Genomic DNA, 56,435 nt, shown 5'->3' with positions numbered 1-56,435 from the left:
ATGCTTTGTGTGATCTATAGAAGCTCGAAACGCGATCAAACTTATCTTTATGTCGAAAAAAAAGACGATTTCTCTCGGGTGCCGGAAGATCTGATGAAAAGTTTCGGTACGCCGCAATTGGCGATGGTGCTTTCGCTGGACGAGCGCAAAAAGCTCGCCTCGGCGGATATTGAGAAAGTCAAACAGGCGCTGAAAGATGAGGGCTACTACCTGCAGTTCCCGCCGCCGGTGGAAAACCTGCTGAATCAGCATCTGTCGGGAGAGAAAGAGTAGCCCCCGACGCGCTGAATCGATGACCGAAACGGATGAAGGAGGCGCGATGAGAACCTCGGCGAGGATAACGTTGACGCTGTTGCTGACGCTGGGCGGCGGGTCGCTTCCCCCGGCGATGGCGCAAACCCTCGGCGGCCAGGGAGCCACGCTGCGCGAAACCGGGCGCGACCCGGCGCAGTTCCCGGCCTACGTCGAGCAGCTGAAGCGGCAGGCGCGGGCGCAGGGCATCCGCCAGGCGACCCTCGATCGCGCCTTCGCCGACGTGCATTTTATCGACCGGGTGGTCAAGGCCGATCGCAATCAGCCGGAAAAGAAGCTGACGCTGGATGATTATCTGCAGCGCGTGATCTCGCCGGCCAAGGTGCGGCAAGGTCGCGAGCTGGCGCGGCAATATCATCCCCAGCTGACGCGGGTCAGCGCACAATATCGGGTGCCGGAGCGTTATATCGTCGCGCTCTGGGGCATGGAAAGCGCCTTTGGCAAGATCCAGGGGCGCGAAGACCTGATATCGGCGCTGGCGACGCTGGCGTTCGAGGGCCGCCGCGAGGCGTTCTTCAGCCGACAGCTGATGGCGGCGCTCAAGATTGTCGAACAGGGCCATGCCGGTGACGGCCCGCTGAAAGGATCCTGGGCCGGGGCGATGGGGCAATGCCAATTCATGCCGACCTCGTTTCTGCGTTACGCGGTGGACGGCGACGCTGACGGCCGCATCGACATCTGGCATACCCCGGCCGACGTTTTCGCCTCCACCGCCAATTATCTGTCTACCGAAGGCTGGCAACCCGGTGTCGGCTGGGGCAGGGAGGTCAAGCTGCCACCCGGCTTCGATACCGGCCGGCTGGGGTTGAAAGACGCCCAGGCGCAGAGCGTCGATCGGTGGCAAGAATACGGCGTGCGTCGGGTGGATGGCCGCGCATTGCCGCGCGCCAGTCTGCGCGGCTGGATCATCGCACCGGATGGCGTGCCGGGGCGCGCGTTCCTGGTCTATGATAATTTCCGAACTATCATGCACTGGAATAGCTCTTACTATTTTGCGATCGGTGTGGGTATGATGGCCGACGGCATCGGGCACTGACCCGCCGCGCTGCCGCCGGCGAAGAGACGCAGCAGACAGCGTCCGCGCGCCAATAACGGGCTTAGCGTGCTAAGCCCCTACATGTTTTGTAGGGAGAAGCGGTATGTATCAACATAGAGACTGGCAGGGGTCATTGCTCGATTTCCCGGTGAACAAGGTGGTCTGCGTCGGCAGCAACTACGCCGATCATATCAAGGAAATGGGCAGCGCGACCTCCGCCGAGCCGGTGGTGTTTATCAAACCGGAAACGGCGCTGTGCGATATTCGCCAGCCGGTGGCCATTCCCAAGGAATTCGGTTCGGTCCACCATGAGGTGGAGCTGGCGGTGCTGATCGGCACGCCGCTGAAGCAGGCCAACGAAGACCGCGTCGCGCGGGCGATCGCCGGTTACGGCGTGGCGCTCGATCTGACGTTGCGCGAGCTGCAGGCCGGTTTCAAAAAGGCCGGCCAGCCATGGGAAAAAGCCAAGGCCTTCGACGGTTCTTGCCCGATGTCCGGTTTTATTCCGGTCGCCGAATTCGGCGATCCGCAGAACGCCGAACTGTCGCTGACGGTCAACGATCGGCTGCGCCAGCAGGGCAACACCCGCGACATGATCACGCCGATCCTGCCGCTGATCGCCTACATGAGCCGTTTCTTCACGCTGCGCGCCGGCGACATCATCCTCACCGGCACTCCGCAGGGCGTGGGGCCGATGGTCTCCGGCGACATGCTGAAAATTACCCTCAACGGCAAATCGCTCAGCACCCGGGTGATTTGAATTCTCGCTTTGCCGTCGGAGCAAACGGCGGCAAAGCTTGCATCTGTCGGCTAAAATGTCTATATAGTGCACCCTCAAAACCTGTGCGCAGGTTATCTATTCCTTTACCTAAACCGGACGCCAACATGTCACAACTCCCTTTTTGGCAACAGAAAACCCTGGCGGAAATGTCAGAACAAGAGTGGGAATCGCTGTGCGACGGTTGTGGGCAATGCTGTCTGAATAAGCTGATCGACGAAGATACCGACGAGATTTATTTCACCAACGTAGCCTGCAACCAGCTCAACATCAAATCTTGCCAGTGCCGCAACTACGAGCGCCGCTTTGAGCTGGAAGAAGACTGCATCAAGCTGACGCGTGAAAATCTCACCACCTTCGACTGGTTGCCGCCGACCTGCGCCTATCGCCTGATTGGCGAAGGCAAACCGCTGTTCCCCTGGCATCCGCTGATCAGCGGCTCCAAGGCGGCGATGCACGGCGAGCGCATTACCGTGCGGCATATTGCGGTGCGCGAGAGCGAAGTGGTGGATTGGCAGGACCACATTCTGAATAAACCGGACTGGGCGCGTTAGGCCTAAAACGAAAAAAGCCCCTGCAAAGTGAGGGGCAAGACATACAACAACACCAGGGAAATTGGTGGTACAAACTTGCCGATACTATAAGGATATTTTGGGCAAAGTTCATCAATATATTGATTTAATAATACGTAGATAGGGTGAATTTTTTTGTACGATGCTGTAAATGACCAGGATACGTTGCCCCGCAGGCTCCCCTCGAGGTTGGCGCGCTGGCCCCGGTTTTGTCTTCGGCGGCGGGCTAAAGTTAATGTTATGTAAATTACGCGCTAAATGCCGTTCGAATGCTTCTTTTTATACAATAAGTTAGGTAGTTTGGCCGTTCTCACGTTGGTTCGAGAACACAACAATGAAAATGGTCCGACTGTTTGCCGTGGCTGGAGCACTGATCGTGCTCGTTTACTACCTTACCCATACCTGAGGTCAGGTAACCGGTAAGATTAACAGCAATCCGATAAAAAAACGGCGCCTTCAGGCGCCGTTTTTTGTTTGCGGAGGCTCAGCGGCCAAACAGATCGCGGCGCCGCGGCCGAACGAACTGAGCGATCAGGACCACCACCGCCACCAGCAGATAAGCGGCGAAGATGCCCACCAGCCACTGCGGCATCTCCAGCGTCAGGAACTGCCACTGGCGCACCGAGCAATCGCCGGAAGCGTGGAACACCGCCGGCAGCCATTTATCCAGCGGCAGCCAGGAAGGGAAGCTGACGAAGAAATCGCAGGTATTAAACGGCGACGGGTGCAGTTGGATCATGGTGTGTTTCCACGCCAGCTGCACGCCTTCCCAGGCGCTGTAGATCCACAACAGGATAGCCACGTAGCGCAGCGGGGTTTTCGGCGCAATGGCACCCACCAGCGAAGCGCCGAGAATGCCGAACAGGGCGCAGCGTTCATAGATGCACATGACGCAGGGTTGCAGCAGCATCACGTGCTGGAAATAGAGCGCGACTAATTCCAGCACCAGCGCCGTCAGGGCCATCAGCAGCCAAGCACCGCGCCCCCGTGAGCAGCGGTTAAAGAATTGCAACATATATTTATTCTTCCATGCAGTAAGCAATTGAACGGGCAGTGTAAACCAATTCAACCCCGCTGCCAGCCACCTGAACCGGATTAGGCATAAAAATAGTCGCGGCGGCGCAACGGGGTGAACGTCAGTGCCCGGCGGCAGAGGTTACCCCCTCGAGCGCCGGCGGCGTCAGCCAGTGCCACTGGGTCAGCAGTTCGGTCATCGGCGCCAGGGTAAACTGCACGCACAGCAGCCCAACCAGGGTCAATACCACAGTATAGGGCAACGCCATCCACACCATGCGGCCGTAGGATAAACGCACCAGCGGGGCCAGCGCCGAGGTCAGCAGGAACAGGAACGCCGCCTGGCCGTTCGGCGTAGCCACCGACGGCAGGTTGGTGCCGGTATTGATGGCCACCGCCAGCATTTCGAACTGCTTCAGTGAAACGGCGCCGCTCTCGAACGCCGCGCGCGCTTCGTTGATGTAGACCGTGCCGACAAACACGTTGTCGGATACCGAAGACAACAGGCCGTTGAACAGATAGAACAGCGACAGTTGGGAAGAAGGTTCCGACTGCAGGACGAACTGGATCACCGGGCTGAACAGGTGCTGCTCGATAATCACCGCCACCACGGTGAAAAATACCGTCAGCAGGGCGGTGAAGGGCAAGGCTTCCTGGAAGGCTTTGCCGATGGCGTGTTCGTCGGTCACGCCGCACAGCGAGGTGGCCAGTATGATCACCGACAGACCAATCAGGCCGACCTCCGCCAGGTGGAACGCCAGCGCCAGTACCAGCCAGACGCCGATCAGCGCCTGAACCACCAGCTTGAGCCGTTCCTGCTTGCTGCGGCCGGCGGTGGCCTTGCGATCGAACTCTTTCAGCACCTCGCGCACCGGCTCGGGCAGCTGCGCGCCGTAGCCGAACAGGCGGAAGCGCTCGACCAGCAGGCAAACCAGCAGGCCGCATACCAGCACCGGCAGCGTCACCGGCGCCATGCGCAGGAAGAAATCGATAAACCCCCAGCCGGCGCTTTTGGCGATGATCAGGTTCTGCGGCTCGCCGACCATGGTCATGACGCCGCCCAGCGCGGTGCCGACGCCGGCGTGCATCAACAGGCTGCGCAAGAAGGCACGGAACTGCTCCAGCGTCCGCTTGCGTTCGTCGCAGCTGAAATCGCTGTCATCGCCGATATCGCCGTCCGCGCGGTTGGAGGTGACATTGTGATAGATGGAATAAAACCCGGTGGCGACGCTGATCACCACCGCTACTACCGTCAGCGCGTCGAGGAAGGCCGAGAGCAGCGCCGCCGCCAGGCAAAAGGCCAGCGACAGCAGCATCTTCGAACGGATGTTAAGCAGCAGCTTGGTGAAAACGAACAGCAGCAGCTGTTTCATAAAGTAGATGCCGGCCACCATAAAGATCAGCAACAGCAGCACTTCCAGGTTATGGGCGATTTCATCCGCCACCTGAGCCGGGCGGGTCATGCCGATCGCCACCGCTTCGATCGCCAGCAGGCCGCCGGGCAGCAGCGGGTAACACTTCAGCGCCATCGCCAGGGTAAAGATAAACTCGACCACCAACAGCCAGCCGGCCACGAACGGGCTGGCCAAAAAGAACACCAGCGGGTTGACGATCAGGAAAACGATAATGGCCAGTTTGTACCAGTCGGGGGATTGCCCGAGGAAGTTTTTCACCAGGGCGCTGCGCAGGGTTGTTTCCATGGTCCTTCATGCATCCTTAATAAATTAAATCATCAGCCCGTACCCTAACAACGCCGGATAGGCGGGCGCAACCGAAGCTTGTTTCACGGCGACAAATTTCTCCACCGCGGTGTTTTTTCCTATTTTTTGCCAGGTTATGCACACTTTCGTTTATTGTTTTCCGCTCACGCTATGTCATGCCATGGCGATCTGGTATGATCAGCCGACTACTATTACTGATTATCGTCGCAACGGAACGTCAAACACATGGTCATAAAGGCGCAGAGTCCTGCCGGTTTCGCGGAAGAGTACATTATCGAGAGTATTTGGAATAATCGCTTCCCTCCTGGCTCTATTTTGCCCGCGGAGCGTGAGCTTTCAGAGCTGATTGGTGTCACGCGCACCACGTTACGTGAAGTTTTACAACGCCTGGCGCGTGATGGCTGGCTGACCATTCAGCATGGCAAACCCACCAAAGTAAACAATTTCTGGGAAACCTCGGGCCTCAATATTCTCGAGACCGTGGCGCGCCTCGATCATAACAGCGTCCCGCAACTGATCGATAACCTGCTGTCGGTGCGCACCAACATCGCCTCAATCTTTATTCGCGCCGCGGTGCGCAACCACCCGGAGCAGGCGCAGGAAGTGCTGGCGAAAGCGACCGAAGTGGAAGATCAGGCCGATGCCTTCAACCTGCTGGACTACGAGATTTTCCGCGGTCTGGCGTTTGCCTCCGGCAACCCGATCTACGGGCTGATTTTCAACGGCCTGAAAGGGCTGTACACCCGCGTCGGCCGCTACTATTTCTCCAACCCGGAAGCGCGCAAGCTGGCGCTGACCTTCTACAGCAAGCTGTCTACCCTGTGCCATGAAAAATCGCACGATCAGGTGATGGACACGGTGCGTAGCTACGGGAAAGAGAGCGGGGCCATCTGGCAGAGCATGCAGGGCACTATGCCGAGCGATCTGACCGAAGCGCGCCGCTAGTCGCGTGGGGAAAGAAGGGCGCCTGTCGGCGCCCTTTTTCGTTGATGGCGGTTACAGCGGCGCCGGCCGCGGCGGGCAGCGGTCCAGCAATTCCACGCTGCCGTCTTCATTCTGCTGTTCGAGGATAATGTCGAAGCCCCACAGGCGATGCAGGTGCTTCAGCACTTCGCGGCGGCTTTTGTCCAACGGCGCGCGTTCCTGCGGGATGTAGCGCAGCGTCAGCGAACGATCGCCGCGCAGATCCACGTTCCAGATTTGAATGTTCGGCTCATGGTTGCTCAGGTTGTACTGCGCCGACAGCTCCTGACGGATCGCCCGGTAACCGGCTTCGTTGTGGATCGCCGCAATCTCCAGGTAGTTGTTGCGATCGTCATCCAGCACGGTGAACAGCCGGAAATCGCGCATCACCTTGGGTGACAGGAACTGGCTGATAAAGCTCTCATCCTTGAAGTCGCGCATGGCGAAATGCAGCGTCTCCAGCCAGTCTTTGCCGGCGATGTCCGGGAACCAGTAGCGATCTTCCTCGGTGGGTGATTGGCAGATGCGCTTGATGTCCTGGAACATGGCGAAGCCCAGCGCATACGGGTTGATGCCGTTATAGTAAGGGCTGTTGTACGGCGGCTGGTACACCACGTTGGTGTGGCTGTGCAGAAACTCCAGCATGAATCGCTCGGTGACCCGCCCCTCGTCATACAGATGATTGAGAATGCTATAGTGCCAGAAGGTCGCCCATCCCTCGTTCATCACCTGAGTCTGCTTCTGCGGATAAAAATACTGGCTTACCTTGCGCACGATGCGCAGCACTTCGCGCTGCCAGGGTTCCAGCAGCGGCGCGTTCTTTTCCATAAAGTAGAGGATATTTTCCTGCGGTTCGCTCGGATAACGGCGAGCCTGCTCCGGCGCCTCTTCGCGCTCGACCCGCGGCAGGGTTTTCCACAGCGTGTTCACCTGGCTTTGCAGGTATTCTTCGCGGCTCTTTTGGCGCGCCTTCTCTTCGACCAGCGATATTTTCTGCGGCCGTTTATATCTGTCCACGCCGTAGTTCATCAGCGCGTGGCAGGAGTCCAGCAGGCGCTCTACCTCCTCCACGCCATAGCGTTCTTCGCACTGGCTGATGTAGCGGCGGGCGAACAGCAGGTAGTCGACGATCGAACTGGCGTCGGTCCAGCTGCGGAACAGGTAATTGTTCTTGAAGAAGGAGTTATGGCCGTAGCAGGCGTGCGCCATGACCAGCGCCTGCATGGTGATGGTGTTTTCTTCCATCAGGTAGGCGATGCAGGGGTTGGAGTTGATAACGATCTCGTAAGCCAGGCCCTGTTGCCCATGCTTGTAGCGCTGCTCGGTTTCGATGAATTTTTTGCCGAATGACCAGTGGGTATAGTTAATCGGCATGCCGACGCTGGAATAAGCGTCCATCATCTGCTCGGAGGTAATGACCTCTATCTGATGCGGGTAAGTGTCGAGCCCGTAATGCTTGGCTACGCGGTCGATATGCTCCAGGTAAACCTGCAGCAGGTCGAACGTCCAGTCCGGTCCATCGCTCAGACGTTTATCTTCCTTAACCTTTTCATGTGTCGAAGTAGTCATCAGCGCACCCTCGTTATTCACGGGCCTTGCTCAAACGGCAGGCCCTGTATCAATCGTAGCTCAATCTGCAGAGAGGGAATAATGATATAAAGCTTAAAAATTCAACGGTCTGCTGTCTTTCTGCCGTAAAGGGGAGCTTCGGCGGGCATCGGCGCCGGGTTTTTTGTGCTGCCGAGGCTCTGGCCGTCACGAGCGTCTTGTGTTGGTTAAGTGGCTTTTTATTGGTGTTTTATTCTGTTGGCTTGGGTGGGTTTCATTTTTATGTTCTGTTAAATCCTTGTTGCGGGCGGTGGCTTCGCGAGGTGCTTTCAATGATTGCATTGACGTCATAATGGGGCGAGTTTAGCGCTGGAAAACGCCTTTTACCGCAGCTTATCGCCTTTTGGGCTGAGCTATTGCAAAAAAAGCCGCCATCAACGATAAATTAATTGTGAATGTTGTCACGTTTGATAACGAAGTTGTTGGACGGATTTTTCCACTGAGTTAATTTCCTGTGAGCAGAAGATTATGCTTTGTGAAGCCTTGGGCCGGAGTCAGCGATGCGTGTGGTAATTTTAGGTAGTGGAGTGGTGGGCGTAGCCAGCGCCTGGTATTTGGCGAAGGCGGGTCACGAGGTGACGGTGCTCGATCGTCAACCGGGGCCGGCGATGGAAACCAGCGCAGCGAACGCCGGGCAGATCTCGCCGGGCTACGCCGCGCCCTGGGCGGCGCCGGGCGTGCCGCTGAAGGCCATCAAATGGATGTTCCAGCGCCATGCGCCGCTGGCGGTCCGCCTGGACGGCAGCAGCTTCCAGCTAAGCTGGATGTGGCAGATGCTGAAAAACTGCAACACCGAACATTACATGACCAACAAGGGCCGCATGGTGCGCCTGGCGGAATACAGCCGCGACTGCATCAAGGCGCTGCGCCAGGAAACCGGCATCCAGTACGAAGGCCGCCAGGGCGGTACGCTGCAGCTGTTCCGCACCCAGCAACAGTTTGAAAACGCCGCCAAGGACATCGCCGTGTTGGAAGACGCCGGGGTGCCTTACCAGCTGCTGGAGTCCAGCCAGCTGGCCACTGCCGAACCGGCGTTGGCGCAGGTGGCCCACAAGCTGACCGGCGGCCTGCGGCTGCCCAACGACGAAACCGGCGACTGCCAGCTGTTTACCCAGCAGTTGGCGAAAATGGCGCAACAGGCTGGCGTGACCTTCCTGTACAACCGCAGCGTCGATCGCCTGCTGGTGGACGGCGACAAAATCGCCGGCGTGCAGTGCGGCGAAGAGGTGTTCAACGCCGACAGCTACGTGGTGGCTTTCGGCTCTTACTCCACCGCATTGCTGTGCGGCCTGGTCTCGATCCCCGTCTACCCGCTGAAGGGCTACTCGCTGACCATTCCCATTACCGATGAAGCGGCGGCGCCGTTTTCCACGGTGCTGGATGAAACGTATAAAATCGCCATCACCCGTTTCGACCAACGCATTCGCGTCGGCGGCATGGCGGAGATCGTCGGTTTTAATACCCAGCTTGAGCAAAAGCGCCGTGAAACGTTGGAAATGGTGGTGCGCGATCTGTATCCGAACGGCGGACGGGTGGAAGAAGCGACCTTCTGGACCGGCCTGCGCCCGATGACGCCGGACGGCACCCCGATCGTCGGCCGCACGTCGTTGAAGAACCTGTTCCTCAATACCGGCCACGGTACGCTGGGCTGGACCATGGCCTGCGGGTCCGGGCAGCTGCTGGCTGATTTGATCTCCGGCGTCACGCCGGCGATCCCTTCCGAAGACCTGGCGGTGGCGCGTTACAGCGCCGGGTTTCGCCATCCGCATGCCGCCCCGTTGAACGACGCGCATGCCGCGCGTTAATCGCTGAATCGACATTTATGATGTTTAGGTCACCGGCAACGACCGGTGACCGGCATCCGCAGGTCCGAAGGAGAACTCATGCCTCGCCCGATAAGCGCCACGCTGCACCTTGGCGCAATTGCAAATAACCTGCAGGTGGTTCGCCGCTTCGCCCCCGACGCCAAAGTCTGGTCGGTGGTCAAGGCCAACGCCTACGGCCATGGCATCGCACGCGTCTGGCGCAGCCTGGCGCAAACCGACGGTTTCGCCATGCTGGATCTCGCCGAAGCGGTGCTGCTGCGAGAGTCCGGTTGGCAAGGGCCGATCCTGCTGCTGGAAGGGTTCTTTCAGCCGCAGGATCTGGCGCTGCTCGACCGCTATCGGCTGACTACGGCGGTGCACAGCGATTGGCAGCTGGCGGCGATAGCCGAAGCCCGGCTGTCAGCGCCGCTGGAGGTGTATCTTAAAGTGAACAGCGGAATGAATCGTCTGGGGTTCGCCCCCGAGCGCCTGCACGGCGTCTGGCAGCAGGCGCAGGGCATCGCCAATATCGCCGGCATGACGGTGATGAGCCACTTCGCCACCGCCGACGGCCCGGAAGGGGTGCAGCAGCAGATGGCGACCATTGAAAACGCGGCGGCGGCGATCCCCTTGCCGCGCTGCCTGGCCAACTCGGCCGCCACGCTGTGGCATCCGGATACCCACGGCGGCTGGGTGCGGCCGGGGATCGTGCTCTACGGCGCGTCGCCGAGCGGCCGCTGGCGTGACATCGCCGCCAGCGGGCTGCAGCCGGCAATGACGCTGAGCAGCGAAATTATCGGCATTCAGCGGCTGAAAAGCGGCGATCGCGTTGGCTACGGCGGCCGCTACGGCGCCACCGGCGCGCAGCGCATCGGCGTAGTGGCCTGCGGCTATGCGGATGGTTATCCGCGCCATGCGCCAACCGGCACGCCGGTCTGGGTGGGGGGCGTGCTGACGCGCACTTTGGGCACGGTGTCGATGGATATGCTGGCGGTGGATCTGGCGCCTTGCCCGCAGGCTGAACTGGGCACCGAGGTGGAGCTGTGGGGACGGCGCCTGCCGGTGGACGATGTGGCCACCGCGGCAGGCACGCTGGGTTATGAACTGCTGACGGCGCTGGCGGCGCGGGTGCCGGTCGCCAGCGAAATCTGAGCCTTACGCCACCTTCCTGATGTGTCCTTTAATCTGTTTGCTGCGCTGCCGCGCGTGCAGCGCCAGCAAGCAGCCCGCCAACATCACCAGCGCCAGAGAAAGCTTGGGCTGCAGCGGCAACGCCATCGCCATCAGGCCCAGCGCGGCGCCGCCCGCCATTTGCACAAAGCCCACCAGCGCCGAGGCAACGCCCGCTTCATTGGAGTAGGGCTCCAACGCATAGCTGGTCGCCGGCCCCATCATGAACGCCAGCCCGGCACAGGCGCTGGCCACCGGCAGCATATAGGCCAGCCAATGCGCCTGAGCCGCGTCGGGCAGCAGGGCGACGCCCAACAGCAGGCCCAGGCAGCCTAATCCCATCAGAACGCCGCCGGTCGCCAGGCAAACGGGGCGACCGACCTTATGGATAATGCGGTTGGCGAAGAAGCTGACCAGCATGATCCAGAAGCCGTTGGCGCCGAACGCCAGCGAGAACTGCAGCGGCGTCAGGCCGGCGGTGCCCATCAGAACGTTGGGCGCCAGCGAGACATAGGTCAGCGCCATCCCCATGGCGCCGGCGTTTACCACGGCGAAGGACAGGAAGCGGCGGTCGCTGAGAATGCGGGCATATTGCCGCACCGGCAGTCCCTTGACCGGCACGGTGTCGGCCGGCCGCGTTTCCGGCAGGCGCAGGGCGATCAGCACCAGCACCAGCAGGGCATAGAGCACCAGGAACCAGAATGGCGCGCGCCAGCCGAAGGCTTCCGCCAGCAGGCCGCCGAGCAGCGGGGCCAGCGCCGGGATGATATTCAGCGTACCGTTGAGGAAACCGAAGGCGCGGGCGGCGTCATCGCCGTTCATGCGATCGCGCACGCCGCTGAAGGCGACGACGGCGGTGCAGCATACCGCCACCCCTTGCAGCAGGCGCGAGGCGATAAACACCGTCGGCGTCGTCGCCAGCGCGGCCATTGCCGCGCCGATCATATAGATGACGACGCCGGCCAGCGCCACAGGTTTGCGGCCATAGTTGTCCACCAGCGGCCCGGCGATGATCTGGCCGAGCCCCAGCACCAGGATGAACAGCGAGATGGTGGATTGGATCAGCGCTTCACTGCTGCCAAGGCCGACGGCGATGGCGGGGATGGTCGGCAGATAGAGATCAATGCCTAATGGGCCGAGCAACACCAGGCTGAGAAGCAGAAACAGAAACTTTTGCATAACGAAAAAGGCACGTCCGAGTGACAAAGAGGGCTAGAGTAGAGACTCCGGCGGAAAATGGAAAGGGGCAAGCGGGTCAGGCGTCCGGCGTCCGGCGGTAATACAGCGCGCAGACCGTATCCGCCACGTAGCGAGCCTGGTGTTTGGCGTCGTCCAGCGCGCGATGCGGCGTGCCTTCAAAGGGCCGCGCCTTTTTCGGGTTGAAGCCGTGCAGCTCCGCCAGGGTGATCACCGTGCGCACATCCTGAGTATCCCAGAATTTCCACGGACAGGGCATTGCCAACTGCTGAAAGGCGTGCTCGAGAATAGCGCAATCAAACTCTTTGCCGTTGCCCCACACTTTCACCGTATCGGTGCTGTGCATATGAATAAAACGGCTCAGGCCGGTCAGCACGCGCTTGAGGCTTTCACTGCCGCCGAACGCCAGCCTGCGCGCCTCATCGGACTGTTTCGCCCACCAGGCGACGGTATCCAGGCTGATGGTTCTGCCGGGCTGATCTTTCTGGCTGCTGACCGCCGCTTCGAATTCCGCGCCCAGCTCGCCGCTTTTGGGATCGAAAAACACCGCCGCGACCGCCAGGATCACCGCGCTGGGTTTTATATCCAGGGTTTCAATGTCTAACATCAGATGGTGCATCGGCGCTTCCTGCTGTGGGGATTATCGCCCTATGTTACTACAAAGAAAGCGCTTCAGCTCGCGGCGGGATCTGCCCCTGATGCGCGATAACGGCCGGTAGACTTATGAAATACTTCGAAACAGGTTAAAATGCGCGAATCAGGCTATGATGCTCTGGGTGCAATTTCAGGTTGGTCATTATCAGTGAGAACGCTTATTTTTGTTTTATGCATGCTGGGTTATCTGCTGGTACTGGGCTACCTTGGCGTGTTCGTCACTGACAAAATTTGTGAAAAATCGAACAACTACACCAAGGTCTGCCGGCTGGTGGACATTTCTGAACCCCATATTCCCGCCGTTCAGGCCAAATAATCGGTGGTGATCAACGGAGTCAGCACCGCCGCCAGCGCGAGCAGCGCGATCCATTGCTTCCACCCCAACTGCGCCAACCAATCCTGCCGCAGCGGCGGCGTCGCCAGTTGCCCCACCGCGACGGTGCCGGTAAACAGCAACGTCAGGAGTATCAGCACCAGCCCCCGACTCAGCGCATCAAATTCGACGTGCAACAGGTTGGCGTAATACAGACGCATCAGAATGAAGTAGGCCAACATCATCCAGGCGAAAATCACCTTTTTCTTCAGCACCTGTTGCAGCATGGCGCCGATGAACAGGCTGTGGGCCAGCGACAGGAGCGGCCGTTCAAAAGGGTGGCGCACGCACAGGTTATAAACCGCCATATAGATATTGAAGATCAACAGCGTATACACGGCATAGATATACCAGCCGTAGATGACCTTGAGTTTCTTGCGGGATGGCGGGGTAGATAAGTCGTCCGATTTCATTGATGCCTCCTGAACTGGCCGCGCGACGCCTGTCGTTTTCAAATGACGGCAGGGCGGTTTGATTGGAAATCCACAGGGTATATATCACCCGCTCGCTAAATGAAAATTAAACGCTGCGCCGGCTTTATTTTGGCCGATGCGGGGAACTTATTTCGGCTCTCCAGGTCTGCTTAAACGGAGAGACCGCAGCGCTTGCTGATGCAAGAATTTAAGAGTAATGCATTGATATGAAAGACTATAAAAACCATGCGACCACCAAGTTCCTGATGCTGTTCACCCTGGCCATCTATGGTTTTTTACCGCCGGTGCTGACCACCTATTTTTGCGAATACTTTAACCTTAATCCGTTCTCGATCATCAAATTCTGGCACTTCAATCCCTTTGCCGCCGATCGCGGCATTCCCACCTATCAAACCTTTCTCTATCTGCTGGCGCTGTGGTGGGTGCTCAACCTCGCGTTGTGGCTCGTCCTGTGGGCCGGCTTTCGCGGCTATGCCCGCTGGATCGGCCCACGGCGTTAACCGGCGGGGGCTGCAGTAAAGTTGCAGACAGAAAGCACTTTACATCTTTTGTTGAGAGCGATTATCATTATCGTCGTCGATGAGGGGAAGAGGGTTGTCTCCTTATGTGCCCCCCGCATCGGCACGACATTGCTCACATTGCTTCCAGTTTAATTGCCAGCCTCGCGCTGGCATTTTTTTATCCCTATTATTTCAGCGTATTAATGCGGGCAGCGCCGGGAGGGAACCGGGCGCTTAGCCGGCTTATAAAAAGTCTCTATATATTCTAACTTTGTATTGATAAAGATAATAATTATCATTAATGTTTTCTTTTTGTTGCATACAGCACACCGATAATACCTCGGCGGTTGCCGCCAGCCAGCGTTGCTGACACGGGACCTCATACGGTGTGGTTTCATGGTTTTTACTAGGGATTACAGCATGTCCGCATCTTTTACGGTGAAACGGCCTCACCTTCTCTGCTCGCTGGCGATTTTCCTGCCGCTTGCCTCTTTCGCTGAAGATACGCTGGTCGTCACGGCGCAGCCCGCCGATACGGCGGATGCCGCCACCCAGGGCTATCAGGCGACCACCAGCCAGGGAGCCACCAAGACCGACAAGCCGCTGATCCTGACGGCGCAGTCGGTATCGGTCGTCACCCGCCAGCAGATGACCGACCAACATAGCCAGACGGTCAACGACGCCTTGAAATATACCCCGGGGGTATTCACCAATTTCGCCGGCGGCGCCACGCGCTATGACACCATCGCGCTGCGCGGTTTTCACGGCGGCGACGTCAACAACACCTTCCTCGATGGGCTGCGCCTGCTGAGCGACGGCGGCACCTACAACGCGCTGCAGGTCGACCCCTGGTTCCTGGAGCGAATAGACGTGATTAAGGGGCCGTCCTCGGTGATGTACGGGCAGAGCATTCCCGGCGGCCTGGTCGCCCTGACCTCCAAGCGGCCGCAGTTCGCCAGCGAGGGGCACCTCAACGCCATGGCCGGTAATAACGCCACCCAGGGCGCCGCCTTCGATCTGACCGGCCCGCTGTCGGAACACTGGGCCTATCGGTTGACCGGCATGACCCGCAGCAGCGACACCATGTACGATCATCAACGTGAAGAGCGTTACGCCATTTCGCCTTCGCTGCTGTGGCAACCGGATGAAAACACCTCGTTGTTGCTGAAAGCTTATCTGCAGAAAGATCCGTCCGGCGGTTATCACAGCGCGGTGCCGGCCGACGGCAGCATTTATTCCAGCAAGGGCGACAAGCTGGGGCGCGGGTTCTTTGACGGCGAGAGCAGCCGCAACCTGTTTAAACGCTGGGAACAGATCTACAGCTATGCTTTTTCGCACGCGTTCAACGATGTCTGGACCTTCCGGCAGAACGCCAGCTATACCCATTCCAACGTCGAGCTGCAGCAGGTTTACCAGATTGGCTGGAACGAGCAGCACAGCGAACTGAACCGTTACTACAGCGGTTCGTCGACCTCTCTGGACGCCTTCGCCATCGATAACCAGCTGGAGGCCGATTTCGCCACCGGGCCGGTGGACCACAAGGTGATGCTGGGAGTGGATTACCAGCGTTTCCGCAACAATCTGTGGGATGAGTCGGCCGGGGCGACCCCGCTCAACCCTTACACCGGCGTCTCCGGCGGGCCGGCGCTGAGCAACCTGGTCCATACCGACTCCCGACGCCATTATGAACAGGCGGGCGTTTACCTGCAGGATGAAATCAGCTTGAATAGCTGGTATCTGAATCTGGCCGGGCGCTTCGATCGCATGGAATCGAAAAATACCGTGCTCAATACCGGCTCCAGCGACGCGCGCACCGACGACAACTTCAGCGGCCGCGCATCGCTGCTGTATCACTTTGACAACGGCTTCTCGCCTTACGCCAGCTACAGCACCGCAGTGACGCCGGAGGCCCTGGCCGATCAGAGCGGCCATATGCTGAAGCCGAGCAGCAGCGAGCAGTACGAAGTGGGGGTGAAATATCAGGCGCCGGGCAGTGCGTCAATTTACAGCGTGGCGCTGTACGATCTCACGCAGAAGGATGTCGCCAACCGCGTGGTGCAGCAAAGTTATTATGTCCCGGCGGGCAAAGTGCATTCCCAGGGCATAGAACTGGAGGCGCGCAGCAAAATCACCGATCGCCTGGACCTGATTGCCGGCTATACCTACAACAAAGTGAAATTCAAGGATGCGGTTGACGGCAACGATGGCAACACGCCGTATCTGGCGCCAAACCAAATGGCTTCCGTATGGGGCCAATACGACGCGGGCTACGGGCTGAATGTGGGCGCCGGCGTGCGTTATATCGGCAAGCAATGGGCGGATAACGAAAATACGCTGCGCATACCGTCGGTAACGCTGGTGGATGCGTCGGTAAGGATGAATCTGGACCGCGTCAACAGCGCGCTGAAAGGGGCCTACGTGCAGTTGAACGTCAATAACCTGACCGATCGTAAATATGTCGCCGCCTGTTATGGCACCGGCTATTGCTATTGGGGGGCCGAACGTTCGGTGGTGGCGAGCGTAGGGTACGACTTTTAAGCGCGGGCGATGGATGCCCCGTCGGTTGTCCGGCGGGGTAGTCAGGCTGCGTCAGAACAGGGAAAACAGCAACACCACCGGCAGGCTCAACGGCCAGGTTAAACCGATGGTCAGCGCGCTGATAAAGCGGATTTTGACGGTGTCCCGGCTAACCAGATAGGTGAAAACCATAGAAACTAAAAGGCCAATTAAATAAAAATATTGTGTTGCAACCCACAGCGACGACATGAAACCCGATCCCAGTTGTATTTTTCAGCCGCGAATTCTAGGAGCTTAATTTTTTATAATCAATGGCCGAAGGCCGTTAATTCAAACCTTTATTTATAACCATTTATTTGGCATGGATATGAATAAATCCCCGTTATTTAGCCGATTTCCGCGATTACAACAGTAAATCAATAACATAGTTACCGGTAACATCGATTGGCGCCCGACAGTCTGAACTTAACCCTGACTAATTCATGGGTATAAGCCGCGGGGACCTCGAACGGGCAGGGGCGCAAATTTGAAAACGGTAATCCGATGTAATATGTTGATCCGGCATCAACCCTTAAAGGAGAAGTGAGATGAGTTTCTGGAGGATCGTTTTCACCATCATTCTGCCCCCGCTGGGCGTATTGCTCGATAAGGGCATCGGCGGCGCTTTTATCCTCAACATCATCCTGACTCTGTTGGGTTATATACCCGGCCTGATCCACGCTTTCTGGATCCAGACCCGGCAGTCGTAACCCCGTACTGCACCAACAACCCTGGCCGACGCGCCGGGGTTTTTTATTCGCGAACATGATCAATGAATGTTAAGACCGTAGACGAATAGCCACGAAAACAGCAGCGCCAGCAGGCATGCCATAAAGAGTATGGAGATCATTTCCTTCACGTCTACATTCCTTTTCCCGATCTACTGAGTGATTTGTCTTTGTTTTTTCATGATATTTTAGATCGCGATAGGTAAAATTCCTAGTTCTAATGTTTTTTTTCGGCCGATGAGCCATAACGTGCCCGGCAGAATGAGGGAGGTGTATCCTGACAGTGCCAATGTTAACCACGCCCCGCCTGGTGTTGCGGCCGCTGACGATCGACGATGCCGGGGATATTCAGCGGCTGTTTCCCCATTGGGAAATCGTGCGGCATATGACCCGTCGAATCCCCTGGCCTTACCCGAAGGAGGGGGCGCTGAATTTTCTGCAGCACGCGGCATTGCCGGCCATGGCGAGCGGCAACGCCTGGTTTTGGTCCATCAGGCGCAGGGAGGCCGATGGCCAGCTGATTGGCGTCATCAATCTCAGCCTCGGCAGCGCCGACAACCGCGGCTTTTGGCTGGCGCGGGAATGGCAGCGCCAGGGGTTGATGAGCGAAGCCTGTTACGCCGTAACGGAATACTGGTTCAACGTTCTGGGGCAGGAACGCTTGCAGGTATCTAAAGCCGCAGCTAACGCCGCCTCCCGGCGGCTCTCGGAAAAAACGGGCATGCGGCTGGTGGCGACCGAACGGCGTGACTACGTCGGCGGGAGCATGGACACCGAGATTTGGTCGATTACCCGGGCAGAATGGAATGCCGGGCCCGGCCGGCGCTAACTATTCGCAGCTATTGCCGAATGGCTCAAGGGCAACTATATACAAAGGGTATGGCCTGGCATATCACTCGGATGTCGGGCTTCAGGGGGCCTATCCGCGTTTGCGCAAGGCCCTTCACGTGACACAAGGATTCGCAATGAGCACAAAACCTACCGTCGTTCTGGTTCACGGATTCTGGGGCGGAGCGGCGCACTGGAGCAAAGTCATTCTTGAACTGTCACGCCGGGGCTATGAGTCGATTCATGCCGTCGAGATGCCATTAACCTCCCTGGCTGATGATGCGGAGCGCACGCGCAAAATGGTCGCTCAGCAGCGCGGGCCGGTATTGCTGGTGGGGCATTCCTATGGCGGCGCGGTGATTACGGAAATGGGCAATCAGCCGAACGTGGTCGGGCTGGTTTATATCGCCGCCTTCGCGCCGGATGCCGGTGAAAGCGCCGGTGGCATCACGCAGCAGTATCCTCCGGCGGCGGCGGCGAACCTGGCGCCCGACAGCGACGGTTATCTATGGGTAAAAACCGACAAGTTCCACCAGAGCTTTTGCCAGGATCTGTCCGCCGATGAAGCGCTGGTGATGGCGGTGGCGCAAAAGGCGCCGCTGGCCAGCACCTTCGGCAATCCCGTCAGCGAACCGGCGTGGAAGCACAAACCCTCGTGGTATCAGATTTCCAGCGACGATCGGATGATTGCGCCTGAAAATCAGCAACGAATGGCGGGGCGGCTACGGGCGAAAAAGGTGATTACGCTGGGCGCCAGCCATGCGTCCCTGGCGTCGCATCCGCAGCAAATCGCGGCTTTGATTGATGAGGCCGCGGGCTCGCTATAAAACCGCCGGCGCGCAATTCAAGGATAAACGCTGGGGCCGGGATGACAGTTGATGATCAACATGAACCCGAAAACCACGGCGACGGCGATCAACGCATAAAGTTCGAATTTTCGCATCTCGCGCTACCGCCCGTTGACGCCGATAACCTCAATGGCGGCGCGGTACAGTTTCTGGAAGTAGTCATCGGACTGTCTTTCTACCTCGTGCAACAGGTAAGAGATCAGGTTTTGCTTGCTGATGGGCTTGTTGGATGAGAGCACCTGGATAACGCTTTTGCCAATCAGGCAACAGATTTGCGTACGGTATTCGTCAACGTCATTCTCGTTGAGACCGTAGAGGGAATAGTCGATCATTATCTAAACCTGGTGAAATTTAATTGCCCGCAGAAGCGGGCGGAGAAGCCATAAAAAATAAAATCGGGCAAATTTCACTTAGGTACATGCCTGAGTGACATGTTAACGATAACGTACTAAGAATATTCCTATCAAGCATCTCCGTCCTTCAGACGGCTGTTTCGGAAAAACCTCAAAAAAATCCCGAAACAGGTTCGGGAGAAACCACGGTATGAGTTCGAAGGCTTATAAGCGCCTTTGGTTATAAGTTTAGTTCGTTAGGTTATTAGCCGCTGAAAAAATAAAACTCCGCCCGATGTGAATGAGCGGTTTTCACGCCGCCGGCTCGCGAATAAAAAGCCGGCAAGATTTGCCGGCTGATTTTTAAAAGGGGAGTGACGCATTACGCGGTCTGTTTGTGGAACAGCTCGCGGAATACCGGATAGATATCGTCCGGCTCGCGGATGTGCTGCATGGCGAAATTGTCGAATTTTGCCTGCAAATCTTCATATTCGCGCCACAGCGTTTGGTGAGCGCGGCGGGTGATTTCGATATAGCTGTAGTAACGCACCATCGGCAAAATTTTCTTCGCCAGCAGCTCGTGACACAGCGGCGAGTCATCGGCCCAGTTGTCGCCGTCCGACGCCTGTGCGGCGTAGATGTTCCACTGCGCGGGGTCGTAACGCTCCTCGACCACGTCATTCATCAGCTTCAGCGCGCTGGAAACGATGGTGCCGCCGGTTTCCTGCGAGTAGAAGAACTCTTGCTCATCCACTTCCTTGGCCTGCGTATGGTGGCGGATATACACCACTTCAACGTTCTTGTAGGTGCGGCTCAGGAACAGATACAGCAGGATGTAGAAACGCTTCGCCATATCCTTGGTGGCCTGATCCATCGAGCCGGACACGTCCATCAGGCAGAACATCACCGCCTGGCTGGACGGTTCCGGCCGGCGCTCATAGTTTTTGTAACGCAGGTCGAAGGTGTCGATAAAAGGCACGCTTTCGATTTTCTTGCGCAGCTCGGCGATCTCTTTGCGCAGCCGTTCCTCCTCCAGCAGCTGCACCGGCTCGGTGTTTTCCAACTGGCTGAGCTCATCCTCCAGCTCGTGCAGGGCGCGCCTTTTCCCGGCGGTCATGGCGGTGCGCCGCGCCAGCGAGTTCTGCAACGAACGCACGACGCTGATGTTGGCCGGCACGCCGTTGGCGGTGTAGCCGGCGCGGTGAGTTTTAAACTCCGTCAGCTGCTTGTACTGATTTTTTTTCAGGTTGGGCAGCGCCAGGTCTTCAAACAGCAGGTCGAGATATTCATCCTTGGAGATCTGGAAGACAAATTCGTCTTCGCCTTCGCCGTCCTGGCTGGCGTTGCTCTGGCCGCCGCCGCCACCGCCGCCCTGCGGGCGTTCGACGCGGTCATTTTGCACGAAGTGATCGTTGCCCGGATGCACACGGTGGCGCGTGCCGCCGCGCCCCTGATGGAACATCGGTTCGTTGATATCGTCCGTGGGGATCGAAACCGACTCCCCGCTGTCTACGTCGGTGACCGAACGCTTGTTGATGGCTTCGGCAATCGACTGTTTGATTTGCGACTTGTAACGGCGCAAGAAGCGCTGGCGGTTCACCATGCTCTTGTTTTTGCCGTTAAGCCGTCGATCAATGAAATAGGCCATACTTCCCCCAAACGACGTTGCCAACTCTTCATGTCCTTTACGCGGCGGCGCAATGGTCCGGTCCGTCCCTGGACCCCGCCGCAGCGTAAAAACGTTGGACATGGCCCTGATAATGCCGACTCGCTATGGCGTTATGAGGATTTTCTGACCCGCAGATACCATTCGCACAGCAGGCGAACCTGTTTGCGGGTATAGCCTTTCTCCATCATGCGATCGACGAAATCGTCGTGCTTTTTCTGCTCATCCGTCGAGGTCTTGGCGTTAAAGGAAATCACCGGCAGCAGCTCTTCGGTGTTGGAGAACATTTTCTTCTCGATCACCGTGCGCAGCTTCTCGTAGCTGGTCCAGTTAGGGTTGCGGCCGCTGTTGTTGGCGCGGGCGCGCAGCACGAAGTTGACGATTTCGTTGCGGAAATCTTTCGGGTTGCTGATGCCGGCCGGTTTCTCTATTTTCTCCAGTTCCGCGTTGAGGGATTCGCGGTCGAACAGTTGACCGGTATCCGGATCACGGTACTCCTGATCCTGGATCCAGAAGTCCGCATAGGTCACGTAGCGGTCAAAAATGTTCTGACCGTATTCCGAGTAGGATTCCAGGTAGGCGGTCTGGATCTCTTTACCGATAAACTCGGCGTATTTCGGGATCAGATAGCCTTTCAGGTGCTCCAGGTATTTCTCCGCCTGATCCTGCGGGAACTGCTCGCGCTCGATCTGCTGTTCCAGCACGTAGAACAGGTGTACCGGGTTAGCCGCCACCTCGGCGTGATCGAAGTTGAACACCCGCGACAAAATCTTGAAGGCGAAGCGCGTGGAGAGGCCGTTCATGCCTTCATCAACCCCGGCATAGTCGCGGTATTCCTGATACGACTTGGCCTTCGGATCGGTGTCTTTCAGGCTTTCGCCGTCATAGACCCGCATCTTCGAGTAGATGCTGGAGTTTTCCGGCTCTTTCAGCCGCGACAGCACGGTAAAGCGCGCCAGCGTTTCCAGCGTGCCCGGGGCGCATGGCGCATGGGTCAGCTCACTGTGGTCCAGCAGTTTGTCGTAGATTTTGATCTCTTCCGACACCCGCAGGCAGTAAGGCACCTTGACGATGTAGACGCGGTCGAGGAACGCCTCGTTGTTCTTGTTGTTGCGGAAGGTGACCCATTCCGATTCGTTGGAGTGCGCCAGAATAATGCCGCTGAACGGCAGGGCGGAGATGCCTTCGGTACCGTTGTAGTTGCCTTCCTGAGTGGCGGTCAACAGCGGATGCAGCACCTTGATCGGCGCCTTGAACATCTCCACGAACTCCATGATCCCCTGGTTGGCCCGGCACAGGGCGCCGGAGTATCCGTAGGCGTCGGGATCGTTTTGCGCGTGGTTTTCCAGCTTGCGGATATCCACCTTGCCGACCAGCGCGGAGATGTCCTGGTTGTTCTCATCGCCCGGTTCGGTTTTGGCGATGGCGATCTGTTCCAGAATGGAAGGGCGCACCTTCACCACTTTGAACTTGGTGATGTCGCCGCCGAACTCATGCAGGCGCTTCGCCGCCCACGGCGACATGATGGTGCCGAGATAGCGGTTGGGGATGTTGTATTCTTTTTCCAGAATAGAGGCATCCTCCTGCGGATTGAACAGGCACAGCGGATGATCGTTTACCGGGCTGCGCTCGCCGTTGGCGCTCAGGGTATAAATCGGCACGCGCTGCATCAGCGCCTTCAGGCGTTCAGCCAGCGATGACTTCCCGCCGCCGACCGGGCCCAGCAGGTACAGGATCTGTTTCTTCTCTTCAAGGCCCTGCGCGGCGTGTCTCAGGTAAGAAACGATCTGTTCGATCGCTTCCTCCATGCCGTAGAACTCCTCGAAGGCCGGATAGCGTGCGATCACGCGGTTGGAGAACAGGCGAGACATGCGTGACTCAAGCGCGGTGTCCACCATAACTGGTTCACCGATAGCCATCAGCAGACGTTCGGCCGCATTGGCATATGCACTGCGATCTTGCCGGCAAATGGTAAGAAATTCCTGCAGTGTGAACTCTTCGTCCTTGGCAGCTTCGTAGCGCTGGCGATAGTGGTCAAATATGTTCATGGCGATGCCCGTCCTTTCGTTATTAGCACAGGTTAAAAAGGGAACTGGTGATCGTGTTCTGGCTCCCGAAAGAATGAAGATATACCTGAGTACAGCAACCCGTATGCCAACTTGGTGCGCTTATTATCGCGAGTTGCGCTGTATTGCCACTGGGCTCAGGATAAATTCACCTTCTGATTTAAGCTTAGTTGGCATACCGAAAAATTTCCTGCGACAGAAAAAGCTTTTTTTAAGTCATATCAATGACTCAGTTATTTCGGCGGGGGCCAAATGCCTTGTCTGGCGCGGCCTGAGGCAGAAAACGTCATGCTTCTGCCATGATTAATTCATATTCCCGATCTAAGTTATTCGATCTTGGTTGTTTTCTATTGTAAAGATTAGGCGCGTAACTAAATTTTCACATAAACTAGGCCGGCTATTAACCCTGTTATTTATGGAAAAGAACCAGTGAAGATCTCTCAACTCAAAACGTTAGCCATTATCGCTTCCGCAATGGTTTGTGCGCACAGTGCTCAGGCTGGAACCTGGTCACTCGGCGCTTCCGCGCTGGTCAGCCCGGATCCGTATCGCGGTAATCAGGACCGCGTCTATCCGGTACCCGTCATTAATTATGAAGGCGACGACTTCTACTTCCGCACGCTGACCGCCGGTTATTACCTGTGGAAAGATCAGGAAAACCAGCTGAGCCTGATGGGTTACTACTCGCCGTTGGGCTTCCGTCCGGGCGACAGCGACGACGATCGCATGAAGCGACTGGACAAACGCCGCGGCACCCTGATGGCCGGCCTGGCTTACTCGCACAACGCCGAGTGGGGTACCCTCCGCACCACCTTCACCGGTGACACCCTGGACTACAGCAACGGCCTGGTGGGCGACGTCGCGTATCTGTACAAGTTCGACCTCGACGCTCTCACTCTGGTTCCCGGCGTGGGCGTCATGTGGAGCAGCAAAAACCAGAACAAATATTACTACGGCGTCAGCGAACACGAATCGCGCCGCAGCGGCCTGGACAGCTACACGCCGGAAGACAGCTGGGCGCCCTATGTTGAGCTGAGTGCCAACTACAAAATCAACAAGGACTGGAATGCCTTCTTTGTTGGGCGCTACGTTAAGCTCTCGGATGAAGTGAAAGACAGCCCGATGGTGGATAAATCATACACCGGGTTGTTGATGACGGGTGTGAGCTACACCTTCTAACGGCGCATTGCACGTTAATCGTGCAACGGCTGCACCACAAAGGGGCGCTCGCGCCCCTTTTGCTCGTTTGCGGTGCGCTGCGCCCAGGGCTAACCGCCAGGGCCGGTGAGCGCGCCGCGCCTTAACGGCTGAGCGGGTAGATAAGCGGGGCGGTAGCCAGCGCCGCCCCAAACAAGGTCAGGCGTTTTTGCGGCTGCGGAAGGTCACCGCCAGCCGTGCGGGCTGCTCGCCGGCGGCAACCAGCGGCTTGCCGACGCGGCCGGTTTCCACGCACACCATGGTTTTGTAACCGTCGTTGGTCATATCCGCCATGCTGCAGGAGAGCTCGACGCCGGGGTTCCAGGCGATCACGTCGCTCATATGGTGATGATGAACCTCGATGGTGCGCTGCAGCGCCGGATCTTTTATCAGGCTGAAGGCTTCGGGCCGGGTATAAACGCGGTCGGTCTGGCCGACGAACGTCAGCGCGCCGGTTTGGCGCGCTGGCGCACCGCCAGCCACTTTGTCGATATAGCTGTCGCCAAGGCCCGTCACCTTAACCTGTTCGATATCGCCGATCTGGAAGTAGGTGTGCAGCGCCGCAGTCGCCTGGTAGTCGCCGTGCGACTCCAGCTCGATCTCGCATTCTTCGCCCAGCTTGAAGCGGGCAATCAAGGTAAAGGCGTGCGGCCACAGTTTACGGGTTTGCTCGTTGTCCTTCAGCGTGAAGGTGAGGATAACGCCGTTGTCGTCTTCATCGTGCGCCGTCAGGCTCCAGGGCTGGTTGCGGGCAAAGCCGTGCGAAGGCTGCGCCACCGGGCCGAACCAGGGCCAGCAAATCGGCACGCCGCCGCGGACCGCCTTGCCTTTCTGGAACGGGGTATTGCCGCTGAGCCAGATAACCGGCCGATCGCCGCTGGGCTGCCAGGCTAACAGGTGCGCGCCCTGCAGGGCGATCGCCGCGCGCACTTTGGGGTGCGACACCACAACGACGCCCAGCTCATCGAGCTGCCGCTGGCTGATATACGGAGAAATCTGTTCGCTAACGGGCAGGGTGAAAATTTTTTCGTTCATCGGTTGGCCTTTTGTTCGCCTAAACACAAATAAAAAGGGCGACATAAATGTCGCCCTCGTCATCAGCTTAACATCATTCCATTATTTGGAGATGTGAGCGATCAGATCCAGAACCTTGTTGGAGTAGCCAGTTTCGTTGTCGTACCAGGAAACCAGTTTCACAAAGTTGTCGTTCAGCGCGATGCCGGCTTTGGCATCGAACACGGAAGTCAGGATTTCGCCGTTGAAATCGGTAGACACCACGTCGTCTTCAACGTAGCCCAGAACGCCTTTCATGGAGCCTTCGGCAGCGGCTTTGATGACTTTCTTGATTTCTTCGTAGGTAGCCGGTTTTTCCAGACGTACGGTCAGGTCAACGACAGAAACGTTAGGAGTAGGAACGCGGAACGCCATGCCGGTCAGTTTGCCTTTCAGCTCTGGCAGAACTACGCCTACCGCTTTCGCTGCGCCGGTAGAAGAAGGGATGATGTTCTGGGACGCGCCGCGGCCGCCGCGCCAGTCTTTGTGAGACGGGCCGTCAACGGTTTTCTGAGTGGCGGTGGTCGCGTGAACGGTGGTCATCAGACCTTCGATGATGCCGAAGTTGTCGTTGATGACTTTAGCCAGTGGCGCCAGGCAGTTGGTGGTGCAAGATGCGTTGGAAACGATGTCTTGGCCAGCGTATTTTTCAAAGTTTGCGCCACGCACGAACATTGGGGTCGCGTCTTTGGAAGGGCCGGTCAGAACAACTTTTTTCGCGCCAGCGGTGATGTGTTTGCGTGCGGTTTCGTCGGTCAGGAAGATACCGGTCGCTTCAGCGACCACGTCAACACCCACTTCGTTCCACTTCAGGTTAGCCGGGTCTTTCTCTGCGGTAACACGGATGGTTTTGCCGTTAACAACCAGATGGCCGTCTTTAACTTCTACCGTACCGTTGAAACGGCCGTGAGTAGAGTCATATTTCAGCATGTAAGCCATGTACTCTGCGTCCAACAGATCGTTGATTGCAACGATTTCGATGTCGGAACGTTCCTGAGCGGCACGGAAAACAATGCGACCGATACGGCCAAAACCGTTGATACCTACTTTGATAGTCATATATTCCACCAGCTATTTGTTAGTGAATAAAAGGTTGGTTGTAAAATTACAAAAACCTTACCAAGCGTCAAGCGGAATCGTGTCAATTCTTGCGGCAAGTCAAACCTGGGGGTCGGGTTTGCGCGCTTATTGCACAGTCCGTTTGCGTTCGGCCTCATCCGTAATATGGGGTCAAACCGCCAAGTATAAAGTCAGCATGCGCAAGATGTGTGATCGGTATCACATAACATCGCGGCGTGACCTTTATGGCGTACAGTTTAGGCCAAAAACCCCTGCAGCGGTGTTAATTTTTTGTTATTATTAATCATTGTTTTCGTTGACATTATCCACATTCAGAGAAACGCACAAATGGCTAAAGAGACAACCCCAGGTCAACCGGTCACGGAACTGAATGAAATCCAACGTTATGTGACCCAGGAGCGCGGCACCGAAGCGCCGTATTCCGGGAAATTGCTGCACAACAAACGCGAGGGCGTGTACCATTGCCTGTGCTGTAACCAGCCGCTGTTCTATTCGGAAACCAAGTATGATTCCGGCTGCGGCTGGCCGAGCTTTTATGAGCCGGTTTCCGATGATGCAATTCGTTATCTTGATGATAATTCACATAATATGCATCGCGTTGAGATCCGCTGCGGCCACTGCGACGCGCATTTGGGGCATGTATTCCCCGATGGCCCGCAGCCGACCGGCGAACGCTTCTGCGTTAACTCGGCGTCGCTGAGCTTTACCGACGGCGAGAACGGCGATAAGACCGTCGGCTAAGGGGGTCATTTGACCAACAAAATCGATTCAGCTAATTATTCTTCCGCAGGTGGGAAATGCTCTGATGGATGTGAAAGATCTGATTGCGGCGATGACGCCGGAAATCTACCAGCGCCTGGCGCAGGCGGTTGAGCTGGGCAAATGGCCGGACGGCGTGGCGCTGACCCCGGAACAGAAAGAAAACAGCCTGCAGGCGGTGATGCTGTGGCAGTCGATGAACAATGCCGATCCGCAACATATGAGCATCGGCACCGACGGCCAGATCGTGATGAAAAGCAAGCAGGAGCTGAAACAGCAGTTCGTCGGCGAACCGCTGGTAAAACTGAAACCGCAATAATGCGCAAGGCAGGGCGATGCCGCCATCGCCCGCCGTTTTAGCGCTTCCCGCCGTTTATCCCCAAAGACTCGCCAGACGGTAGTGGCCGTCGGTACCCATTCCCAGAACATAGCGCCGCTCAAACCTTTGAAATGGCGAACAGCGATTGGCGATTTTCGCCGGAGAAAGCAGGGCGCCCCGGCTGTCAGCCGGCGATGAATTGTGACAAGGTAACCAGCTGCGCGCCGGCTTGCCGCATCGCCTGCAGCGCTTGCCGGCTGTCGCCCGGCTGCAAATCGACGCCGCGGCAGCCGTCGACGATTACCTGCGTCTGATACCCCAGCTCCAGCGCGTCCAGCACGCTGAATTTGACGCAGTAGTCGGTCGCCAGCCCCATGATCGCCAGCCGGCCGACGCCATGGCTTTGCAGCCAGTCGTTGAGCGCGGTTTGCGCCCGGTGGCCGTTGTCGAAGAAGGCGCTGTAGCTGTCGATATCCGGGCTTTGCCCTTTGCGGAACACCTCCGCGATGGCCGCCTGATGCAAATCGGGATGAAATTCGGCCCCGGGGCTCCCCTGCACGCAATGCACCGGCCACCAGACCTGCGGCAGGCCCTCCAACAGGCCCAGGGTGCCCGGCTGGGCATTGGCGTTGACCGCAAAGCTGCGGTGGTTGGCGGGGTGCCAGTCCTGGCAGGCGACCACCGGTTCACCGCGCGCGACACAGGCGGCGATGGCGCGATTGGCGACGGCGACGGCGGCGTCGCCGTCCGTTACCGCCAGCGCGCCGCCGGGGCAAAAGTCATTTTGCAGGTCAATCAACAACAGGGCCGTTTTCATCGCCGCTCCAAAATGAGGTTAACCGGTAATGCTCAGCTCGCCGCGCAGGTCTTGCTGCATCAGGCTGCGGATTTGTTCCGGCGTCAGCGGCTGGCTCAGCAGATAGTGCAGTTTAGTCAACGCCGCTTCCACCGTCATGTCGAAACCGCTGATCACGCCGGCATGCGCCAACGCATTGCCGGTGGCGTAACCTTCCATATTGACCCGCCCGGAGATGCACTGCGTCAGGTTGACCACCACGATGCCGCGCTCGGAGGCCGCGCGCAGCTCATCGACCAGCTCGGCTTTTTGCGGCGCATTGCCGACGCCGTAGGAACGCAGGATCAGCGCTTTAACCGGCTGCAGCAGGAAGTTACGCACTACCGCGCCGGAGATCCCCGGATAAATAGTCACTACGCCGATGGGCTGCGGCGTGATGTCGTGCACTTTCAGCTCGCCGTTGCAGGCCGGGCTGTCGATGCCGTTTTGGCGGCGAATGTGGATACCGGCCTCCAGCAGCGGCGGCAGATTGGGGGAGGCGAAGGCGTCGAAGCCGTCGGCGTGCGCCTTGGTGGTGCGGTTGCCGCGGAACAGCTTGTTGTTGAAGAACAGACTGACCTCGTTCACCGGGTGATTGGCCGCCAGATACAGCGCATTCAGCAGGTTGGTCTGGCCGTCGGAGCGCAGCTCCGCCAGCGGGATTTGCGAACCGGTGACGATCACCGGCTTGGCCAGGTTCTCCAACATGAATGACAGCGCCGACGCGGTGAAGGCCATGGTGTCGGTGCCGTGCAGAATGACAAAGCCGTCGTAGCGATCGTAATTCCGTTTGATGTCGTCGGCGATGTGCTGCCAGTCTTCCGGCGTCATGTCGGAAGAGTCGATCAGCGGCGCATATTCGTGGATGGTGAAATCCGGCATTTCCGGCCGATGGAATTCCGGCATCAGCGCCAGCTGACGCTGCAAATGGCCGGAAACCGGAATATAGCCGTGCTCGGAGCGTTGCATGCCGATGGTGCCGCCGGTGTAGGCGACGTAGATGGATTTCTTTTGCATGGTCATTGTTTTAACGGAGATAAGATGGGCTGAATTATAGGGGGATAACGGCAGAAAAAAAGCCCGGCGGCTGCCGGGCTGAAGATTTATTTGTTAGCGGACTTCTCCGCAGGTCAAACAGATAGCGTAACGGTTTTGCGGATCGTTCAGATTGTTGAACAGGCCCGGTTGCTCTTTCACCGCCATGGCGACGGAGGCCAGCGGCGCCGGCAGCACGGCCTGAACGGCGGCAGGCAGCATGGCGTGAATCGACACGCCGAACTGGCCGAGCACCATATCGGTCAGGCTTGGCGTATCGACGAACCAGTTCAACTGCCACTGTTTCAGCTTGGCCAGTTCGGCCGCTTTTTTCACCGCGTCGTCGAAATCGCCCAGCTGATCGACCAACCCGTTGGCCTTGGCGTCGCTGCCGAGCCACACGTGGCCCTGCGCGATGTGATCCACCTGCTGCGGCGTCATTTTGCGCGCTTTAGCCACCAGGCCGATAAAGTTCTGGTAACCGTTCTCGATGTTCAACTGCATCATCTGAGCGAATTCCGGCGGCAGCGCCTTGGTCACGGCGATATCGGCCAATGGCGAGGTCGCTACGCCGTCGGTGTGCACGCCGATGCTGTCCAGCGTCTGCTCATAGGTGTTGATGATGCCGAAAATGCCGATCGAACCGGTCAGGGTGCTTGGGCTGGCGATGATGTAATCGGCCGGGGTAGAGACCCAGTAGCCGCCCGAGGCCGCCATGCCGCCCATCGAAACCACCACCGGCTTGCCGGCGGCGCGTACCGCCGCCAGTTCGGAGCGGATCACCTCGGAAGCGCTGACGCTGCCGCCCGGGCTGTTGACGCGGAATACCACCGCCTTGATGGCCGGGTCCAGACGCGCCTGGCGCAGTTCGTCGGCGGTGGTGTCGCCGCCAACGCTGCCGGGCGTTTGTTGCCCGTCCATGATGGCGCCGTTGGCGAAGATCACGGCTATCTTGCCGCCCTGATCCGCCGCCGGTTTCGGCTGGTAGTCATAGATGCTGATGGCGTTGAAATCATTGGCCTGCTTGTCCCAGCCAAAGGTTTTCACCAGCTGGTTTTCGATCGCGGTGCGCGAAGCCAGCTCATCCACCAGCTTGTTGTCCAGCGCATAGCGGGCGGTGTCGCCGCCAGCCGCCTGCAGGCCGGTCAGCACGCCGGCGGCGCCAGGGAACAGCTGCTGCGGGGTGAGCTGACGGTTGGCCGCCACGGTATCCAGATAGTTTTGCCACAAACCGCCGATCCAGCGGCTGTCCGCTTCGCGCGCGGCCGGCGACATATCGTCGCGGATCAAGGGTTCGACCGCCGATTTATAGGTGCCGACGCGGAAAATATGGGTGGTGACCTTGAGCATCTCCAGCAACGATTTGTAGTACAGGTTGTTGGTGGCGAAACCGTGCAGATCGACCGCGCCCTGCGGCGACAGATAGACCTTGTTGGCATAGCTGGCCAGGTAGTATTGCGTCTGGTTGTAGCTGTCGCCGATGGCGAAGATCGGTTTGCCGCTGTCGCGGAACTCGCGCAGCGCCTTGCCGATGTACTGCAGGGAAGGCTGATCGGCGCCGGCGAAGTCATTCAACTGCAATACCATGCCGGTAATGTTTTTGTCGTCTTTGGCCTTGCGGATGCTGTCCACCACGTCGAACAGCGAGTTTTCCTGCAGGCGGTTGCTGGAGGCGCCGAGCAGCTCGCGGCCCCACTGACGCACCTTGTTGTTCATTGACGGTTGATCGACCACCACGCCGCTCAGATCGACCAGCAGCGCGCCGCGCGCCGGCACCGTCGGGGTGGTGGAGCTTTGGAAGGACAGATAAATGCCGACCCCAACCAGGATCAGCAACACCAGGAACAGGTTAAGGATCAGTTCCCTGATAAAGTTCAGCAGACGCCATGTCCACCTGAATATGCCGGCAATAATTTGCCACAATGTGCGCATGTGCTCTCCAACAAGAGTCGAGAATGTTCCGCTATCCTAATGAGCGGCCGAAGAAATGTCAGCTTTAAATCGTGGCTCACAGACAGTATTGCCGAGGCTGTAACTCGCTGTTGAGCTATGTTAACGTGATCGTAATGAAAATTGTTATCAGGAGTTTACGATGGATGCACTGGATCTTTTACTGAATCGCCGCTCGGCCTCGCGGCTGGCGGAACCGGCGCCGGCGGGAGAAGTGCGCCAGAATATCATCAATGCGGGCCTGCGCGCCCCGGATCACGGCGCCCTGCAGCCGTGGCGCTTCGTGATGATTGAGAATCAGGGTCTGGAGCGTTTCAGTCAATTGTTACAAGCTGCTGCCAGGCAGGATCAGCTGGACGACGCGGCGATCGAAAAAGCCACCAAGGCGCCGTTCCGCGCGCCGTTGATCATCACCGTGATCGCACACTGCACCGAAGAAACCAAGGTGCCGCGCTGGGAGCAGGTGGTGTCCGCGGGCTGTGCGGTGCAGGCGATGCAGATGGCGGCGTTGGCGCAGGGCTTTAACGGCATCTGGCGCACCGGCGCCTGGACCGAGCATGCGCTGGTGCGCGAAGCCTTCGGCTGCCGCGAGCAGGATGAGATCGTCGGTTTCCTCTATCTGGGCACCCCGCAGCTGAAAGCCGCGACCAGGGTCATCGCGCCGGACAGCACGCCGTTCGTCAGCTATTTCTGATCCCGCGGCGGGAATGCGGCAAAAATGCGCCGTAACCCGCAGAATTGCTTTGTTTCTGAGCAGGCTGCACGCTAATCGGCGGCCTGCTCTTATCAATCCCTTCGGCAAGCGCTACCCTATGCTATCTTGAGTGCCGTTAATCGAAGGGAGTGGACTATGACATCGCCGGCGATCCGTTTAACCCAGTACAGCCATGGCGCTGGCTGCGGCTGTAAAATCTCACCGAAAGTTCTCGAAACCATCCTGCACAGCGAGCGTGAAAAGTTTGTCGACCCGCGCCTGCTGGTAGGCAATGAAACCCGTGACGACGCGGCGGTGTACGACATCGGCAACGGCGTCGGCATCATCAGCACCACCGACTTCTTTATGCCGATCGTCGACGATCCTTTCGATTTTGGCCGCATCGCCGCCGCCAACGCCATCAGCGACGTCTACGCCATGGGCGGCAAACCGATCATGGCGATCGCCATCCTCGGCTGGCCGATCGCCACGCTGCCGCCGGAAGTGGCGCAGCAGGTGATCGACGGCGGGCGCTTCGCCTGCCAGCAGGCCGGCATCGCGCTGGCCGGCGGGCATTCCATCGACGCGCCGGAGCCGATCTTCGGCCTGGCGGTGACCGGCGTGGTCAATACCGAGCGGGTGAAGAAAAACAGCGCGGCGCAGGCCGGGGCCAAGCTGTTCCTGACCAAACCGCTGGGGATCGGCGTGCTGACCACCGCCGAGAAGAAAAGCAAACTGCGTCCCGAACATCAGGGATTGGCGACCGAAGTGATGTGCCGGCTCAATAAACCCGGCGCGGATTTTGCCGAGGTGGCCGGGGTGACGGCGATGACCGACATCACCGGCTTTGGGCTGCTGGGCCACCTGAGCGAAGTGTGCCAGGGTTCCGGGCTGCAGGCTACGCTGTGGTTCGAGCAGGTGCCGAAGCTGCCGAACGTCGAGGCCTATATCGCCGAAGGTTGCGTGCCGGGCGGTACCGGCCGCAATTTTGACAGCTACGGTCACCTGGTCGGCGAGATGAGCAGCCTGCAGCGGCAGCTGTTGTGCGATCCGCAGACCTCCGGCGGCCTGCTGTTGGCGGTGCTGCCCGAAGCGGAGCAGCAGGTGCAGGCGATTGCCGAACGCCATGGCATTCCGCTCAACGCCATCGGCGAACTGCACGCCGCGGTCGCCGGCAAACCGCTGATTGAGGTCGTATAGTGTCCATCGCGCAGGGAAGGCCGGATACCGACGATTACCGAGGTATTTTTTTGCAGGATCTGCCGCTGATAGACCTGCGGGCGCCGGTCGAGTTTCAACAGGGCGCCTTCGCCCAGGCGGTGAATCTGCCGTTGATGAACGACAGCGAGCGGCAGGCGGTGGGCACCTGTTATAAACAGCAGGGGCAGCAGGCGGCGATCGCCCTGGGCCACCGCCTGGTGCACGGCAGGCTGCGCGAGCAGCGCACCCGGGCATGGCTGGCGCAATGCGCGCGTCAGCCCGAGGGCTATCTATACTGTTTCCGCGGCGGCCTGCGTTCGCAGCTGGTGCAACAGTGGCTGCGTGAGGCCGGGCTCGAGTATCCGCGGGTTATCGGCGGCTACAAAGCGCTGCGTCATTTCCTGCTCGACACGCTGGCGCAATGCGCGGAGATGCCGATGGCGCTGGTCGGCGGCAATACCGGCAGCGGCAAGACGCTGCTGGTCAACCAACTGGCCGATGGCGTCGATCTCGAAGGGGCGGCGCGTCACCGCGGCTCATCTTTTGGCCGAACGCTGGCCGGCCAGAGTTCACAGATTGATTTTGAGAATCGTCTGGCTGTGTTATTGCTGAAAAAACAGCATGGTGGCAGCCGCCGCTGGGTGCTGGAGGACGAAGGCCGGATTATCGGCAGCAATAATCTGCCGTTGCCGCTGTTCAACGGCATGCAGCAGGCGCCGGTGGCGGTGATCGACGATCCCTTTGAGACGCGCCTGGCCCGGCTGCAGGCCGAGTATATCGACGGCATGCGCGCGCAGTTTGAACGGGCCTATGGCGCCGATGAAGGCTGGCGGCAGTACGATGAGTATCTGCACCAGGGGCTGTTCGCCATCCGCCGTCGATTGGGTCTGGAGCGATTCCAGCAACTGACGCTGCGGCTGGAGGCCGCGCTGAAGCAACAGCGGCTCAGCGGCAACGGCGAGGCGCACCGGCAGTGGCTGGCAGCGCTGTTGCAGCATTACTACGATCCGATGTATCACTTCCAGTTGGAAAAGAAATCCCGACGAATCGTTTTCCGCGGGAACTATGCTGAAGTAAGAGAATTCCTGATGACGTACAGCCAGAAAAACGGTGAATAATGCGACTGTTTATTGCCGAGAAACCGAGTTTGGCGCGCGCCATTGCCGACGTACTTCCCAAGCCGCACCGTCGCGGTGACGGTTTTATCGCCTGCGGCAGCAACGATGTGGTGACCTGGTGCGTCGGGCACCTGCTGGAGCAGGCGCAGCCCGATGCCTACGACAGCCGCTATGCGCGCTGGTCGTTGGCGGATCTGCCGATTATCCCAGAAAAATGGCGTCTCCAGCCGCGACCGTCGGTCAGCAAGCAGCTGAACGCCATCAAAAAACTGCTGCTCGAGGCCGATGAGGTGGTGCACGCCGGCGACCCGGATCGCGAGGGGCAGCTGTTGGTCGACGAGGTGCTGGACTACCTGGAGTTAACGGCGGACAAGCGGCAAAACGTCCGCCGCTGCCTGATCAACGATCTCAACCCGCAGGCGGTGGAGCGCGCCGTCGACCGGCTGCGCGACAACCGCGACTTTATCCCGCTGTGCGTGTCGGCGTTGGCGCGCTCGCGCGCCGACTGGCTGTACGGCATCAATATGACCCGCGCCTATACCCTGCTGGGGCGAAATGCCGGCTATGACGGCGTGCTGTCGGTAGGACGGGTGCAGACGCCGGTGCTGGGGCTGGTGGTGCGGCGTGATGAAGACATTGAGAACTTTGTGCCGAAGGACTTTTTCGAAGTTAAAGCGCATATCGTTACGCCGAAAGAAGAGCGCTTCGTGGCGGTCTGGCAGCCCAGCGATTCCTGCGAGCCGTATCAGGATGAAGAAGGGCGGCTGCTGCACCGGCCGCTGGCGGAGCACGTGCTCAAACGCATCGAAGGCCAGCCGGCGCTGGTCACGTCCTATAACGATAAACGGGAATCAGATACCGCGCCGCTGCCGTTTTCGTTGTCGACCCTGCAGATTGAGGCGTCCAGACGTTATAACCTCAGCGCCCAGCAGGTGCTGGACGTTTGCCAGCGGCTGTACGAAACCCATAAGCTGATTACCTATCCGCGCTCCGATTGCCGCTACCTGCCGGAGGAGCATTTCGCCGGGCGCCACGCGGTGCTGAACGCCATCAGCGTACATCAGCCGGATCTCTACCCGCAGCCGGTGATCGACAGCGATCGCCGCAACCGCTGTTGGGATGACAAAAAGGTGGATGCCCACCACGCGATTATTCCTACCGCGCGCGCCAGCAAGGTCAACCTGACTCAGGATGAGCTGAATGTCTATGGGCTGGTGGCCCGCCAGTATCTGATGCAGTTTTGCCCGGATGCGATGTTCCGCAAATGCGTGATCGAGCTGGATATCGCCGGCGGCAAATTTATCGCCAAGGCGCGTTTTCTGGCCGAGGCCGGGTGGCGCACGCTGCTGGGCAGCAAGGAGCGCGACGAAGAGAACGAAGGTGCGCCGCTGCCGGTGGTGGCGAAAGATGACGAGCTGCTGTGCGAGCGCGGCGAGGTGGTCGAACGCCAGACGCAGCCGCCGCGCCCCTTCACCGATGCCAGCCTGTTGTCGGCGATGACCGGCATTGCGCGCTTCGTGCAGGATAAAGCGCTAAAGAAAATCCTGCGGGCGACCGATGGTTTAGGTACCGAAGCCACGCGGGCGGGGATCATCGAATTGCTGTTCAAGCGTGCGTTTCTGTACAAGAAGGGACGCTATATTCACTCCAGCGAAACCGGCCGCGCGCTGATCCACTCGCTGCCGGACATCGCAGCACGCCCTGATATGACGGCCAACTGGGAAGCCACGCTGACGCAAATCAGCGAAAAATCCTGCCGCTATCAGGACTTCATGCAGCCGCTGGTCGGCACTTTGCAGGAGCTGATTTATCAGGCCAAGCAGAGCCGGGCGAGTATGGCGTTTCGTGGGTTGCCGCCGCCGCCTTCGGCGGGCGGCAAGAAACGCAGGAAGAGCGCCGGCAAGGCGCGGGAGAAGAGCGAATGAAACACGGATTACTGATGCTGACGGCGGGGGTGTGGTTGGTTTCCGGCGCGGCCGGCGCCCATCGCGGTGACGTGGATGTGGTGCTGCCGGTTTCGCCAGAAATTTGGGGGGCGGCGAAAAACGCCGAAACTCAGGCCTGCAACCGCTGCTGCGTCTACCGGAATCAGAATTACTCCGAAGGGGCGGTGCTGAAAATCGACGATGAGGTACTGCAGTGCGTACGGGACCACAACGTGGTTGGCACCAATCCGCTCATCTGGGTGCGCCTGAAGAAGTGACGATGTAACCTGGATCCGGGCTCAGCGTGCTGGGCCCTGAGCGGCGATATAGGCTGCCAGCAGCGGAATATCCGCCGGTGCCAGGGCATAGCGCTGCGCCTGCTGCGGCGTAACCCAAACCAGTTCGGCATGGCAACGCCGCTGCAGTTCACCACGGAACGCCTCAACGCGCCAGGCGTGCAGCCGGATAATGCGCTCACCCTGTTGCCACTGGTTGCTGGCGACGTAATGCCCCACGCGGGCCAGGATCCCCAACTCTTCATCCAGCTCTCTCGCCAGCGCCTGCGGCTGGCTTTCACCCGCTTCAACCTTACCGCCGGGGAACTCCCACAGGCCGGCCTGATCGCTGCTGGCGTCGCGCTGGGCCAACAGAATTTCGCCGTCTTTTTCGATAATCGCGGCGACCACATCGATGATTTTCATTAGCACCACAGAGCAGAACCCCGGCGAGCGCCGGGGTGAACATATTACAGCGAGAATTCCGCCCACACCGGCGCGTGATCGGAGGGTTTCTCCATGCCGCGGATCTGATAATCGATGCCGGTAGCGGTGCAGCGCTCCGCCAACGGCGTGCTGGCCAACAGCAGATCGATACGCAGGCCGCGGTTATCATCGAAACCTTTCGAACGGTAATCGAACCACGAAAACTGGTCGTTGCGCGCCGGGTTGGCGTGGCGATAGGTGTCCACCAGCCCCCAGTTCAGCAGGCGGTCCATCCATGCGCGCTCTTCCGGCAGGAAGGAGCATTTGCCGGTGCGCAGCCAGCGCTTGCGGCTTTCTTCACCGATGCCGATATCAAAGTCGCTGTGGCTGATGTTCATATCACCCATGATCAGCACCGGTGACTCCACCGACAGCTGCTGCTCCAGGTAAGTTTGCAAATCCTGGTAGAAGCGCGTCTTGGCCGGGAATTTGGTCGGGTGGTCGCGGCTTTCGCCCTGCGGGAAATAACCGTTGATCACCGTCAGCGTGCCTTGCGGGGTCGCCAGGTCGGCCATGATGATGCGGCGCTGCGCGTCTTCATCGTCGGTCGGGAAGCCGCGACGCACCGCCAGAGGCTGTTCTTTGGTCAGCAAGGCGACGCCGTAATGGCCTTTTTGCCCGTGATAGAACACGTGATAACCATATTGGCTAACGTCTTCAAGCGGGAACATGTCGTCGTGGACCTTGGTTTCCTGCAGGCCGATAACGTCGGGCTGGTGCTGTTCGATGATTGCCGCCAGCTGATGCGGACGCGCACGCAGTCCATTGATATTAAAAGAGACAAACTTCATGAGCGGTGCCGTTTTCACAAGAAAAATGTGTGGAGATAGTAGCAGAGTTTGGCGGGAAATGTAACGCAGGCAGCGGCTGCGCCGCTGGCTGCCGGCCGGATTATTTTGCCCAGCGATCGTAAGTTTTGGGTTGGTAATCGTCAAACTGTTGCAGCAGCGTTTGCGCCGACTCGCTGATATGCAGGGTGCCCAGATAATCGTGACGCATGAACCCCTGATCGGCGACGTGCTCGAGGAAATTGTTCAGCGGGCGGTAGAAATCGTTGACGTTCAATAGCCCGACCGGCTTGCTGTGGTAGCCGATCTGCCCCCAGGTCCAGATTTCAAACAGCTCTTCCAGCGTGCCGATGCCGCCCGGCAGGGCGATAAAGCCGTCCGCCAGCGCCGCCATGCGGGCTTTGCGGGTGTGCATATCGGGAACCACCTCCAGCTCGGTCAACCCCCGGTGCGCCGTTTCCGCCTCAACCAGCCTTTCAGGGATGATGCCCACGGCTTCACCGCCGGCGGCCAATACCGCGTCGGCGACGATCCCCATCAGGCCTTTTTTACCGCCGCCGTAGATCAGGCGCCGGCCTTGAGCGGCGAGGGTCTGGCCCAGCAGGCGGGCATGGTCGGCATAAGCAGGGTTAACGCCTTCGCTGGCGCCGCAAAAAACGCAGATGTTGTTACGCATGCACTTTTTTCCTTACTGCATTAAAGAAGCCAGTGGTATAGCGAATTGTGGGCCGGAGTTCAAGTTACGGTTTGGTGGAATGATAAAGAAAATTGAGGATTTATGCGGTTTGGAGGGTTTGATTCGGTTTGGGATGCTTATTCAAGGATGGTGGTGGGGGAAGGATGACTCGTCGCTGCGCTCCTCGCCCTGCGGGCCGCGCTGAAGCGCGTTGTCTCACTGCGCGAGACTCGAACCTTGTCGAAGCTTCTCATCCTCCCCCAATACGGAGCGATAGGAATGCGTCGAGTTTTTGATTCGGTTTGGGATGCTTATTCAAGGATGGTGGTGGGGGAAGGATGACTCGTCGCTGCGCTCCTCGCCCTGCGGGCCGCGCTGAAGCGCGTTGTCTCACTGCGTGAGACTCGAACCTTGTCGAAGCTTCTCATCCTCCCCCAATACGGAGCGATAGGAATGCGTCGAGTTTTTGATTCGGTTTGGGATGCTTATTCAAGGATGGTGGTGGGGGAAGGATTCGAACCTTCGAAGTCTGTGACGGCAGATTTACAGTCTGCTCCCTTTGGCCGCTCGGGAACCCCACCATGATATTCATGGGTTTACAAATTTTAGCCCGGTTTTATCCGGAAGAAACCTGGCCGGCTTCTTTACTGCGACTTCGCTCCAGGCGGAGAGAAGATGCGGGTGGAGGAAGGATTATTCGTCGCTTCGTTCCTCACCCTACGGGCCGCGCTAAAGCGCGCTATCCTTCCTTTTTGCCTTGCTGTAATTCAGCACGCATCAGCGGAAAGAAGATGGTGGTGGGGGAAGGATTCGAACCTTCGAAGTCTGTGACGGCAGATTTACAGTCTGCTCCCTTTGGCCGCTCGGGAACCCCACCACTGGCCTTGCTTGCGAAACCGCTGTCTCGGTAAGCGGGGCGCATCATATCAAATGAAGCGCATGTGTAAAGTATTGAAATGAAGAAAATGAATCGTTTGCCGCTTTTTTATTCGTGGCGGTGCATCCCTGAACGAAATGCACCGTTTTATTGAGCAATTACAGGATAACCGTCCGATTGCCGTAGACGAAGACCCGCTGCGCCAAGACCTGATACAGGGCGCGGCTGAGCACGTTTTTCTCTACGTCGCGCCCCGCGCGCATCATGTCCTCGGAAGAATAGGTGTGATCGACATTGATCACGTCCTGCATGATGATCGGGCCTTCGTCGAGGTTGTCGTTCACGTAGTGCGCGGTGGCGCCGATGATTTTAACGCCGCGTTCGTAAGCCTGATGATAGGGCCGCGCGCCGATAAAGGCCGGCAGGAAGGAATGGTGAATATTAATCACCTGATTCGGGTAGTGCTGCACAAAGGCGGGCGTCAATACGCGCATATATTTGGCCAGCACCACATAATCCGGCTGGTATTGATCGATTTTGGCGGTCATTTCACGATCGTGCTGTTCGCGCGTCAGCCCTTCATGGCTGACCAGATGGAACGGAATATCAAAGCGCTCCACCAGCGTTTGCAGGGTGTCGTGGTTGCCGATCACCGCGGCGATTTCCACGTCGAGACCGCCGTAGGCGCTTTTCATCAGCAGGTCCCCCAGGCAGTGAGCCTCTTTGGTGACCAGCACCACGATGCGGCGCCGACCGGTGCTGTGCAGTTCGCGCACTGAGCCTTCCGGCAGCGCGCCGTCAAGATCCGCCAGCAGCGTGGTATCGTTGAAAATGCCTTCCAGCTCGGTGCGCATAAAGAAGCGGCCGGTGCGATGGTCGACGAATTCGTTATTTTGCACGATGTTGAGTTCATGCTTGTAACAAATGTTGGTGATCTTGGCGATCAGCCCTTTGGCGTCCGGGCAGATAGTGCGTAAAACTTTTCTTTGTACGTTTTGGTGTGGCATTAGCGTGAGGATCCTGTCTGATACTGTACGTCCTGTCTGCGCAGGCGTGAATGTAAAGCGCCGGCCGGCTAGCGCCCGCAGCACTTCTTGTATTTTTTCCCTGAGCCACAGGGACAAATTGCATTTCTGCCGGGCTGCGGCTTGGTGCCGTCGATATAATACCAGCGTTGTTCAAGGCGAAGAAAGCGTGAACGTTCGTGCATCGCCTGCGGTTCGCCGCTGCCGTCGACGAAGCGGGCGATAAACTCGACGAAACCTTCGTCGGCGTGATGGCCGGTTTTTTCTTCCACGATCGTCAGGCCGAGCCATTCGGTGTCTTTAAAGCTGTCGCCGATCGCGCTGCGCGCTGCGCTGGCGTGGCAGTCGGGGTGCCAAGTGGCGATAAGGTAGTCGAGGCTGTGTTTGACATAGGCGCTGAAGCGCGAACGCATCAGCGCGCCGGGCGTCGGCGCTATCTGGCTACCGGCGATATAGGGACCGCAGCATGCGTTATACTCCAGTCCGCTGCCGCATGGGCATGATTCGGGCAAAATAACTCCTGGGAAGGCGGTGCAGAAAGTGAATTTAGCGCATATGTTACCTAACATCATTCGCTGGTGACAATCTACCCTGAGGGATGGGGCGAAACAATGGCTGAAAAAGGGCGGACGCTGTGCGAAAAATCAAAATTGGCTTGGCATTGGGGGCCGGATCGGCCAAAGGCTGGGCGCATATTGGCGTGATCAATGCGCTAAAGAAATTGGGCGTAGAGGTCGATATAGTGGCCGGCTGTTCGGTGGGCGCGCTGGTGGGCGCGGCCCTGGCCAGCCATCGGCTGCCGGCGATGGAGCAATGGGTGCGCTCATTCAGCTATTGGGACGTCATTCGCCTGATGGATCTCTCCTGGCAGCGGGGCGGCCTGCTGCGCGGCGATCGGGTGTTCAACGCGGTCGGGCAATTGCTGAAGATTGATGATATCGCCGAATGCTCGCTGAAGTTTGGCGCCGTAGCGACCAACCTCAGCACCGGCCGGGAGCTGTGGCTGACCAAAGGCGACATTCATCAGGCGGTGCGCGCGTCCTGCAGCATGCCGGGTTTGCTGGCGCCGGTGTGGTTCGACGGTTATTGGCTGGTGGACGGCGCGGTGGTCAATCCGGTGCCGATTTCATTAACCCGGGCGCTGGGCGCGGATATCGTCATCGCCGTCGATCTGCAGCACGATGCGCATTTGATGCAGCAAGACCTGTTCTCGGTGCGCAGCGAAGACGCCGGGCAGGCCGGGCCCCCGGCCGACAGCTGGCGCGGGCGGCTGCGGGAACGCATCGGGAGGATGGGGTTGAGAAAACCCAACGCCACGCCGACGGCGATGGAAATCATGGGCACGTCGATCCAGGTGCTGGAAAATCGGCTGAAACGCAATCGCATGGCGGGCGACCCGCCCGACGTGCTGATCCAGCCTTATTGCCCGCAGATTTCGACGCTGGATTTCCACCGCGCCAGCGAGGCGATCGCGGCGGGGCAACTGGCGGTGGAAAAACAGCTGGATCGGCTTTTGCCATTGATAAAAAATAGATAATCATCGGTTCACAGGCGGAAAATGCGCGGCCGGCAGGTTTCAGGCAGGCATAAGTGACCTTTTTGAGCCACTATTACATGATGAAAAGGGATGAGGCTCGGCTGATGGCATTACCACTGACTCACAAGCGCATTTTGATCGTTGAGGACGAACAGGTTTTTCGTTCCGTGCTTGTTGGCTATTTGAAATCGTTGGGCGCAGAGACCCATGAAGCGAGCAACGGTTTGCAGGCGTTGAGTGCGGTGGACGACGTCAAGCCCGATCTGATCCTGTGCGATCTCGCCATGCCGGAAATGGGCGGCATCGAGTTTGTCGAACATTTGCGCCTGCAGGGCGTGCAGATCCCGGTGCTGGTCATTTCTGCGACCGATAAGATGGCCGATATCGCCAAGGTGTTGCGGCTGGGGGTGCAGGATGTGCTGCTGAAGCCGCTGACCGACCTCAATCGCCTGCGCGAAGCGGTGTTGGCCTGTTTGTACCCCAACATGTTTACCTCTCAGGCGATAGAAGAGGTTGAGCTGTTTCAGGACTGGGATGCGCTGAGTAAAAATCCCTCGGAAGCCGTCAGGTTGTTGAAGCAGCTGCAACCGCCGGTGCAGCAAAACATCGCCCATTGCCGGATTAATTATCGGCAGCTGACCACCGGCGAAAATCCTGGGCTGGTGCTGGACATCGCCGCGTTGTCGGATAAGGATCTGGCGTTCTATTGCCTGGACGTTACCCGGGCCGGCGATAATGGCGTTTTGGCCGCTTTGTTATTGCGCGCATTATTTAATGGGTTGCTGCAGGATCATTTGGCTAATCAGCGGCACCGGCTGCCGCAAATGTCCGCATTGTTAAAACAAGTTAATCATTTATTACGTCAAGGAAAACTCGAAGGTCAATTTCCGCTGCTGCTGGGCTATTATCACGCCGAATATAAAAACCTGATTCTGGTTTCGGCCGGGCTGCACGCCAATGTCAATACCGGCGATAACCAGATCCAGCTGAGCAACGGCGTGCCCTTGGGGACGCTCGGCGCGACCTATATGAATCAAATCAGCCAGCGCTGCGACGCCTGGCAGTGTCAGGTCTGGGGCAACGGCGGCAGGCTGCGGCTGATGCTGAGCGCGGAATAAAGCGGCGCTATAAAGAAATAGCCGGCGAAACCCCGATATTCAGAACGCTTATTTTCTCTCCAGGTTTACCTATTGGGTAATTGTCCTAAATTCTTTCTATTTGTGTTCCGGCTAATGCTCAGCAATCATAAGCTGGTATACTCCGAAGGTTTTTTGTGGAGTGCGTGAGGCTCATAAAATGAGCGTTTTAAGAGAGGAAATAATGCCTGCTGTAAATCGTAAAGTCAGAAAAGCGGTGATCCCGGTTGCAGGCTTGGGAACACGGATGTTACCGGCTACCAAAGCCATTCCCAAAGAAATGCTGCCGTTGGTGGATAAACCCCTGATCCAATACGTCGTCAATGAATGTATTGCGGCGGGCATTAACGAAATCGTGTTGGTGACTCACTCATCCAAGAACTCGATCGAAAACCACTTTGACACCAGTTTTGAACTGGAAGCGATGCTGGAAAAACGCGTTAAGCGCCAGCTGTTGGAAGAGGTTCAATCGATTTGCCCTAAGGGCGTTACCGTTATGCAGGTGCGTCAAGGGGTGGCCAAAGGATTAGGGCACGCCATCATGTGCGCCTATCCGATGGTGGGTGATGAGCCGGTGGCGGTGGTGCTGCCGGACGTGATCCTCGATGAGTACAGCGCCGATCTGAAAAAAGACAATTTGCACGAAATGCTGCAGCGTTTCGAAGCCACCGGCATCAGCCAGATAATGGTTGAACCGGTGCCCCATAAAGATGTCGGAAATTACGGCGTGGCCGATTGCCGGGGCTATGAACTGCAGCCCGGAGAAAGCGCGCCGATGGTCAGCGTGGTCGAGAAGCCGGCGCCGGATCAAGCGCCCTCGAATCTGGCGATCGTGGGCCGCTACGTGCTGTCCGCCGATATCTGGCCGCTGTTGGCGAAAACGCCGCCGGGAGCCGGCGATGAAATTCAGCTCACCGACAGCATCGAAATGCTGATGCAGCAGGAGACGGTGGAGGCTTACCACCTTAAGGGCACCAGCCACGACTGCGGCAACAAACTGGGCTATATGCAGGCCTTCGTCGAGTACGGCATGCGCCACGCCAGCCTGGGCAACGCGTTTTCTCAGTGGTTGCAGCAGTTGCTGACCGCTGAAAAGAAATAATTTATTTATCTTTCGTCTTAATTTGAAAAACTAGGATTTTCCCATGAAAGTAACCGTTTTTGGTATTGGCTATGTGGGTCTGGTACAGGCAGCGGTGCTGGCTGAAGTCGGCCATGACGTTATGTGCATTGACGTGGATGAGCGTAAAGTCGAAAACCTGAAAAAAGGGAATATCCCTATTTTTGAACCGGGCCTGACGCCGTTAGTGCAGCAAAACTACGAGGCCGGCCGTCTGCATTTCACCACCGACGCGAAAGCGGGCGTGGCGCACGGCGCCATCCAGTTCATCGCCGTTGGCACGCCGCCGGACGAAGACGGCTCTGCCGATTTGAAATACGTGACCGCCGTGGCGCGCACCATTGCCGAACACATGACCGACCGTAAAGTGGTGATCGACAAGTCCACCGTGCCGGTCGGCACCGCGGATAAAGTGCGCCAGGTGATGGCCGAGACGTTGGAAAAGCGCGGCAGCAGCGTGCCTTTCGACGTGGTCTCCAACCCTGAGTTCCTGAAGGAAGGGGCGGCGGTCGCCGACTGCATGCGCCCTGAGCGCATCGTGATCGGTACGGACAACAAAGACGTGATCGAACCCATTCGCGAACTGTACGAGCCGTTTAACCGCAATCACGATCGCATGATCCTGATGGATATTCGCAGCGCAGAGCTGACCAAATACGCCGCCAACTGCATGCTGGCGACCAAAATCAGCTTCATGAACGAAATGTCCAACCTGGCTGAAATGCTGGGCGCAGACATCGAAAAAGTGCGTCAGGGGATCGGCTCCGACTCGCGCATCGGTTACCACTTTATCTACCCAGGCTGCGGCTACGGCGGCTCCTGCTTCCCGAAAGACGTGCAGGCGCTGATCCGCACCGCCGAGCATATCGGCTACCAGCCGAAGCTGCTGCAGGCGGTGGAGCAGGTTAACTATCAGCAGAAATACAAGCTGACCAGTTTTATCAAAGACTACTTTGGCGACGATCTGCAGGGGAAAACCTTCGCGCTGTGGGGGTTGGCGTTCAAGCCTAACACCGACGACATGCGTGAAGCCTCCAGCCGCGTGCTGATGGAGCAGCTGTGGGAAGCCGGCGCTACCGTGCAGGCTTATGACCCAGAAGCGATGAACGAAGTTCAGCGCATTTATGGTCAGCGCGACGATCTGAAGCTGGTCGGCACCAAAGAGGCCGCGCTGCACGGGGCGGACGCCCTGGTTATCTGCACCGAGTGGCAAAACTTCCGCGCGCCGGATTTCGATGCCATCAAAGGCGCGTTAAAGCAGCCGGTGATCTTCGACGGGCGTAACCTGTTTGATCCGGAACGCCTGGAAAGCCGCGGCTTTACCTATTACGCCATTGGCCGCGGCGCTTCCATCAAGCCGGTTATTTAAGGGGTGAGCATGAAATTCCTGGTTACAGGCGCTGCGGGATTTATCGGTTATCACGTTGCAGAGCGTTTGTTGGCCGCCGGGCATCAGGTTGTCGGTATCGACAACCTGAATGATTATTATGATGTGGGCCTGAAAACGGCCCGCCTCGATCTGCTGGCGGATAAGCCGGGATTCCGCTTCATCAAGCTGGATTTGGCCGATCGCGAGGGGATGGCGGCGCTGTTCGCCGAGCATCGGTTCCAGCGAGTGATACATCTTGGGGCTCAGGCCGGGGTGCGTTATTCGCTGGAAAACCCGCTGGCCTATGCCGACGCCAATCTTATCGGCCATTTAAACGTGCTGGAAGGCTGCCGTCATAATAAGGTTGAGCATTTGCTCTATGCCTCTTCCAGTTCGGTATATGGTTTGAATCGCAAACTGCCATTCTCCACTGAAGATTCGGTTGACCATCCGGTTTCATTGTATGCGGCGACCAAAAAAGCCAATGAGCTGATGTCGCACAGCTATTCCCATTTGTACGGTATTCCGACCACCGGGTTGCGTTTCTTTACCGTGTATGGCCCCTGGGGCAGGCCCGATATGGCGCTGTTCAAGTTTACCAAGGCCATATTGGCGGGAGAGAGCATCGATGTATATAACCACGGCGAGATGCACCGTGACTTTACCTACATCGATGATATCACCGAAGCGATAGTGCGCCTGCAGGCGGTTATTCCGCAGGCGGATCCGCGCTGGAGCGTTGAGCAGGGATCGCCGGCTACCAGTTCCGCGCCTTACCATGTCTATAATATCGGCAACAGCGCTCCGGTAAAGCTGATGGAATATATCAGCGCGCTCGAGTCGGCGTTAGGTATCTCCGCCCGTAAAAATATGCTGCCTATGCAGCCTGGCGACGTTTTGGATACCAGCGCGGATACCGCCGAGCTTTATCGCGTTATCGGCTTTAAACCGGCAACCAGCGTACAGGATGGGGTGAAGCGTTTTGTTGATTGGTACAAGGCATTTTATAAAGTTCATTAATTGAACCGTCGACGAATGTCATAAGGGGCTGCGGCCCCTTTTTTACGTCTGCAATGGTTGACGCGGCGATTAATCGCCAGGGAAGGCGGGGTTTAGGATATTTACTTAAAAAGCCGGGAATGAATGAGAGAGGGCAAACAAAAAGGCCCTCCAGAGGAGAGCCTTTCGGATACGAAACTGTCGGCTATTACAGCAGGAAATCGTCCAGAGATTTACCTTGCTCTTCGATAGCTTTCTTAATCACCGCTGGCGTGCGGCCCTGGCCGGTCCAGGTTTTCAGTTCGCCATTTTCGTCTTTATATTGGTATTTAGCCGGGCGTGCTGCGCGTTTTGCTTTACCTGCGGCTTTGGTTGCAGCCATAGTTTGCAGCAGTTCATTTGGGTCGATACCGTCAGCAATCAGCATTTCGCGATATTGCTGCAGTTTACGCGTACGTTCTTCGATTTCTGCTTGAGCCTGGCTGTCTTCTTCGCGACGTTCGTTCACAACAACTTCCAGTTTCTCGAGCATTTCTTCCAGCGTTTCCAGGCTGCATTCTCTTGCCTGGGCGCGCAGAGTGCGGATGTTGTTCAAAATCTTTAATGCTTCGCTCATTGTCCTAGTCTCAAATTATATTGGTGGGGGGCGTCTGGATAATAATAGAGTGCTCTTTTCCTTTCTGCAATAGCCAAATTGGATTGAATACTCAAATTTACCTTTTAAAAAACGGTTAACTCAGATCTGTCCGACTAATATAGGAGAGGCTGTTAACTATTACCAGCATCCTTTTTAAGTCAAATTTTCAACAGCTGCGGTATGTTTGCCGCGCTAAAAGCCATTCAACGATAAGTTATAGTCGTAATTTATATCAATATTACAACGAGTTCTGTGGGCCTAATCACGCTGCGGATCCGCAAACACTGTAAACAATAGGGGTATACCGGTAAAGATTACGTCAAGATGTGTTGCCTGCGTCGTCTGGCGCCTTTAAATACCTCAGCCTCATGCGGGGAATTTTAAATGGGTTGCACTCCGGGTTAGCCGCAGCTCAGGCGCTAACTCCCTCAGTCATTACTGCGACGGCTTAATCATTAGCAGTAATTAATTGTGATGTCGAACAGACATTATCCTGTAAATAGATGTAAAACGCCGGCCGGGCAGAACGAAATGTTTCACTCGAAAGCGGGGGGTAACCCAATCGCGATATTGCGCAAGCAACGGCTGAGCAGGCCGCCCGGTTATGATACACTTGCCGTCTGAATCAACGTCTGAATATTTCTTATACCATTGGAGTTGCGGGCCCATGGCTCAACTTTATTTTTATTACTCTGCTATGAATGCAGGCAAATCTACCGCGTTGTTACAATCTTCATATAATTATCAAGAACGTGGTATGCGTACGCTGGTGTTTACCGCTGAAATCGATCACCGTTTCGGCGTGGGTAAGGTGAGCTCGCGCATTGGCTTGTCCTCCCAGGCGCAGCTTTATAATAACGACTCGATGCTCTACGCCATGATCGTTCAGGAGCATCAACAGCAACCGGTGCATTGCGTGCTGCTGGATGAAAGCCAATTTCTGACCAAGGCGCAGGTAGAGCAATTATGCGACGTCGTGGACCAGCTGGATATTCCGGTGCTGTGTTATGGCCTGCGCACCGATTTTCTGGGAGAGCTGTTCGTCGGCAGCCAATACTTATTGGCCTGGGCCGACAAGCTGGTCGAATTGAAAACCATTTGCCACTGCGGCAGAAAGGCGAACATGGTGCTGCGGCTGGATGAGAACGGCCAGGCGATGCATGCCGGCGAGCAGGTGGTGATAGGCGGAAATGAAAGCTATGTCTCCGTATGCCGCAAGCATTATAAAGAGGCTATCCATGCCCAGGAGTGAGGCGTCAGCGGCGCAGGAAGGATTCTGGCGCCTTTTAGCCGCGGGTTGATATATCGCCCCGGCTTGAAATAAAAAACCCGCCTTTCGGCGGGTTTTTTTATCGGTTCAGTCGACCGTTACTTTCTGGACTTCTTTACCGCTTTGGCCGCAACCGGGGCCGCCGCTTCTTCTTCAACCGCTTCGCTAAACTCGCGGCCGTAGAAGGTATCCAGCATGATTTGCTTCAGTTCGGCAATCAGCGGATAACGCGGGTTGGCGCCGGTGCACTGGTCGTCAAAAGCATCTTCCGACAGTTTGTCGACGCGGGCCAGGAAATCGGCTTCCTGCACGCCGGCTTCACGGATGGAGGCCGGAATGCCCAGTTCGGTTTTCAGCTCGTCCAGCCACGCCAGCAGCTTCTCGATTTTCTGCGCGGTGCGGTCGCCCGGCGCGCTCAGGCCGAGGTGGTCGGCGATTTCAGCGTAGCGGCGACGCGCCTGAGGGCGGTCGTACTGGCTGAAGGCCGTCTGCTTGGTCGGGTTGTCGTTGGCGTTGTAGCGAATGACGTTGGAGATCAGCATGGCGTTGGCCAGACCGTGCGGGATATGGAACTCGGAACCCAGCTTGTGGGCCATGGAGTGACAAACCCCGAGGAAGGCGTTGGCGAAGGCGATGCCGGCGATGGTGGCGGCGTTGTGCACGCGTTCGCGGGCGACCGGGTTCTTCGCGCCTTCTTTATAGCTGGCCGGCAGATACTCTTTCAGCAATTTGAGCGCCTGCAGCGCCTGGCCGTCGGAGTATTCGTTCGCCAGCACCGAAACGTAGGCTTCCAGCGCGTGGGTCACCGCATCCAGGCCGCCGAAGGCGCACAGGGATTTCGGCATGTTCATCACCAGGTTGGCGTCGACAATCGCCATGTCCGGGGTCAGCGCATAGTCCGCCAGCGGGTATTTCTGGCCGGTGGCGTCATCGGTCACGACCGCAAACGGCGTCACTTCAGAACCGGTGCCCGAGGTGGTGGTGACGGCGATCATTTTCGCTTTCACGCCCATTTTCGGGAACTTGTAGATACGCTTGCGGATGTCCATAAAGCGCAGCGCCAGGTCTTCGAAGTGGGTTTCGGGATGCTCGTACAGCACCCACATGATTTTCGCCGCGTCCATCGGTGAACCGCCGCCCAGAGCGATAATCACGTCGGGCTTGAAGGAGTTCATCTGCTCGGCGCCTTTGCGTACGATGCTCAGCGTTGGGTCCGCTTCAACTTCGAAGAACACTTCAGTTTCAATGCCGTGCGATTTCAGAACCTTGGTGATCTGGTCTGCATAACCGTTATTGAACAGGTAGCGGTCGGTCACGATGAAGGCGCGTTTCGCCCCGTCGGTCGCCACTTCTTCCAGCGCGATAGGCAGGGAGCCGCGGCGGAAGTAGATGGATTTCGGAAGTTTATGCCACAACATGTTTTCTGCTCGCTTCGCTACAGTTTTCTTGTTGATCAGGTGTTTCGGTCCGACGTTTTCAGAGATGGAGTTGCCACCCCAGGAACCGCAACCCAGCGTCAACGACGGAGCGAGTTTAAAGTTGTACAGGTCGCCGATGCCCCCCTGAGAAGCCGGGGTGTTGATCAGGATACGCGCCGTTTTCATCTTGTCGCCGAAGTAGGCGACGCGCGCGGTCTGGTTGTCCTGGTCGGTATACAGGCAAGAGGTGTGGCCGATGCCGCCCATGGCGACCAGTTTTTCGGCTTTGCCGACCGCGTCTTCGAAATCTTTGGCGCGGTACATCGCCAGGGTAGGCGACAGTTTCTCATGGGCGAAAGGTTCCGTCTCATCGACCAGCTTCACTTCACCGATCAGCACCTTGGTGTTCGCCGGCACTTTAATGCCTGCCATTTCGGCGATTTTCGGTGCGGACTGGCCGACGATGGCCGCATTCAGGCCGCCGTTTTTCAGGATGATGTCCTGCACCGCCTTCAGCTCTTTCCCCTGCAGCAGATAGCCGCCGTGGGAGGCGAAGCGTTCGCGCACCGCGTCATAAATGGCGTCGACCACGATGACCGACTGCTCGGAGGCGCAGATTACGCCGCTGTCGAAGGTCTTCGACATCAGGATAGAGGCGACCACGCGTTTGATGTCGGCGGTTTCGTCTACCACTACCGGCGTATTGCCGGCGCCTACGCCGATCGCCGGTTTACCGGAGCTGTAGGCGGCTTTCACCATGCCCGGGCCGCCGGTGGCGAGGATCAGGTTGATGTCGGGGTGATGCATCAGCTGATTGGACAGCTCGACCGTAGGCTGATCGATCCAACCGACGATATCCTTCGGCGCACCGGCGGCGATGGCGGCCTGCAGCACGATGTCGGCCGCCTTGTTGGTGGCGTTCCTGGCGCGCGGGTGCGGGGAGAAAATGATGCCGTTACGGGTTTTCAGGCTGATCAACGCCTTGAAAATCGCCGTGGAAGTCGGGTTGGTGGTCGGTACGATACCGCAAATCAGGCCGATGGGTTCGGCGATGGTGATGGTACCGAAAGTGTCGTCTTCGGACAGGATGCCGCAGGTTTTTTCATCTTTATAGGCGTTGTAGATATATTCTGAAGCGAAGTGGTTTTTGATGACCTTATCTTCAACGATACCCATCCCGGACTCTTCTACGGCCATTTTGGCCAGGGGAATGCGGGCATCGGCAGCGGCGAGGGCAGCAGCGCGGAAAATTTTATCAACTTGCTCTTGAGTGAAGTTGGCATATTCGCGCTGGGCTTTTTTGACACGTGCGACTAGCTCGTTCAGTTCAGCGACATTCGTTACAGCCATAATGCTCTCCTGATAATGTTAAACTCTTTCAGTAAATAAGCCGTGCGAGCCACTAGTATAGTCTGAACGGGCACTGTCGTTGGTTTAATGACCAGGGCTTTCCCGCTTTATTTCATCGCATGATGCTGATTTGCTTAAAGAGCTTCACCTCGCGCCAGGCGGAGGCGGCAGACAGGAGAGGGAAGGCAACGGCGGCGTTTCGCTTAACCTGTTCTACTCCCTGACTACGACTAAGAGCTTACCCACAGTTGGGTAGGCAATTTGTGATCTAAATCATGAAAAGTGCAAGCTGACACCATTCAGCCGAGTGCGGTTGAGAGTTGTTCTCAACAACCGACTGGTAGCGGTCTTTTTAAAACATAAAAAATCAAAAATCCGAACATAGCTTTAACAACAGTCGTTTGTTTTGTTTGTTGCGCTGCTAACAGCCAAAAATGCCAGATGAGCGGATGGATTAGCCGCGACATTTCCATTACATTAGCGCGCGTAGACAGCATCACTTATACAGCTATTAATGCGGAGCCATCTGTGGGCCAATCTTTGTTGGATTTTTCCGGCTACATCAAATTCTTTGTCGGCCTGTTTGCGCTGGTGAACCCGGTCGGCATTCTGCCGGTGTTTATCAGCATGACCAGCTATCAGGCGGAGGCGGGGCGCAATAAAACCAACCTGACCGCCAACCTGTCGGTCGCCATCATTCTCTGTACCTCGTTATTTTTGGGGGAAGGGATCCTGCGCATGTTCGGCATCTCTATTGATTCGTTCCGCATCGCTGGCGGCATTCTGGTGGTGACCATCGCCATGTCGATGATCAGCGGCAAGCTCGGCGAAGACAAGCAGAACAAGCAGGAAAAATCAGAGAGCGCGATCCGCGAAAGCATTGGCGTGGTGCCGCTGGCGCTGCCGCTGATGGCCGGGCCGGGCGCCATCAGCTCAACCATCGTCTGGAGCTCGCGCTACCACAGCTGGCAAAATCTGCTGGGCCTCACGCTGGCGATCGCGCTGTTCGCCTTCTGTTGCTGGCTATTGTTCCGCGCGGCGCCGTTGCTGGTGCGTTTGCTTGGGCAAACCGGCATCAACGTCATCACCCGCATCATGGGGTTACTGCTGATGGCATTAGGCATCGAGTTTATTGTCACCGGTATTAAGGCGATATTCCCCGGCCTGCTATGATTTATCGAAAGAGCCGCGAATGCGCCAGGTTCGCAGCTCAAATTAATTTTAAAGTTTAAATAATTCATTGGTTCGCATTATTATAGTGCGCAATATGAATGAATTTTCCGCGCTTGCACTATTATGTTGCATAAATCTCAGGTTGCTGTTCAATAAAAGCTCAAAGGGTTATTTTTGAGCCTTTTCTCTCGCCATTTCAGCGTTTTTCCTCCCGCCGTTGGTTAAACCTGCTGTTAAATTAATCACATCATTCTGTAGGGCTTGTCTCGCTTTCATCCAGGTGTTATTAGTGATTAACAGCCTATAAGCAGGTGTTTGTTCTTTGAACGCCTGCTTTGTTAACTGAATGTTTCTTTGTTTTGCCGCTTGGCAAATATCGTGGCCGACTTTAGATTGATTTGTCTGATTTTTTCATATAAATCAATGTAGTGACTTCTTCCTTCATCCGGCGGACTACGGGGCTGGCGAGCGGGGTTCGGTCAATAAAAGAGAATTGCTTAACATTTTCGTAAAATTTATTGGCTATGGAATTTGGCTTCTGCTAATTTCCGAGCAACTTTCTCGCGGTCAATTAACTGCAATGCGCCATGAAAACGGGAATGATTTTTGCTGGTATCCGTTTATTTAGAATTCTTATAAACACTTCACAAAGATCGATAAGCAATGCTTGTTGGTGAAAAGGAGCCTCGACTATGCAGCAAACCATGAAGCGCACATCTTTGGCCTTGTTGATTGGCGGCGCGCTGTGCGGCGGCCTGATTAATTCCGTTCAGGCGGCCGACGTGCCGGCCGGGGTGCAATTAGCCCGGCAACAGAACATCGTAATCAATAACGGCAGCGAAGTGGCCTCATTGGATCCGCATAAGGTCGAGGGCGTACCGGAAAGCAATGTCATTCTTAACCTGCTGGAAGGGCTGGTCAGCACCGACGCCAACGGGCATCTGGTGCCGGCGGTGGCCGTCAGCTGGGAAAATAAGGATTACCGCAACTGGACCTTCCATCTGCGCCCCGACGCGGTGTGGAGCGACGGTTCGCCGGTGACCGCGCAGGATTTCGTCTACAGTTGGCAGCGCCTGGTCGATCCCAACATCGCCTCGCCTTACGCCAGCTATCTGCAGTACGCCAAAATTGAAAATATCGACGATATCCTGACCGGCAAGAAAAGCCCGCAGACGCTTGGCGTGAAGGCCGTGGATGACGTCACGCTGCAGGTGACGCTGAGCGAGCCGGTGCCTTACTTTGTCAACATGCTGAGCCATACCTCGCTGAAACCGGTGAAACGTTCGGTGGTGGAGAAGTTTGGCGACAAGTGGACGCTGCCGGCCAACTTCGTCGGCAATGGCGCCTACCGCCTGAAAGAGTGGGTGGTGAATGAGCGCCTGGTGCTGGAGCGCAGCCCGAGCTACTGGAACAACAAGAAAACCGTCGTCAACCAGGCGACCTTCCTGCCGATAGCGTCCGAGGTCAGCGACGTCAACCGCTTCCGCAGCGGTGAAATCGACATCACCAACAGCGCCATTCCGCCGAATCTGTACGCCAAGATGAAGCGCGAAATTCCCGAGCAGCTGCACGTCAACCCGTACCTGTGCACCTTCTATTACGAGATCAACAACCGGAAAGCGCCTTTTACCGACGCGCGGGTGCGCGAGGCGGTGAAGTTAACGCTGGACCGCGACATCATCGCCAACAAAATCATGGGGCAGGGACAGATCCCGGCCTACAGCTTTACGCCGACCTTTACCGAGGGCGCCACATTCACCCAGCCTGAATGGGCCGGCTGGAGCCAGGAGCAGCGCAACGCCGCCGCCAAAAAACTGCTGGCCGAGGCCGGCTACAGCGACGCCAAACCGCTGAAATTCTCGTTGCTGTACAACACCTCCGATCAGAACAAACAGCAGGCGATAGCCGCCGCGTCTATGTGGAAGAAGAACCTTGGCGCCGACGTCACGCTGCGCAATCAGGAGTGGAAAACGTCGCTGGAAAGCCGCCATCAGGGCCAGTACGACGTCGCGCGCGCCACCTGGTGCGGCGATTACAACGAACCCAGCGCCTTCCTGAACCTGGTGCTCTCCAACAGCAGCATCAACACCATCTTCTACAACAGCCCGGCGTTCGACGCCATCATGGCCGCCACGCTCAAGGCGCCGGATGAGGCCGCGCGCGCCGCGCTTTACCAGCAGGCCGAGGCCCGGCTGGACAAGGATTCGGCGCTGATCCCGGTGTATTACCGCATCAGCGCCCGTCTGATAAAACCGAGGGTAGGCGGCTTCACCGGCAAAGATCCGCTGGACTACACCGACGTAAAAAATCTGTACATCATCAAGCAGTAAAGGGGTATTGCCTCACACAACGACGGTGGGTAATACAGGGAAGGCCGGTTGCCGCATTCGTTCCGCAGCGCCGGCATCACGAGGTCCGCTCACGGGCAACGCAGGCTCCACGACGAGCCTGTGATAATAAAAACTGGAGTATAACCATGACCAACATCACGAAGAAAAACCTCCTCGCCGCCGGCATTATTGCCGCGCTCGGCATCACGGCAACCGGCAGTGCCTGGGCGGCCGACGTGCCGGCGGGCGTGCAACTGGCAGACAAGCAAGAGATCGTTAAAAACAACGGTTCTGAAGTGCAGTCGCTGGACCCACACAAGATTGAAGGCGTGCCGGAAAACAACGTTACCCGCGATTTGATGGAGGGCCTGGCCAACAACAGCGTGGATGGCTCCATCGTCCCGGGCGTGGCGGAAAGCTGGGACAACAAAGATTTTAAAGTGTGGACCTTCCACCTGCGTAAAGATGCGAAATGGTCGAACGGCAAGCCGGTAACGGCGCAAGATTTTGTCTATAGCTGGCAGCGCGTAGTGGACCCGAAAACCGCTTCGCCTTACGCCAGCTATCTGCAGTATGCCCATGTGGAAAACGTCGATGACGTCATCGCCGGCAAGAAAGACAAGTCGACTCTGGGCGTGAAAGCCATCGACGATCATACCTTCCAGGTCACGCTGACTGAGCCGGTGCCGTATCTGGTGGAAATGACCCCGCACTACGCGATGAAGCCGGTGTACAAAGACGCCGTAGAGAAGTTCGGCGAGAAGTGGACTCTGCCTGCGAACTATGTCAGCAACGGCGCTTACAAGCTGAAAGACTGGGTGGTTAACGAACGTATCGTGCTGGAACGTAACCCGGAATACTGGGATAACGCCAAAACTATCATCAATAAAGTGACGTTCCTGCCAATTTCATCGGAAGTGACCGACGTTAACCGTTACCGCACCGGCGAAATCGACATGACCTACAACAACATGCCGATCGAACTGTTCCAGAAGCTGAAGAAAGAGATCCCGAAAGAGGTTCATGTCGATCCTTACCTCTGTACTTATTATTACGAGATCAACAACCAGAAAGCGCCGTTTACCGATGCGCGCGTGCGTGAAGCGTTGAAGCTGGGGTTAGATCGCGACATCATCACCAATAAAGTGAAGAACCAGGGCGACCTGCCGGCCTATAGCTTCACGCCGCCGTATACTGACGGCGCCAAGCTGACCCCGCCGGAGTGGTTTGGCTGGACGCAGGAAAAACGCAACGAAGTGGCGAAAAAGTTGTTGGCTGATGCCGGCTATGGCCCAGGCAAGCCGCTGACCTTCTCGCTGTTGTACAACACCTCCGACCTGCACAAAAAGCTGGCGATCGCCGCCGCTTCCATTTGGAAGAAAAATCTGGGCGTGGAGGTGAAGCTGGTGAACCAGGAGTGGAAAACTTTCCTGGATACCCGTCATCAGGGCACCTATGACGTGGCGCGCGCGGGCTGGTGTGCAGACTACAACGAACCAAGTTCATTCCTGAACATGATGCTGTCTGACAGCAGTAGTAACACCCCGCACTATAAGAGCGCCGAGTTCGACAAGCTGATGGCTAACGTGTTGACGGCGAAAACCAAAGAGGAACGTGCGGGGCTGTATCAGAAAGCGGAAGTT

51 protein-coding genes, 2 tRNA genes, 2 other RNA genes and 1 pseudogene (1 of these 56 running past the window's edge) are annotated in these 56,435 nt (G+C 57.5%); 30 read left to right on the top strand and 26 right to left on the bottom strand.

The annotated features are described in order from the left end of the window. The 4 genes from D7I37_RS21990 (at position 1) to D7I37_RS21975 (ending at position 2,680) form a co-directional block, all read left to right on the top strand. Complete coding sequence (locus tag D7I37_RS21990) at positions 1 to 273, top strand: YcgL domain-containing protein (protein ID WP_061794530.1); 273 nt, start codon at positions 1 to 3, stop codon at positions 271 to 273. A gap of 46 nt (positions 274 to 319) precedes the next feature. Next, a complete protein-coding gene (locus tag D7I37_RS21985) occupies positions 320 to 1,348 on the top strand; it encodes a lytic transglycosylase domain-containing protein (protein WP_095097855.1) in 1,029 nt (342 codons plus the stop codon). A gap of 103 nt (positions 1,349 to 1,451) precedes the next feature. After that, the gene (locus tag D7I37_RS21980) at positions 1,452 to 2,108 is read left to right on the top strand and encodes a fumarylacetoacetate hydrolase family protein (RefSeq protein WP_061794529.1); all 657 of its coding nucleotides are present in this window, start codon (positions 1,452 to 1,454) and stop codon (positions 2,106 to 2,108) included. 125 nt (positions 2,109 to 2,233) lie between these two features. Then, a complete protein-coding gene (locus D7I37_RS21975; protein WP_061794528.1) occupies positions 2,234 to 2,680 on the top strand; it encodes a YcgN family cysteine cluster protein in 447 nt (148 codons plus the stop codon). 502 nt (positions 2,681 to 3,182) lie between these two features. On the opposite strand, the gene dsbB is transcribed toward D7I37_RS21975, so the two are convergent. Together dsbB and nhaB are read right to left on the bottom strand one after the other, a co-directional pair. Beyond that, positions 3,183 to 3,713 carry a disulfide bond formation protein DsbB gene (gene dsbB / locus D7I37_RS21970; protein WP_061794527.1) on the bottom strand — a complete coding sequence of 177 codons (531 nt, stop codon included), beginning with the start codon at positions 3,711 to 3,713 and terminating at the stop codon, positions 3,183 to 3,185. A 121-nt stretch (positions 3,714 to 3,834) separates the two neighbouring features. Further along, a complete protein-coding gene (gene nhaB, locus D7I37_RS21965; protein WP_061794526.1) occupies positions 3,835 to 5,412 on the bottom strand; it encodes a sodium/proton antiporter NhaB in 1,578 nt (525 codons plus the stop codon). A 246-nt stretch (positions 5,413 to 5,658) separates the two neighbouring features. On the opposite strand from nhaB, the gene fadR reads away from it, so the two are divergent. Beyond that, positions 5,659 to 6,378, top strand: coding sequence for a fatty acid metabolism transcriptional regulator FadR (gene fadR / locus D7I37_RS21960; protein WP_061794525.1), 720 nt, complete (start codon positions 5,659 to 5,661; stop codon positions 6,376 to 6,378). A gap of 51 nt (positions 6,379 to 6,429) precedes the next feature. Here fadR and D7I37_RS21955 read toward each other — a convergent pair whose 3' ends face one another. Beyond that, the gene (locus D7I37_RS21955) at positions 6,430 to 7,965 is read right to left on the bottom strand and encodes a SpoVR family protein (protein WP_061794762.1); all 1,536 of its coding nucleotides are present in this window, start codon (positions 7,963 to 7,965) and stop codon (positions 6,430 to 6,432) included. A 539-nt stretch (positions 7,966 to 8,504) separates the two neighbouring features. Between D7I37_RS21955 and D7I37_RS21950 the strand changes: the two genes are divergently transcribed. Together D7I37_RS21950 and dadX are read left to right on the top strand one after the other, a co-directional pair. Continuing rightward, positions 8,505 to 9,809, top strand: a complete 1,305-nt coding sequence (locus D7I37_RS21950) for a D-amino acid dehydrogenase (protein WP_129544354.1) — start codon at positions 8,505 to 8,507, stop codon at positions 9,807 to 9,809. Positions 9,810 to 9,887: 78 nt separating this feature from the next. Continuing rightward, the gene (dadX, locus tag D7I37_RS21945) at positions 9,888 to 10,961 is read left to right on the top strand and encodes a catabolic alanine racemase DadX (RefSeq protein ID WP_061794523.1); all 1,074 of its coding nucleotides are present in this window, start codon (positions 9,888 to 9,890) and stop codon (positions 10,959 to 10,961) included. Positions 10,962 to 10,964: 3 nt separating this feature from the next. Here the strand turns inward: dadX and D7I37_RS21940 are convergent, their stop codons facing one another. Together D7I37_RS21940 and D7I37_RS21935 are read right to left on the bottom strand one after the other, a co-directional pair. Further along, positions 10,965 to 12,158, bottom strand: a complete 1,194-nt coding sequence (locus tag D7I37_RS21940) for a multidrug effflux MFS transporter (protein ID WP_095097849.1) — start codon at positions 12,156 to 12,158, stop codon at positions 10,965 to 10,967. Positions 12,159 to 12,234: 76 nt separating this feature from the next. After that, positions 12,235 to 12,795 (bottom strand): 3'-5' exonuclease, encoded by a 561-nt coding sequence (locus D7I37_RS21935; protein WP_061794521.1) that lies wholly within the window; start codon positions 12,793 to 12,795, stop codon positions 12,235 to 12,237. Between the two features lie 129 nt (positions 12,796 to 12,924). Between D7I37_RS21935 and D7I37_RS21930 the strand changes: the two genes are divergently transcribed. After that, entirely contained in the window at positions 12,925 to 13,146 is a 222-nt protein-coding gene (locus tag D7I37_RS21930) for a hypothetical protein (protein ID WP_129544353.1), read from the top strand. On the opposite strand, the gene D7I37_RS21925 is transcribed toward D7I37_RS21930, so the two are convergent. Continuing rightward, positions 13,134 to 13,616 (bottom strand): hypothetical protein, encoded by a 483-nt coding sequence (locus D7I37_RS21925; protein ID WP_061794520.1) that lies wholly within the window; start codon positions 13,614 to 13,616, stop codon positions 13,134 to 13,136. The genes D7I37_RS21930 and D7I37_RS21925 overlap by 13 nt on opposite strands. A gap of 227 nt (positions 13,617 to 13,843) precedes the next feature. Here D7I37_RS21925 and D7I37_RS21920 point away from each other — a divergent pair, with 227 nt between their 5' ends. Together D7I37_RS21920 and D7I37_RS21915 are read left to right on the top strand one after the other, a co-directional pair. Next, positions 13,844 to 14,137, top strand: a complete 294-nt coding sequence (locus D7I37_RS21920; RefSeq protein ID WP_061794519.1) for a hypothetical protein — start codon at positions 13,844 to 13,846, stop codon at positions 14,135 to 14,137. A gap of 420 nt (positions 14,138 to 14,557) precedes the next feature. After that, positions 14,558 to 16,675, top strand: a complete 2,118-nt coding sequence (locus tag D7I37_RS21915) for a TonB-dependent siderophore receptor (protein ID WP_061794518.1) — start codon at positions 14,558 to 14,560, stop codon at positions 16,673 to 16,675. 51 nt (positions 16,676 to 16,726) lie between these two features. On the opposite strand, the gene D7I37_RS21910 is transcribed toward D7I37_RS21915, so the two are convergent. Next, a complete protein-coding gene (locus D7I37_RS21910) occupies positions 16,727 to 16,903 on the bottom strand; it encodes a GhoT/OrtT family toxin (protein WP_073970211.1) in 177 nt (58 codons plus the stop codon). 338 nt (positions 16,904 to 17,241) lie between these two features. Between D7I37_RS21910 and D7I37_RS21905 the strand changes: the two genes are divergently transcribed. The 3 genes from D7I37_RS21905 (at position 17,242) to D7I37_RS21895 (ending at position 19,076) form a co-directional block, all read left to right on the top strand. Then, positions 17,242 to 17,403, top strand: coding sequence for a YqaE/Pmp3 family membrane protein (locus tag D7I37_RS21905; RefSeq protein WP_073970210.1), 162 nt, complete (start codon positions 17,242 to 17,244; stop codon positions 17,401 to 17,403). Between the two features lie 295 nt (positions 17,404 to 17,698). Next, complete coding sequence (locus D7I37_RS21900; RefSeq protein ID WP_061794517.1) at positions 17,699 to 18,250, top strand: GNAT family N-acetyltransferase; 552 nt, start codon at positions 17,699 to 17,701, stop codon at positions 18,248 to 18,250. 136 nt (positions 18,251 to 18,386) lie between these two features. After that, on the top strand, positions 18,387 to 19,076 hold the full coding sequence (locus tag D7I37_RS21895; protein ID WP_061794516.1) for an alpha/beta hydrolase: 690 nt from the start codon (positions 18,387 to 18,389) through the stop codon (positions 19,074 to 19,076). A 122-nt stretch (positions 19,077 to 19,198) separates the two neighbouring features. On the opposite strand, the gene D7I37_RS21890 is transcribed toward D7I37_RS21895, so the two are convergent. From D7I37_RS21890 to yeaG, 3 genes are all read right to left on the bottom strand, one after another. After that, entirely contained in the window at positions 19,199 to 19,429 is a 231-nt protein-coding gene (locus D7I37_RS21890) for a biofilm development regulator YmgB/AriR family protein (protein ID WP_095097837.1), read from the bottom strand. A gap of 382 nt (positions 19,430 to 19,811) precedes the next feature. Continuing rightward, positions 19,812 to 21,077: a YeaH/YhbH family protein gene (locus tag D7I37_RS21885; protein ID WP_129544352.1), complete on the bottom strand. Its 1,266-nt coding sequence runs from the start codon at positions 21,075 to 21,077 to the stop codon at positions 19,812 to 19,814. A 131-nt stretch (positions 21,078 to 21,208) separates the two neighbouring features. Then, complete coding sequence (yeaG, locus tag D7I37_RS21880) at positions 21,209 to 23,143, bottom strand: protein kinase YeaG (RefSeq protein ID WP_061794513.1); 1,935 nt, start codon at positions 23,141 to 23,143, stop codon at positions 21,209 to 21,211. 492 nt (positions 23,144 to 23,635) lie between these two features. On the opposite strand from yeaG, the gene D7I37_RS21875 reads away from it, so the two are divergent. Next, complete coding sequence (locus tag D7I37_RS21875; protein ID WP_061794512.1) at positions 23,636 to 24,340, top strand: MipA/OmpV family protein; 705 nt, start codon at positions 23,636 to 23,638, stop codon at positions 24,338 to 24,340. A 177-nt stretch (positions 24,341 to 24,517) separates the two neighbouring features. Here D7I37_RS21875 and D7I37_RS21870 read toward each other — a convergent pair whose 3' ends face one another. Next, positions 24,518 to 25,393 carry a D-hexose-6-phosphate mutarotase gene (locus D7I37_RS21870; RefSeq protein WP_061794511.1) on the bottom strand — a complete coding sequence of 292 codons (876 nt, stop codon included), beginning with the start codon at positions 25,391 to 25,393 and terminating at the stop codon, positions 24,518 to 24,520. An 81-nt stretch (positions 25,394 to 25,474) separates the two neighbouring features. Then, entirely contained in the window at positions 25,475 to 26,470 is a 996-nt protein-coding gene (gene gapA, locus D7I37_RS21865) for a glyceraldehyde-3-phosphate dehydrogenase (RefSeq protein ID WP_061794510.1), read from the bottom strand. Between the two features lie 348 nt (positions 26,471 to 26,818). Here gapA and msrB point away from each other — a divergent pair, with 348 nt between their 5' ends. Together msrB and D7I37_RS21855 are read left to right on the top strand one after the other, a co-directional pair. Further along, positions 26,819 to 27,232, top strand: coding sequence for a peptide-methionine (R)-S-oxide reductase MsrB (gene msrB / locus D7I37_RS21860; protein ID WP_061794509.1), 414 nt, complete (start codon positions 26,819 to 26,821; stop codon positions 27,230 to 27,232). Between the two features lie 64 nt (positions 27,233 to 27,296). Continuing rightward, a complete protein-coding gene (locus D7I37_RS21855) occupies positions 27,297 to 27,569 on the top strand; it encodes a YeaC family protein (RefSeq protein WP_061794508.1) in 273 nt (90 codons plus the stop codon). A gap of 184 nt (positions 27,570 to 27,753) precedes the next feature. Here D7I37_RS21855 and pncA read toward each other — a convergent pair whose 3' ends face one another. The 3 genes from pncA to sppA form a co-directional block, all read right to left on the bottom strand. Beyond that, positions 27,754 to 28,386, bottom strand: a complete 633-nt coding sequence (gene pncA / locus D7I37_RS21850) for a bifunctional nicotinamidase/pyrazinamidase (protein WP_061794507.1) — start codon at positions 28,384 to 28,386, stop codon at positions 27,754 to 27,756. Positions 28,387 to 28,404: 18 nt separating this feature from the next. Beyond that, positions 28,405 to 29,421, bottom strand: a complete 1,017-nt coding sequence (gene ansA, locus D7I37_RS21845) for an asparaginase (protein ID WP_061794761.1) — start codon at positions 29,419 to 29,421, stop codon at positions 28,405 to 28,407. Between the two features lie 93 nt (positions 29,422 to 29,514). Beyond that, positions 29,515 to 31,371 (bottom strand): signal peptide peptidase SppA, encoded by a 1,857-nt coding sequence (gene sppA / locus D7I37_RS21840; RefSeq protein ID WP_061794506.1) that lies wholly within the window; start codon positions 31,369 to 31,371, stop codon positions 29,515 to 29,517. A 160-nt stretch (positions 31,372 to 31,531) separates the two neighbouring features. Between sppA and D7I37_RS21835 the strand changes: the two genes are divergently transcribed. The 5 genes from D7I37_RS21835 (at position 31,532) to D7I37_RS21815 (ending at position 36,604) form a co-directional block, all read left to right on the top strand. After that, complete coding sequence (locus tag D7I37_RS21835) at positions 31,532 to 32,083, top strand: NAD(P)H nitroreductase (RefSeq protein WP_061794505.1); 552 nt, start codon at positions 31,532 to 31,534, stop codon at positions 32,081 to 32,083. A 156-nt stretch (positions 32,084 to 32,239) separates the two neighbouring features. Beyond that, complete coding sequence (gene selD, locus D7I37_RS21830; RefSeq protein ID WP_061794504.1) at positions 32,240 to 33,283, top strand: selenide, water dikinase SelD; 1,044 nt, start codon at positions 32,240 to 32,242, stop codon at positions 33,281 to 33,283. Beyond that, positions 33,283 to 34,401 (top strand): tRNA 2-selenouridine(34) synthase MnmH, encoded by a 1,119-nt coding sequence (gene mnmH / locus D7I37_RS21825; RefSeq protein ID WP_129544351.1) that lies wholly within the window; start codon positions 33,283 to 33,285, stop codon positions 34,399 to 34,401. The genes selD and mnmH overlap by 1 nt, the downstream gene beginning before the upstream one ends. Then, positions 34,401 to 36,326: a DNA topoisomerase III gene (locus D7I37_RS21820; protein ID WP_161990677.1), complete on the top strand. Its 1,926-nt coding sequence runs from the start codon at positions 34,401 to 34,403 to the stop codon at positions 36,324 to 36,326. Before mnmH ends, D7I37_RS21820 begins: the two co-directional genes overlap by 1 nt. Next, positions 36,323 to 36,604, top strand: a complete 282-nt coding sequence (locus D7I37_RS21815; protein WP_061794501.1) for a DUF1496 domain-containing protein — start codon at positions 36,323 to 36,325, stop codon at positions 36,602 to 36,604. Before D7I37_RS21820 ends, D7I37_RS21815 begins: the two co-directional genes overlap by 4 nt. 21 nt (positions 36,605 to 36,625) lie before the next feature. Here the strand turns inward: D7I37_RS21815 and D7I37_RS21810 are convergent, their stop codons facing one another. From D7I37_RS21810 to D7I37_RS21770, 9 genes are all read right to left on the bottom strand, one after another. Then, positions 36,626 to 37,027, bottom strand: a complete 402-nt coding sequence (locus tag D7I37_RS21810; protein WP_061794500.1) for a pyrimidine (deoxy)nucleoside triphosphate diphosphatase — start codon at positions 37,025 to 37,027, stop codon at positions 36,626 to 36,628. Between the two features lie 44 nt (positions 37,028 to 37,071). Continuing rightward, positions 37,072 to 37,878 carry an exodeoxyribonuclease III gene (gene xthA / locus D7I37_RS21805; protein WP_095097828.1) on the bottom strand — a complete coding sequence of 269 codons (807 nt, stop codon included), beginning with the start codon at positions 37,876 to 37,878 and terminating at the stop codon, positions 37,072 to 37,074. 100 nt (positions 37,879 to 37,978) lie between these two features. Then, positions 37,979 to 38,551, bottom strand: coding sequence for a TIGR00730 family Rossman fold protein (locus D7I37_RS21800; protein WP_061794498.1), 573 nt, complete (start codon positions 38,549 to 38,551; stop codon positions 37,979 to 37,981). A 148-nt stretch (positions 38,552 to 38,699) separates the two neighbouring features. Further along, positions 38,700 to 38,826, bottom strand: a non-coding RNA gene (locus tag D7I37_RS21795) — RtT sRNA. Positions 38,827 to 38,873: 47 nt separating this feature from the next. Continuing rightward, a non-coding RNA gene (locus D7I37_RS21790) (RtT sRNA) lies at positions 38,874 to 39,000 on the bottom strand. Positions 39,001 to 39,047: 47 nt separating this feature from the next. Next, positions 39,048 to 39,132, bottom strand: a tRNA-Tyr gene (locus D7I37_RS21785). A 211-nt stretch (positions 39,133 to 39,343) separates the two neighbouring features. Next, positions 39,344 to 39,428: transfer RNA gene (locus D7I37_RS21780), tRNA-Tyr, on the bottom strand. A 158-nt stretch (positions 39,429 to 39,586) separates the two neighbouring features. After that, on the bottom strand, positions 39,587 to 40,435 hold the full coding sequence (purU, locus tag D7I37_RS21775) for a formyltetrahydrofolate deformylase (RefSeq protein ID WP_061794496.1): 849 nt from the start codon (positions 40,433 to 40,435) through the stop codon (positions 39,587 to 39,589). 68 nt (positions 40,436 to 40,503) lie between these two features. Continuing rightward, complete coding sequence (locus D7I37_RS21770; protein ID WP_061794495.1) at positions 40,504 to 40,965, bottom strand: YchJ family protein; 462 nt, start codon at positions 40,963 to 40,965, stop codon at positions 40,504 to 40,506. 122 nt (positions 40,966 to 41,087) lie between these two features. Here D7I37_RS21770 and rssA point away from each other — a divergent pair, with 122 nt between their 5' ends. The 5 genes from rssA to D7I37_RS21745 all read left to right on the top strand — a co-directional run bounded on the left by rssA (position 41,088) and on the right by D7I37_RS21745 (position 46,635). Next, positions 41,088 to 41,990 (top strand): patatin-like phospholipase RssA, encoded by a 903-nt coding sequence (gene rssA / locus D7I37_RS21765; RefSeq protein ID WP_095097825.1) that lies wholly within the window; start codon positions 41,088 to 41,090, stop codon positions 41,988 to 41,990. A gap of 104 nt (positions 41,991 to 42,094) precedes the next feature. Further along, positions 42,095 to 43,108, top strand: coding sequence for a two-component system response regulator RssB (gene rssB / locus D7I37_RS21760; RefSeq protein ID WP_061794497.1), 1,014 nt, complete (start codon positions 42,095 to 42,097; stop codon positions 43,106 to 43,108). Positions 43,109 to 43,310: 202 nt separating this feature from the next. After that, entirely contained in the window at positions 43,311 to 44,228 is a 918-nt protein-coding gene (galU, locus tag D7I37_RS21755) for a UTP--glucose-1-phosphate uridylyltransferase GalU (RefSeq protein WP_061794493.1), read from the top strand. 43 nt (positions 44,229 to 44,271) lie between these two features. Beyond that, positions 44,272 to 45,615: a UDP-glucose/GDP-mannose dehydrogenase family protein gene (locus tag D7I37_RS21750; protein ID WP_061794492.1), complete on the top strand. Its 1,344-nt coding sequence runs from the start codon at positions 44,272 to 44,274 to the stop codon at positions 45,613 to 45,615. Between the two features lie 9 nt (positions 45,616 to 45,624). Beyond that, complete coding sequence (locus tag D7I37_RS21745) at positions 45,625 to 46,635, top strand: NAD-dependent epimerase (RefSeq protein ID WP_061794491.1); 1,011 nt, start codon at positions 45,625 to 45,627, stop codon at positions 46,633 to 46,635. Positions 46,636 to 46,822: 187 nt separating this feature from the next. Here D7I37_RS21745 and hns read toward each other — a convergent pair whose 3' ends face one another. Then, on the bottom strand, positions 46,823 to 47,230 hold the full coding sequence (gene hns / locus D7I37_RS21740; RefSeq protein WP_061794490.1) for a histone-like nucleoid-structuring protein H-NS: 408 nt from the start codon (positions 47,228 to 47,230) through the stop codon (positions 46,823 to 46,825). Between the two features lie 688 nt (positions 47,231 to 47,918). Between hns and D7I37_RS21735 the strand changes: the two genes are divergently transcribed. Further along, positions 47,919 to 48,503 carry a thymidine kinase gene (locus D7I37_RS21735; RefSeq protein ID WP_061794489.1) on the top strand — a complete coding sequence of 195 codons (585 nt, stop codon included), beginning with the start codon at positions 47,919 to 47,921 and terminating at the stop codon, positions 48,501 to 48,503. A 116-nt stretch (positions 48,504 to 48,619) separates the two neighbouring features. On the opposite strand, the gene adhE is transcribed toward D7I37_RS21735, so the two are convergent. Next, entirely contained in the window at positions 48,620 to 51,289 is a 2,670-nt protein-coding gene (gene adhE / locus D7I37_RS21730) for a bifunctional acetaldehyde-CoA/alcohol dehydrogenase (RefSeq protein ID WP_061794488.1), read from the bottom strand. A gap of 528 nt (positions 51,290 to 51,817) precedes the next feature. Here adhE and D7I37_RS21725 point away from each other — a divergent pair. The 3 genes and pseudogenes from D7I37_RS21725 to oppA all read left to right on the top strand — a co-directional run. Then, positions 51,818 to 52,462, top strand: coding sequence for a YchE family NAAT transporter (locus tag D7I37_RS21725; protein ID WP_061794487.1), 645 nt, complete (start codon positions 51,818 to 51,820; stop codon positions 52,460 to 52,462). A 692-nt stretch (positions 52,463 to 53,154) separates the two neighbouring features. Then, on the top strand, positions 53,155 to 54,792 hold the full coding sequence (locus D7I37_RS21720; protein ID WP_095097818.1) for an ABC transporter substrate-binding protein: 1,638 nt from the start codon (positions 53,155 to 53,157) through the stop codon (positions 54,790 to 54,792). Between the two features lie 146 nt (positions 54,793 to 54,938). Beyond that, a pseudogene (oppA, locus tag D7I37_RS21715) lies at positions 54,939 to 56,435 on the top strand (oligopeptide ABC transporter substrate-binding protein OppA); it runs 140 nt beyond the window's last position.

The organism is Serratia sp. 1D1416 (genome assembly GCF_003641105.1).
In the GTDB taxonomy this organism is placed as follows: Bacteria; Pseudomonadota; Gammaproteobacteria; order Enterobacterales; family Enterobacteriaceae; genus Serratia; species Serratia ficaria.
This window is presented reverse-complemented; position numbering and strand designations above follow the sequence as displayed.

Excerpts from the sequence above, each read along its gene's own strand:
- ansA (WP_061794761.1), bottom strand. The coding sequence starts at position 29,421 with ATGCAAAAGAAATCCATCTACGTCGCCTACACCGGCGGCACCATCGGC.
- pncA (WP_061794507.1), bottom strand. The coding sequence starts at position 28,386 with ATGAAAACGGCCCTGTTGTTGATTGACCTGCAAAATGACTTTTGCCCC.
- D7I37_RS21820 (WP_161990677.1), top strand. The coding sequence starts at position 34,401 with ATGCGACTGTTTATTGCCGAGAAACCGAGTTTGGCGCGCGCCATTGCC.
- D7I37_RS21895 (WP_061794516.1), top strand. The coding sequence starts at position 18,387 with ATGAGCACAAAACCTACCGTCGTTCTGGTTCACGGATTCTGGGGCGGA.
- rssB (WP_061794497.1), top strand. The coding sequence starts at position 42,095 with ATGGCATTACCACTGACTCACAAGCGCATTTTGATCGTTGAGGACGAA.
- D7I37_RS21735 (WP_061794489.1), top strand. The coding sequence starts at position 47,919 with ATGGCTCAACTTTATTTTTATTACTCTGCTATGAATGCAGGCAAATCT.
- D7I37_RS21980 (WP_061794529.1), top strand. The coding sequence starts at position 1,452 with ATGTATCAACATAGAGACTGGCAGGGGTCATTGCTCGATTTCCCGGTG.
- D7I37_RS21985 (WP_095097855.1), top strand. The coding sequence starts at position 320 with ATGAGAACCTCGGCGAGGATAACGTTGACGCTGTTGCTGACGCTGGGC.
- dsbB (WP_061794527.1), bottom strand. The coding sequence starts at position 3,713 with ATGTTGCAATTCTTTAACCGCTGCTCACGGGGGCGCGGTGCTTGGCTG.
- D7I37_RS21990 (WP_061794530.1), top strand. The coding sequence starts at position 1 with ATGCTTTGTGTGATCTATAGAAGCTCGAAACGCGATCAAACTTATCTT.
- D7I37_RS21920 (WP_061794519.1), top strand. The coding sequence starts at position 13,844 with ATGAAAGACTATAAAAACCATGCGACCACCAAGTTCCTGATGCTGTTC.
- yeaG (WP_061794513.1), bottom strand. The coding sequence starts at position 23,143 with ATGAACATATTTGACCACTATCGCCAGCGCTACGAAGCTGCCAAGGAC.
- D7I37_RS21870 (WP_061794511.1), bottom strand. The coding sequence starts at position 25,393 with ATGAACGAAAAAATTTTCACCCTGCCCGTTAGCGAACAGATTTCTCCG.
- fadR (WP_061794525.1), top strand. The coding sequence starts at position 5,659 with ATGGTCATAAAGGCGCAGAGTCCTGCCGGTTTCGCGGAAGAGTACATT.
- hns (WP_061794490.1), bottom strand. The coding sequence starts at position 47,230 with ATGAGCGAAGCATTAAAGATTTTGAACAACATCCGCACTCTGCGCGCC.
- D7I37_RS21940 (WP_095097849.1), bottom strand. The coding sequence starts at position 12,158 with ATGCAAAAGTTTCTGTTTCTGCTTCTCAGCCTGGTGTTGCTCGGCCCA.
- D7I37_RS21855 (WP_061794508.1), top strand. The coding sequence starts at position 27,297 with ATGGATGTGAAAGATCTGATTGCGGCGATGACGCCGGAAATCTACCAG.
- D7I37_RS21930 (WP_129544353.1), top strand. The coding sequence starts at position 12,925 with ATGCGCGAATCAGGCTATGATGCTCTGGGTGCAATTTCAGGTTGGTCA.
- D7I37_RS21815 (WP_061794501.1), top strand. The coding sequence starts at position 36,323 with ATGAAACACGGATTACTGATGCTGACGGCGGGGGTGTGGTTGGTTTCC.
- D7I37_RS21915 (WP_061794518.1), top strand. The coding sequence starts at position 14,558 with ATGTCCGCATCTTTTACGGTGAAACGGCCTCACCTTCTCTGCTCGCTG.
- gapA (WP_061794510.1), bottom strand. The coding sequence starts at position 26,470 with ATGACTATCAAAGTAGGTATCAACGGTTTTGGCCGTATCGGTCGCATT.
- D7I37_RS21720 (WP_095097818.1), top strand. The coding sequence starts at position 53,155 with ATGCAGCAAACCATGAAGCGCACATCTTTGGCCTTGTTGATTGGCGGC.
- D7I37_RS21800 (WP_061794498.1), bottom strand. The coding sequence starts at position 38,551 with ATGCGTAACAACATCTGCGTTTTTTGCGGCGCCAGCGAAGGCGTTAAC.
- D7I37_RS21925 (WP_061794520.1), bottom strand. The coding sequence starts at position 13,616 with ATGAAATCGGACGACTTATCTACCCCGCCATCCCGCAAGAAACTCAAG.
- D7I37_RS21910 (WP_073970211.1), bottom strand. The coding sequence starts at position 16,903 with ATGTCGTCGCTGTGGGTTGCAACACAATATTTTTATTTAATTGGCCTT.
- nhaB (WP_061794526.1), bottom strand. The coding sequence starts at position 5,412 with ATGGAAACAACCCTGCGCAGCGCCCTGGTGAAAAACTTCCTCGGGCAA.
- D7I37_RS21950 (WP_129544354.1), top strand. The coding sequence starts at position 8,505 with ATGCGTGTGGTAATTTTAGGTAGTGGAGTGGTGGGCGTAGCCAGCGCC.
- D7I37_RS21890 (WP_095097837.1), bottom strand. The coding sequence starts at position 19,429 with ATGATCGACTATTCCCTCTACGGTCTCAACGAGAATGACGTTGACGAA.
- D7I37_RS21955 (WP_061794762.1), bottom strand. The coding sequence starts at position 7,965 with ATGACTACTTCGACACATGAAAAGGTTAAGGAAGATAAACGTCTGAGC.
- D7I37_RS21875 (WP_061794512.1), top strand. The coding sequence starts at position 23,636 with ATGGTTTGTGCGCACAGTGCTCAGGCTGGAACCTGGTCACTCGGCGCT.
- D7I37_RS21810 (WP_061794500.1), bottom strand. The coding sequence starts at position 37,027 with ATGAAAATCATCGATGTGGTCGCCGCGATTATCGAAAAAGACGGCGAA.
- dadX (WP_061794523.1), top strand. The coding sequence starts at position 9,888 with ATGCCTCGCCCGATAAGCGCCACGCTGCACCTTGGCGCAATTGCAAAT.
- adhE (WP_061794488.1), bottom strand. The coding sequence starts at position 51,289 with ATGGCTGTAACGAATGTCGCTGAACTGAACGAGCTAGTCGCACGTGTC.
- D7I37_RS21835 (WP_061794505.1), top strand. The coding sequence starts at position 31,532 with ATGGATGCACTGGATCTTTTACTGAATCGCCGCTCGGCCTCGCGGCTG.
- sppA (WP_061794506.1), bottom strand. The coding sequence starts at position 31,371 with ATGCGCACATTGTGGCAAATTATTGCCGGCATATTCAGGTGGACATGG.
- D7I37_RS21905 (WP_073970210.1), top strand. The coding sequence starts at position 17,242 with ATGAGTTTCTGGAGGATCGTTTTCACCATCATTCTGCCCCCGCTGGGC.
- D7I37_RS21750 (WP_061794492.1), top strand. The coding sequence starts at position 44,272 with ATGAAAGTAACCGTTTTTGGTATTGGCTATGTGGGTCTGGTACAGGCA.
- galU (WP_061794493.1), top strand. The coding sequence starts at position 43,311 with ATGCCTGCTGTAAATCGTAAAGTCAGAAAAGCGGTGATCCCGGTTGCA.
- xthA (WP_095097828.1), bottom strand. The coding sequence starts at position 37,878 with ATGAAGTTTGTCTCTTTTAATATCAATGGACTGCGTGCGCGTCCGCAT.
- selD (WP_061794504.1), top strand. The coding sequence starts at position 32,240 with ATGACATCGCCGGCGATCCGTTTAACCCAGTACAGCCATGGCGCTGGC.
- D7I37_RS21975 (WP_061794528.1), top strand. The coding sequence starts at position 2,234 with ATGTCACAACTCCCTTTTTGGCAACAGAAAACCCTGGCGGAAATGTCA.
- D7I37_RS21885 (WP_129544352.1), bottom strand. The coding sequence starts at position 21,077 with ATGGCCTATTTCATTGATCGACGGCTTAACGGCAAAAACAAGAGCATG.
- msrB (WP_061794509.1), top strand. The coding sequence starts at position 26,819 with ATGGCTAAAGAGACAACCCCAGGTCAACCGGTCACGGAACTGAATGAA.
- D7I37_RS21935 (WP_061794521.1), bottom strand. The coding sequence starts at position 12,795 with ATGCACCATCTGATGTTAGACATTGAAACCCTGGATATAAAACCCAGC.
- D7I37_RS21745 (WP_061794491.1), top strand. The coding sequence starts at position 45,625 with ATGAAATTCCTGGTTACAGGCGCTGCGGGATTTATCGGTTATCACGTT.
- purU (WP_061794496.1), bottom strand. The coding sequence starts at position 40,435 with ATGCCACACCAAAACGTACAAAGAAAAGTTTTACGCACTATCTGCCCG.